Annotated in this window: 42 protein-coding genes, 2 tRNA genes and 6 pseudogenes; 26 read left to right on the top strand and 24 right to left on the bottom strand. The window is 36.7% G+C overall.

Annotated features, from left to right (window positions below; genetic code table 11):
- Positions 1-255 precede the first annotated feature (255 nt).
- Positions 256-384: a hypothetical protein gene (locus ACFIKJ_RS05900; protein ID WP_375626294.1), complete on the top strand. Its 129-nt coding sequence runs from the start codon at positions 256-258 to the stop codon at positions 382-384.
- Between the two features lie 608 nt (positions 385-992).
- Here the strand turns inward: ACFIKJ_RS05900 and ACFIKJ_RS05895 are convergent.
- A complete protein-coding gene (locus tag ACFIKJ_RS05895) occupies positions 993-2,561 on the bottom strand; it encodes a TerC family protein (RefSeq protein ID WP_375651893.1) in 1,569 nt (522 codons plus the stop codon).
- 437 nt (positions 2,562-2,998) lie between these two features.
- Here ACFIKJ_RS05895 and ACFIKJ_RS05890 point away from each other — a divergent pair.
- A tRNA-Lys gene (locus tag ACFIKJ_RS05890) sits at positions 2,999-3,074 on the top strand.
- Positions 3,075-4,382: 1,308 nt separating this feature from the next.
- Here the strand turns inward: ACFIKJ_RS05890 and ACFIKJ_RS05885 are convergent.
- From ACFIKJ_RS05885 to ACFIKJ_RS05870, 4 genes are all read right to left on the bottom strand, one after another.
- Positions 4,383-5,336, bottom strand: a complete 954-nt coding sequence (locus ACFIKJ_RS05885; RefSeq protein ID WP_375627219.1) for a YbhN family protein — start codon at positions 5,334-5,336, stop codon at positions 4,383-4,385.
- 15 nt (positions 5,337-5,351) lie between these two features.
- Positions 5,352-7,103, bottom strand: a complete 1,752-nt coding sequence (gene ybaL / locus ACFIKJ_RS05880; RefSeq protein WP_375627221.1) for a YbaL family putative K(+) efflux transporter — start codon at positions 7,101-7,103, stop codon at positions 5,352-5,354.
- 99 nt (positions 7,104-7,202) lie between these two features.
- Positions 7,203-9,716, bottom strand: a complete 2,514-nt coding sequence (gene secD / locus ACFIKJ_RS05875; RefSeq protein WP_375670344.1) for a protein translocase subunit SecD — start codon at positions 9,714-9,716, stop codon at positions 7,203-7,205.
- 91 nt (positions 9,717-9,807) lie between these two features.
- Entirely contained in the window at positions 9,808-10,185 is a 378-nt protein-coding gene (locus ACFIKJ_RS05870; protein ID WP_375648630.1) for a hypothetical protein, read from the bottom strand.
- 179 nt (positions 10,186-10,364) lie between these two features.
- On the opposite strand from ACFIKJ_RS05870, the gene ACFIKJ_RS05865 reads away from it, so the two are divergent.
- The 3 genes from ACFIKJ_RS05865 (at position 10,365) to ACFIKJ_RS05855 (ending at position 14,545) form a co-directional block, all read left to right on the top strand.
- Positions 10,365-12,740, top strand: coding sequence for a mechanosensitive ion channel domain-containing protein (locus ACFIKJ_RS05865; RefSeq protein WP_375627224.1), 2,376 nt, complete (start codon positions 10,365-10,367; stop codon positions 12,738-12,740).
- Entirely contained in the window at positions 12,734-13,006 is a 273-nt protein-coding gene (locus ACFIKJ_RS05860) for a hypothetical protein (protein WP_375626209.1), read from the top strand. The genes ACFIKJ_RS05865 and ACFIKJ_RS05860 overlap by 7 nt, the downstream gene beginning before the upstream one ends.
- Positions 13,007-13,567: 561 nt before the next feature.
- Positions 13,568-14,545, top strand: a complete 978-nt coding sequence (locus ACFIKJ_RS05855) for an outer membrane protein (protein ID WP_375653856.1) — start codon at positions 13,568-13,570, stop codon at positions 14,543-14,545.
- Positions 14,546-14,871: 326 nt separating this feature from the next.
- Here the strand turns inward: ACFIKJ_RS05855 and ACFIKJ_RS05850 are convergent.
- A pseudogene (locus tag ACFIKJ_RS05850) lies at positions 14,872-15,231 on the bottom strand (hypothetical protein); the annotation flags it as partial.
- Positions 15,232-15,408: 177 nt separating this feature from the next.
- On the opposite strand from ACFIKJ_RS05850, the pseudogene ACFIKJ_RS05845 reads away from it, so the two are divergent.
- Both ACFIKJ_RS05845 and ACFIKJ_RS05840 read left to right on the top strand, forming a co-directional pair.
- Positions 15,409-15,602: pseudogene (locus ACFIKJ_RS05845) on the top strand (hypothetical protein); the annotation flags it as partial.
- 6 nt (positions 15,603-15,608) lie between these two features.
- Positions 15,609-15,908, top strand: a pseudogene (locus tag ACFIKJ_RS05840) (BrnA antitoxin family protein).
- Positions 15,909-15,959: 51 nt separating this feature from the next.
- Here ACFIKJ_RS05840 and ACFIKJ_RS05835 read toward each other — a convergent pair.
- Positions 15,960-16,486: pseudogene (locus ACFIKJ_RS05835) on the bottom strand (antA/AntB antirepressor family protein).
- Between the two features lie 59 nt (positions 16,487-16,545).
- On the opposite strand from ACFIKJ_RS05835, the gene ACFIKJ_RS05830 reads away from it, so the two are divergent.
- From ACFIKJ_RS05830 to ACFIKJ_RS05820, 3 genes and pseudogenes are all read left to right on the top strand, one after another.
- Positions 16,546-16,800 carry a hypothetical protein gene (locus tag ACFIKJ_RS05830; RefSeq protein WP_375626205.1) on the top strand — a complete coding sequence of 85 codons (255 nt, stop codon included), beginning with the start codon at positions 16,546-16,548 and terminating at the stop codon, positions 16,798-16,800.
- A gap of 68 nt (positions 16,801-16,868) precedes the next feature.
- Positions 16,869-17,457: pseudogene (locus ACFIKJ_RS05825) on the top strand (lambda exonuclease family protein).
- 68 nt (positions 17,458-17,525) lie between these two features.
- Positions 17,526-17,730, top strand: a pseudogene (locus ACFIKJ_RS05820) (helix-turn-helix transcriptional regulator).
- Positions 17,731-17,829: 99 nt separating this feature from the next.
- Here the strand turns inward: ACFIKJ_RS05820 and ACFIKJ_RS05815 are convergent.
- The 8 genes from ACFIKJ_RS05815 to rpmH all read right to left on the bottom strand — a co-directional run bounded on the left by ACFIKJ_RS05815 (position 17,830) and on the right by rpmH (position 24,474).
- Positions 17,830-17,914, bottom strand: a tRNA-Leu gene (locus ACFIKJ_RS05815).
- 112 nt (positions 17,915-18,026) lie between these two features.
- Complete coding sequence (locus ACFIKJ_RS05810) at positions 18,027-18,647, bottom strand: 2,3-bisphosphoglycerate-dependent phosphoglycerate mutase (RefSeq protein ID WP_375627231.1); 621 nt, start codon at positions 18,645-18,647, stop codon at positions 18,027-18,029.
- Positions 18,648-18,675: 28 nt separating this feature from the next.
- The gene (gene dapB, locus ACFIKJ_RS05805; protein WP_375670343.1) at positions 18,676-19,488 is read right to left on the bottom strand and encodes a 4-hydroxy-tetrahydrodipicolinate reductase; all 813 of its coding nucleotides are present in this window, start codon (positions 19,486-19,488) and stop codon (positions 18,676-18,678) included.
- 1,041 nt (positions 19,489-20,529) lie between these two features.
- Entirely contained in the window at positions 20,530-21,222 is a 693-nt protein-coding gene (locus ACFIKJ_RS05800; protein WP_208439566.1) for a glutathione S-transferase family protein, read from the bottom strand.
- Positions 21,223-21,360: 138 nt separating this feature from the next.
- On the bottom strand, positions 21,361-22,005 hold the full coding sequence (gene yihA, locus ACFIKJ_RS05795) for a ribosome biogenesis GTP-binding protein YihA/YsxC (protein WP_273788101.1): 645 nt from the start codon (positions 22,003-22,005) through the stop codon (positions 21,361-21,363).
- Positions 22,002-23,840, bottom strand: coding sequence for a membrane protein insertase YidC (yidC, locus tag ACFIKJ_RS05790; protein WP_375648613.1), 1,839 nt, complete (start codon positions 23,838-23,840; stop codon positions 22,002-22,004). Before yidC ends, yihA begins: the two co-directional genes overlap by 4 nt.
- A complete protein-coding gene (gene rnpA / locus ACFIKJ_RS05785) occupies positions 23,830-24,222 on the bottom strand; it encodes a ribonuclease P protein component (protein WP_015856278.1) in 393 nt (130 codons plus the stop codon). The genes yidC and rnpA overlap by 11 nt, the downstream gene beginning before the upstream one ends.
- 117 nt (positions 24,223-24,339) lie before the next feature.
- A complete protein-coding gene (gene rpmH, locus ACFIKJ_RS05780; protein ID WP_005864709.1) occupies positions 24,340-24,474 on the bottom strand; it encodes a 50S ribosomal protein L34 in 135 nt (44 codons plus the stop codon).
- Between the two features lie 595 nt (positions 24,475-25,069).
- Here rpmH and ACFIKJ_RS05775 point away from each other — a divergent pair.
- Positions 25,070-26,131: an Mrp/NBP35 family ATP-binding protein gene (locus ACFIKJ_RS05775; RefSeq protein WP_375670342.1), complete on the top strand. Its 1,062-nt coding sequence runs from the start codon at positions 25,070-25,072 to the stop codon at positions 26,129-26,131.
- A gap of 386 nt (positions 26,132-26,517) precedes the next feature.
- Here ACFIKJ_RS05775 and ACFIKJ_RS05770 read toward each other — a convergent pair whose 3' ends face one another.
- From ACFIKJ_RS05770 to ACFIKJ_RS05740, 7 genes are all read right to left on the bottom strand, one after another.
- On the bottom strand, positions 26,518-27,309 hold the full coding sequence (locus ACFIKJ_RS05770; protein WP_375670341.1) for a pyrroline-5-carboxylate reductase: 792 nt from the start codon (positions 27,307-27,309) through the stop codon (positions 26,518-26,520).
- A 55-nt stretch (positions 27,310-27,364) separates the two neighbouring features.
- On the bottom strand, positions 27,365-27,610 hold the full coding sequence (locus ACFIKJ_RS05765) for a hypothetical protein (RefSeq protein WP_330168884.1): 246 nt from the start codon (positions 27,608-27,610) through the stop codon (positions 27,365-27,367).
- Between the two features lie 101 nt (positions 27,611-27,711).
- On the bottom strand, positions 27,712-28,080 hold the full coding sequence (locus tag ACFIKJ_RS05760) for a YraN family protein (protein WP_375670351.1): 369 nt from the start codon (positions 28,078-28,080) through the stop codon (positions 27,712-27,714).
- A gap of 4 nt (positions 28,081-28,084) precedes the next feature.
- The gene (rsmI, locus tag ACFIKJ_RS05755; RefSeq protein WP_375670340.1) at positions 28,085-28,972 is read right to left on the bottom strand and encodes a 16S rRNA (cytidine(1402)-2'-O)-methyltransferase; all 888 of its coding nucleotides are present in this window, start codon (positions 28,970-28,972) and stop codon (positions 28,085-28,087) included.
- A gap of 1,727 nt (positions 28,973-30,699) precedes the next feature.
- Positions 30,700-32,364: a 4Fe-4S dicluster domain-containing protein gene (locus tag ACFIKJ_RS05750; protein WP_375670339.1), complete on the bottom strand. Its 1,665-nt coding sequence runs from the start codon at positions 32,362-32,364 to the stop codon at positions 30,700-30,702.
- 3 nt (positions 32,365-32,367) lie between these two features.
- Positions 32,368-33,288, bottom strand: coding sequence for an electron transfer flavoprotein subunit alpha/FixB family protein (locus ACFIKJ_RS05745; protein WP_375651884.1), 921 nt, complete (start codon positions 33,286-33,288; stop codon positions 32,368-32,370).
- Between the two features lie 51 nt (positions 33,289-33,339).
- Complete coding sequence (locus tag ACFIKJ_RS05740; protein ID WP_375627246.1) at positions 33,340-34,086, bottom strand: electron transfer flavoprotein subunit beta/FixA family protein; 747 nt, start codon at positions 34,084-34,086, stop codon at positions 33,340-33,342.
- Positions 34,087-34,611: 525 nt separating this feature from the next.
- Between ACFIKJ_RS05740 and ACFIKJ_RS05735 the strand changes: the two genes are divergently transcribed.
- The 3 genes from ACFIKJ_RS05735 (at position 34,612) to ACFIKJ_RS05725 (ending at position 37,359) form a co-directional block, all read left to right on the top strand.
- On the top strand, positions 34,612-35,448 hold the full coding sequence (locus ACFIKJ_RS05735) for a hypothetical protein (protein ID WP_375627247.1): 837 nt from the start codon (positions 34,612-34,614) through the stop codon (positions 35,446-35,448).
- Positions 35,449-35,626: 178 nt separating this feature from the next.
- Positions 35,627-36,547 (top strand): sulfite exporter TauE/SafE family protein, encoded by a 921-nt coding sequence (locus ACFIKJ_RS05730; RefSeq protein ID WP_375627248.1) that lies wholly within the window; start codon positions 35,627-35,629, stop codon positions 36,545-36,547.
- Between the two features lie 2 nt (positions 36,548-36,549).
- Complete coding sequence (locus ACFIKJ_RS05725; RefSeq protein WP_375627249.1) at positions 36,550-37,359, top strand: TIGR02186 family protein; 810 nt, start codon at positions 36,550-36,552, stop codon at positions 37,357-37,359.
- Positions 37,360-37,381: 22 nt separating this feature from the next.
- Here ACFIKJ_RS05725 and ACFIKJ_RS05720 read toward each other — a convergent pair whose 3' ends face one another.
- Positions 37,382-37,663, bottom strand: a complete 282-nt coding sequence (locus tag ACFIKJ_RS05720) for a DUF6460 domain-containing protein (RefSeq protein WP_375651883.1) — start codon at positions 37,661-37,663, stop codon at positions 37,382-37,384.
- A 1,097-nt stretch (positions 37,664-38,760) separates the two neighbouring features.
- On the opposite strand from ACFIKJ_RS05720, the gene ACFIKJ_RS05715 reads away from it, so the two are divergent.
- The 12 genes from ACFIKJ_RS05715 to ACFIKJ_RS05660 all read left to right on the top strand — a co-directional run bounded on the left by ACFIKJ_RS05715 (position 38,761) and on the right by ACFIKJ_RS05660 (position 56,812).
- Positions 38,761-40,386 carry an ABC transporter substrate-binding protein gene (locus tag ACFIKJ_RS05715; RefSeq protein ID WP_375670338.1) on the top strand — a complete coding sequence of 542 codons (1,626 nt, stop codon included), beginning with the start codon at positions 38,761-38,763 and terminating at the stop codon, positions 40,384-40,386.
- Between the two features lie 927 nt (positions 40,387-41,313).
- Positions 41,314-42,945: an ABC transporter substrate-binding protein gene (locus tag ACFIKJ_RS05710; RefSeq protein WP_375627252.1), complete on the top strand. Its 1,632-nt coding sequence runs from the start codon at positions 41,314-41,316 to the stop codon at positions 42,943-42,945.
- 830 nt (positions 42,946-43,775) lie between these two features.
- The gene (locus ACFIKJ_RS05705; RefSeq protein WP_375653866.1) at positions 43,776-45,407 is read left to right on the top strand and encodes an ABC transporter substrate-binding protein; all 1,632 of its coding nucleotides are present in this window, start codon (positions 43,776-43,778) and stop codon (positions 45,405-45,407) included.
- 401 nt (positions 45,408-45,808) lie between these two features.
- Positions 45,809-47,239, top strand: a complete 1,431-nt coding sequence (xseA, locus tag ACFIKJ_RS05700) for an exodeoxyribonuclease VII large subunit (protein WP_375627254.1) — start codon at positions 45,809-45,811, stop codon at positions 47,237-47,239.
- Complete coding sequence (locus ACFIKJ_RS05695; protein WP_375627255.1) at positions 47,217-47,843, top strand: DNA-3-methyladenine glycosylase I; 627 nt, start codon at positions 47,217-47,219, stop codon at positions 47,841-47,843. Before xseA ends, ACFIKJ_RS05695 begins: the two co-directional genes overlap by 23 nt.
- 925 nt (positions 47,844-48,768) lie before the next feature.
- A complete protein-coding gene (locus tag ACFIKJ_RS05690) occupies positions 48,769-48,981 on the top strand; it encodes a hypothetical protein (RefSeq protein ID WP_375648559.1) in 213 nt (70 codons plus the stop codon).
- Between the two features lie 474 nt (positions 48,982-49,455).
- On the top strand, positions 49,456-51,081 hold the full coding sequence (locus tag ACFIKJ_RS05685; RefSeq protein ID WP_375670337.1) for an ABC transporter substrate-binding protein: 1,626 nt from the start codon (positions 49,456-49,458) through the stop codon (positions 51,079-51,081).
- A 365-nt stretch (positions 51,082-51,446) separates the two neighbouring features.
- On the top strand, positions 51,447-53,048 hold the full coding sequence (locus ACFIKJ_RS05680) for an ABC transporter substrate-binding protein (RefSeq protein WP_375627257.1): 1,602 nt from the start codon (positions 51,447-51,449) through the stop codon (positions 53,046-53,048).
- A 112-nt stretch (positions 53,049-53,160) separates the two neighbouring features.
- The gene (locus ACFIKJ_RS05675) at positions 53,161-54,234 is read left to right on the top strand and encodes an ABC transporter permease (RefSeq protein WP_375670336.1); all 1,074 of its coding nucleotides are present in this window, start codon (positions 53,161-53,163) and stop codon (positions 54,232-54,234) included.
- Positions 54,235-54,236: 2 nt separating this feature from the next.
- On the top strand, positions 54,237-55,166 hold the full coding sequence (locus ACFIKJ_RS05670) for an ABC transporter permease (RefSeq protein WP_375653873.1): 930 nt from the start codon (positions 54,237-54,239) through the stop codon (positions 55,164-55,166).
- Positions 55,159-56,043: an ABC transporter ATP-binding protein gene (locus ACFIKJ_RS05665; protein ID WP_375653874.1), complete on the top strand. Its 885-nt coding sequence runs from the start codon at positions 55,159-55,161 to the stop codon at positions 56,041-56,043. The genes ACFIKJ_RS05670 and ACFIKJ_RS05665 overlap by 8 nt, the downstream gene beginning before the upstream one ends.
- Positions 56,030-56,812 (top strand): ABC transporter ATP-binding protein, encoded by a 783-nt coding sequence (locus ACFIKJ_RS05660; protein ID WP_375653875.1) that lies wholly within the window; start codon positions 56,030-56,032, stop codon positions 56,810-56,812. Before ACFIKJ_RS05665 ends, ACFIKJ_RS05660 begins: the two co-directional genes overlap by 14 nt.
- Positions 56,813-57,407: 595 nt before the next feature.
- Here the strand turns inward: ACFIKJ_RS05660 and ACFIKJ_RS05655 are convergent.
- A partial coding sequence (locus tag ACFIKJ_RS05655; RefSeq protein ID WP_375653877.1) for an autotransporter outer membrane beta-barrel domain-containing protein occupies positions 57,408-57,671 on the bottom strand: 264 nt, incomplete at its 5' end.

Genomic DNA, 57,671 nt, shown 5'->3' with positions numbered 1-57,671 from the left:
AATTGATCCCTATCAATTCTCAGCACTTACAAGATCTACAACTTGATTTTTATAAAAAGGGGTTGAGAGTTTGTGAAGAAGAAATATATGCGGATTGGTTGGAATTAAGCTTGATTATCTCTTGAAATAGGCGATAGAAAAAAATTGATCTTCATAAATGCTTTTATTCCAGATATGGAGCACTACCTTGGCAAAAGAGTGAAGTTGAGGCAATAAGGTTATCAAGATAGATGATGCAGATTATAGCTACTTCATATTGGTGCACTGGCTTTATTGGGTAATGTTGCAACCTTACAGTCTTATTATCAAAGTTTCAGTGCAGGGGATCATTTAGCTTTGATGAAAATACCCAAAAGACTCATCTTGAACGTGCATTGGCTTTAGCCAAAGAAGTGGTGAAATCTAAGAAACTCAGCTACACTTTAATTGCAAAAGTAGCAAAAAATACGAGCCATGTGGAAGAAAAACAAAGTTCTTAATAAGAGCTTTCCAGAGAGGTGGAGCTTCATTCTTGGAAGGAAAAAAATAGCTAAATTTATCGAAACAAAAGATAAGAAATATCAAGAAGATCTCAAAAAATTATAGGAACCAGAGTCTAGTTTAACGCTGCCATTATCAGTTGAGTGAACCCAACAATGGCGGAGTTCTATCCATTGGCAGAAATCTGATGTTTGAAAGATGATTTCTTGATGTGAAGCTAATGTTATAATAAATAATTATTATAAATCAATATGTTGTATATATTCATAATTTTTGAGATTAATGACCATTGACAAATAATTTTGCATCATTTTTTCTCTTACAGCTTTTTGTAAATCATCAATGAAAATTTTTATAATGGAAAGTTTATTGATAACATAACTTTTGTATGTTCATTACTTTACGCTTAAAAAATATAAAAATAATGAAATGCAATTAAGTCATCAACTTCTTATTCTTTTCAATTTTTAATCATAAAAAAATCTTTTTATTCATCTTGCTTATAAAAAGAATTAGCTTTTTTCTGGTAAGACAATTGGAGAAATAAGGATTTTAGATATGTTTCGGCGTTCCATTTCAATCACTTTAAAGTGTAAACCATCAGTTTCAAAACTTTCTCCCTCATTTGGTAAATGACCAAACTGCCAAAGCATAAAGCCTGCCAGAGTCGTATAACGATCTGCTTCATCCACAAGGTTACGCCCAAGATAACCACTTAAACGGCGGATATCAGCATATCCCTCAACAAGAAGACTGCCATTTTCAAGTTGTTCTGCGATCATGAGTTCTTCATCGTCATCGGGAAAGTCTCCTGCAATAGCTTCAAGAATATCGGTTGGTGTTGCAATTCCTTCAAAAGATCCATGTTCATCAACAATAATTGCAAGCTGAATCGAAGAATGACGTAATTGCTCCATCAATCGTAAAACACTTGTATTTTCATGAACAACGAGGGGTTCTCGCATAGCTTTTTTCCAATTAATTTTTTTCCCCTCAGCCAAATTCAAAAGAAGATCTTTTGTCAACGCAACGCCAACAAATTCATCTACTTTTTCACGCGCAAGAATTAAGCGGCTATGTTTAACCTTTTGTAATTCTTCACGCATTTCATTTTCATCAGCATTTAAATCTAACCACTCAATCTCATTACGCGGCGACATGATAGAGCGAACAGGGCGATCAGCTAAATCGAGAACACCACGAATCATCTCCTTTTCTTCTGGTCTAAACAACTCAGAAGCTGCAGCCTGTTCAGCAATAACATCTACGGTCTCAGCAAGATGACTATCTTTACTTCCTCCTCCTAAGAGCCTCAAAACAGCATCAGCTGTTCTACTGCGTAGATCATTTGTTTTAATCAATTTTTCACGGTTACGACGTCCAATTTGATTAAAAGCTTCAATGAGAACAGAAAAACCAATAGCAGCATACAAATACCCTTTTGGAATATGAAAACCAAATCCTTCAACAATGAGAGTAAAACCAATCATCATCAAAAAACCAAGACAGAGGATTACAATAGTGGGATGACGATTAATAAAACGCATAAGAACACCAGATCCGCACATCATTACTCCCATAGCAGCTATGACTGCGATATACATAACTGTTGCCTGCTCTTTTGCAATCATCCCTGTTGCGGTAATAATACTGTCTAGTGAAAAAACGGCATCCAGCACCACGATTTGAACAATTACTTGCCAAAAAACAGCATAAGCAACGCCTGTTTTTCTTTCATGTGATACCCCTTCTAACCTTTCATGTAATTCTAGCGTTCCCTTTGCGAGCAAAAAGGCTCCACCACCGATTAAAATAAAGCTATGCCAACTAAAGACAAAAGATGAAAATGAAAGAATTACCCTATCGAGTCTCATAACCCATCCGATAACTGTAAGAAGGAAGAGCCGCATAATTAATGCTAAAGTAAGACCTAGAAAGCGTGCGCGGTCACGCAAATGCAGTGGCAATTTTTCAGCTAAAATTGCAATAAAGATAAGGTTATCTATTCCTAAAACAATTTCGAGAAAAACCAACGTGATCAAACCAAACCACGCATGGGGATCAGTGATCCATTCCATCATTCCTTACCTTTTAGAAGCTTAAAAGCGCGCGATTGACAAAAAAAATTCATAGGCTTTTATTCGTATATTGGATCATGAACATTGAATGTAAAAAAATTTATATTCAACGAAAAAACCAGCAAAATATTGCTTGAATGCATGTGATTACTGATAAAACAAAATGATGCCCCATCCCGCTTAAAACCACAAGAAGGTTCCTCTAAATTTTGCTCGGGCATTATGCTCGATAATCCTCCAACTATAGATTCTGTATAACAATCAGAACATTTATTTATAAAGCTTCTTATAATGGGTTTATTTTTATATAAGATCAAGTGGAGAATATCATATTTTTAACCTTACAGACAATGAGTCTATATAACAAACAACAAAATATCTGGACATCCATCCTTAGGAGCGTTATAGAAACGCTCATTCTCATCTTTTGGGAAGCTTATGGGTGATTAGCTCAGTCGGTAGAGCAGCTGACTCTTAATCAGCGGGTCGTGGGTTCGATCCCCTCATCACCCACCATTCGATTTTATACCATAAATAACTTAATTGATTGCGTAAATTTTTTAAGATACGAGTTGCTAAATAAAATTGGGAAGTAGGATTTCCCCATATGCGTTTGTTTAAAAGTGAAGATTGTTGATATAGCTTAGTCATCAGGTTTTGTACTTTTAGAGGGCTTAAAGAACTTCCAAAAGACATTTAAAGATCTTTTAATGCGTATTGTTTCTTTTTTTTAATCGCAATTGGTAAGGAGAAGTTTCTTACCGACAATTGTGTTATTAAAGGGGTATAAAAATCAACAGTTTTCACTTCTTTTAATATAAATTGATTAAATTTTTTTTGGATTTTTGGCATATTGTTTAAAGATAGAAGAAACTTTACATTTTAGTTGTGTCAGTAGCGTGGATATTTTTTGATAACTCTCCTACTTAAACAAAAAATCTCTGTAATAATCATCAGTATTCCAAGAGGATAAATCAAGATAAAACAAAGTAGTTAGATGGACATAACAGGAATAAAATTAGATCAGTTTAATTGTTTAAAGCTAATACCTGCTAAACGACAGAAAATAAGCTTTAATAAGGCTTCAAGTTTTTAAATATTAGACCTTACAGTTACGCTATACTGTTTTGCCTTTAGCTTAACCGCTAAAAAGATAAACATTAAGAAAGCTGCTCAGAATCATTATAATATATTGATTTATAATAATTAATTATTCTTTTTTTGAAAAAAACTTTATTGTAATAAACTTCTTTTGTTTCAATCCCTCTTATAATGAATTAATTAAAATTATTATTTTTGCATCATAAATGAGATTAACGTGTGGATAAAGACTATTGAAGAAAAGCATAAAAATGATTCTTATTAACGTTCTGAAGCGCTAAAAGTTATCACAACATTGGAAAAATAGTATAATGGTGCAGGCTTGCTCTTTCATTAAAAGGGTTCTTTAGGTATTCTTTATCTATAATAAATTTTCTTTTCAAACAATAAAATGAAATTATTTTCAGATAGAGGTTTTTAATTTTGCGCATTTGTTTTTTGCAAAAAGTTTTGCAATCATGTGCTTTATCTAACATAAAAATCGATTACACTATGAAATAGTACTTTTAGTATCCAATTTTATGGGAGTTTTTTTGAAGGAAAATAGATAAATATTTCTATGTTTTTCGTAAAGTAAGATTCTTATAAAAGGGGACCTTCAAGTTTCAATATAAAAAAGATAAATACAAATAATGATTGTATTAATTTACATATACAATCGAATTTAGTATAGATTATAATCTTTATAGGCATACAAAAAAGAAGTCGTTGATAGCCTTTTATTTATTCAGGTGGTGTTTTGGAGGCTCTTTTCCAATATTGATGCGCTTCAAAAATGGCGACCACAAATAATGAAATGATGAGCGGTATAATCAAATAAAACATTCTAAAGACAATAAGTGCTGCAATAACATCGGTTGGATTTATATTGGGCATGCCTGTTATGAAGAGAGCTTCAAGAACTCCTACTCCTCCTGCTGGAGCATTGGAGAGAAGAGTTATCGTAAAAGATGCTAGGAAAACACCAAGAACAGAGATAAAATGAATATCTGCATTGTGTGGGAGAACAGCATATATAATTCCTGCTGCTCCTAAAAGCTCTAGAGGGCTAATGAGAAGCTGTTGAATAACAATTTTCAACCGTGGATAAGAAAGTTGAATTTTCTTACCTAAGCGTAAGGGTTTTAACTGAAGCCAGCTACCAAACGTATAAAGTGCTATACAGCTGAGTAAAATTGCTCCAACCGTTGTTCCTAACCATTCAGGAAGTTCTTTGTGAATGAGGGTGATAATTTCGGGTTGCAGCACCAAAACGATTCCCAAAAGTAAGATTGTTCCGATTACAAAAGTAAAAGAGCAAAAACCTACTAATATTGCGATTTCTGTTCCGTTTAATCCTTTCATTTTATAGGCACGATAGCGCACAACGGCACCAGAAAAAACTGAAGCACCGATATTGTGTGAAAGAGCGTAGGTTGTAAATGAACATATAGCGATAAAAATCCAAGAAATTTTATGCCCTAGATGTTGCAAGGCAATTCGATCATATCCAGCAAGAGCAGCATAAGCTAGGAGAGAACATAAACAGGCTAGTAACCAATGCTGTGCATTTAAATCGCTCAAGCGCTCCAATACATCCCCAAATGAAATGGCAGAGAGTTTCATATAAAGAATCCGAATAGATATCAGCATTGCTAAGATACCAATCAAGGGCCATATAAATTGCTTTATTTTCACGATTCTTTATCCATTTTATGTTTTCTGTAAATTTTCATGGTTGAGCGTATTCCGTACAGATCTTCGTTCCGTTATATACTCCATAATGCCATTGGCAATTTCTTCATCATCCGTTACTACAACATCAGCACCTAAATCAATGAGATATGCTGTTTCTGTGTCGGATAATGCATGTGTGATTATATGGATATCTTTCTTCATATCCCGTATATTCACGATACATTCTCCTACTTCAATGGTGCTTCGCATTGTAATAACAACTTTATGTGCATTATTTATATTTGCTGCGTCCATTATTTCTTGTTGAATGATATTGCCGCAAATAGCCTCAAAGCCATCTGCAATCGCTTTATCAGAGAGGCGTTTTGATTCTTCTACGATCACTACAGGTTTACCTCTATTTATTAAAGATAATGCAACACACTTACCAATACGACCATAGCCAATAATTACGATATGGTTATTTTTTAAGGTCATCGGTAAAAAATCTTGGTCGGGATCTTGTGGATCAATATCAATAATTGTTTGGGCATTTTGTGAAGATGCAGAATTTTTTTCTAGACGTTTTTTAATTTTATTACAGGCAATGAAAACAAGAGGATTGAGCAAAATAGAAAAAATTGCTCCTCCAAGAATTAAATCATGAGCGTCATTGTTTAAAAGTCCTAAGCTTAAACTTAAACCAGCAAGGATAAAGGAAAATTCTCCGATTTGGGCAAGGCTTGCAGAAATAGTCAAAGCTGTTGCATTAGAATAGCGAAAAGCCTTAACGATGAAAAAGGCAACAGCAGATTTTCCGATTACGATAATGAATAAGGTTGCTAAGAGAGGAAAAAAATGAGTTAAGAGTTTCTCTGGGTCAAATAACATGCCTACAGAAACAAAAAAGAGAACAGAAAAGGCATCGCGCAGTGGTAAAGATTCTTCTGCGGCACGGTGGCTTAATTCTGATTCACTCATGACCATACCAGCAAAAAAAGCACCAAGAGAAAGGGAAACACCAAATAAATGAGCGGCTCCGAAAGCTACTCCTAATGCAATAGCAAAGACGCTAAGACGAAATAATTCACGGGATCCCGATTGTGCGCTCATTTTTAAAAGCCATGGGATAACGCGTCGCCCAATGACGAGCATAAGTGCAATAAATACAATCACTTTCAGGATGGTGAGACCAAAAATACCCCAAATACTTAAATCCAACCATTGAACAAGAGGATCAAACGCTTCTTTTTTGGTATTGCTGATGGCACTTGCCAAGGAAGGGATGAGAACAAGTATAAGGACCATTGCTAAATCCTCAATAATCAACCATCCAACTGCAATGCGTCCTTTTTCTGTTTCAATAAGATGACGCTCCTGCAAAGCACGTAGCAGGATAACAGTACTTGCTATGGATAAAGCAAGACCGAAGATCAAACTACCACTGAAGCCCCATCCCATAATCAAACCAAGGCACAAACCTAGAAAAGTAGAAAATGCCATTTGTGCAATAGCAGCGGGGACAGCAATAGCTTTGACAGATAAAAGATCTTTTAATGAAAAGTGGAGCCCAACACCAAACATCAGCAAAATAATGCCAATTTCAGCAAGTTGATTAATGATGACGGAATCTATTTTAAATCCGCCTGTATTGGGTCCCACAATAACACCAGCTAACAAATAGCCTACAAGTGGTGAAATACGCAAACGGCTAGCAATCATTCCCAAGAGAAATGCTAAACATAAACCTGCAACAATAGTTGTGATAAGTGGTGTGTCGTGGAGCATGGATTATTTACTATTCTTGATCAAAAAGCGAATGAATGAAAATGATTATATTTCTATGAGAAGAGAGGAGAAATGTATCATACGTATTAAAGGGCATTTTTATTTCACTTTGGTAATCGCACGATTATTTCGTTCACGCCACCAATTTCCTAGCAGGAGTAAAATAGGAGCAGCAATAAAGATAGAGGATGATGTTGCAATAATAATCCCAAAGACCATGGGCAATGCAAAATTATGCACAGCACTTCCACCCCATATCGCCATGGGGAGCATAGCAAGAATTGTTGTGGCTGATGTAAAAAAACAACGTACAAGAACCTGATTAATTGACAGATCAATCAGCTCGCGCAACGGCATTTTTTTATAAAGACGCATATTCTCGCGCATCCTATCATAGACGACAACTTTATCATTTATAGAATATCCAACAATTGTTAAGAGTGCAGCGATAGCCGTTAAATTAAAATCAAATTGAAATAAAGCAAAAAAGCCAATCATTTTTGTGGTGTCTAGAATGAGAGTGATAATTGCTCCAATGGCAAAGAACCACTCGAAGCGTAACCATATATAGAGAGACATGGCAATAGCCGCAAGAATAACAGCAGTAAAAGCAGCTGTGGCAAGCTCGCCTGAAATTTTGGGACCAACAACTTCTATTTGATCGAATGTGGTATCGGGATAGATATTTTGTACAGCTGTTTTGACCTTATCAATGGCGATGGTTTGTTGTGCTTCGCTACCGCTTTGTTTCTGCATGCGAATTAATACGGTATTTTCGTTATCAATATTTTGCAAGGTAACTTCACCAATATTAAGAGTAGAAAGCTTGGAACGCAGAGTTGCTAGATCTGCTGGTGCTTTCGTGGTAATACTCATTTGGCTTCCGCCAATGAAATCAATTCCGAAATTCAATCCAGGCTTAAAAAAGAGAAAAACTGAAGCCATTGATAAAACAATTGAGACGCCAATACCAATGAAGCGTGCTTTCATAAAGTGGAAAGTTGTGTTTTGTGGCAGGATGTTGAAAGCAGAGTGAATATGCAATTTTTTAATTTTCCATTTACGAACGATCCAAATCATGATGATGCGTACAATGGTGATATTTGTAAACATGGAGATGATAATACCAAGCAACATTGTTACGGCAAAACCACGAACGGGACCAGTACCGAACCAAAATAGTAAGACGGTCGCTATAATTGCTGTAACATTTGCATCAACAATGGTTGCAAAAGCGTGTTTAAATCCACGATCTAGGGCTGCAAAAGCACCCACACCTTTTCGACTTTCTTCACGGATACGTTCATTGATGAGAATATTAGCATCAACGGCAATACCGATGCCTAAAATAATACCAGCAATACCAGGCAGGGTAAGCGTAGCTCCCAAAAGACTCAGTGCAGCAAATGTTAAAATCGTGTGTAGAGCTAGTGCTATATTGGCAATTAATCCCCAAATGCGGTAGAGAAGAAAAATAAAAATTGCAACAAGAATAAAGCCAATTATGCCGGTGTAAAGTCCCATTTGGATGGCATCAGCACCAAGATTTGGACCTACGGTTCTCTCTTCAATGACCGTGAGTGGTGCGGGGAGGGAACCAGCACGAAGCAAAGCAGCCAGAGTTGAGGCTTCTTTTGGGTCAAAGTTTCCTGTAATTTGGCCTTGTCCATTGGGAATGACACTATTGATGGTCGGAGCGGTTAAAACCTTATTATCTAAAACAATAGCAAAAGGACGGTTAATATTTTGTCGTGTTATATCGGCAAATATTTTTGCACCAGCGGAATCTAGAGTAAATGAAATAATGGAACGTCCTGGTATTTGGGGGTCAAAACCTGCACGGGCATCTTTCAGAACATTTCCATCTAAAGCGATCTGATCATAAATCGCATAATGTTGTGTTGCATCAGTATATCCAGGAAGAATAGAAACACCTATAGGGGGATTATTGGGGTCCACATTAGAAGGAACAAGATGAAAACTCATCTTAGCGGTTGTTCCTAAAAGATCACGTAGTTGTTTTGGATCTTGTAGTCCGGGCAATTGGACCATAATACGATCATTTCCGACCTTTTGGATGGCTGGTTCTGAAACACCAACTTGATCTATACGGCGACGGATGATTTCTAAGCTTTGTTCAATAGCATTGCTTACACGGTCTTTTATACCAGCTTCCGTTAATGTGACGCGGAGAGTTTCATTTTGAGCACTGATCGTGATGTTATGTTCTGTTGTACCAAAGCTACTGTGTATGGGGGTTATTAATGTTTTCAAAGCAGAGAGTGCTTTTTCAGTTTGCGATGGATCAGAAATAAGGGCAATAATGCTATCTTCAACGATACGCACACTTGAGGTGCGGATTTGTTTTTCACGCAATACATTGCGTACACTGCCTAAAACTATGTGTAACTGATCGCGTTTTAACGTTTTGCTATCAACCTCGAGCAGGAGAGAAGAGCCTCCTTGAAGGTCAAGACCAAGTGCTACACGGGTGTCGGGTAAGAATTTCGAGTTTTTAACTTGTTCGTATGAAAATAAATTGGGTAAGGCAACATAAATGCTGCTTAAAAGAATAAAACAATAAAGGGTAGTTAACCAACCAGGTGTACGCATGATATATTCCGCTAATAGGCAATCTAACAGTTATTCAAAGTTAAAAGCACAAGTAAAATAAGATGATCGTTTTATATTCAAGGAAGAGAATTTAAGTGTGTTCATTAGGAGGAGCGCGTTTATTTGAGAAATATTGCGTTTTAACGCTACGAAATCGCGTATCAATAGCTGGAATCTTTATTAAAAAGAAATCCAATATTAGGATTTTTTGAAGGGTTCTCGTAAAAATAGATTCTGTATGGAGTGTTACAAGTTTTTTGTTTTCAGTTGTGGTAACATTCAACTGATCACGCTTATTGTGTAAATCAAATCTATTCGTTTTAATGGTATTATTAGTGTGTGACTGTTTGATTAAATAGGCACGCGTTCCTAGGTTGCTCGTCAAGAATACACCTAAACTGGATAGAAAAATCCAAGTTGTCAAAGGAAGAAAATTTTCTTTTTTGCAATAGAGGTGCAAAAAACACATGCTAGAGTGCCTTCTTTAATCTTATTGAGTTCAGCTTATTTATTATCCTTTTCTCTTATTATCAGTATTATAGGATAAGGGAAAGCTTTTATAAGATTATTCTACAAAAGTTGAAAATATCTGCTTTATACCATATTAAGGAGGGGGGATAAAATCCTTTTTGTGCGCATAAGGTCGATATGTATTCATTTTGTAGAGAAAACATCCACATACTTTTCCTTCTTTTGGGGATTATCTTTGTATTTAATTCTGGTGCATGGGGGAATAGGGGTGCACAAAATACAATTGTCGAACAAACAATAGATTCTTATTCAGTTGATGAAATTATTCAACAACAACAGTTGATTATTGAGACTCTTGAAGAAAATAGTGAAACTTTAAAAAGAGATTTTGACAGAAAGTCAGAAGATGAGCGTTCTTTAGAAGAATTGCGGTTACGTGCACAAGATATCAGTGAACGTGCTATTGAGGCAGCATTTGTTTTGCGTCCTCCTCTTAATGAGATTAATACACTTCTTGATCAATTAACAGAGCTTCATCGTGACGTAAAAAAACTGAAAAGCTCAGTGAAAGAGTATTCTTACTTGATAGAGCAAAAAGCTAAAATTAACAGTATCATGCTTCGTTTTGAAGAAATTTTCTTAGCGGCAAATGGGATAGCTGAACTTTCTATTTCTCAATCTCGGGAGCTTTTTAAACGCACGCTTACGTATAGGTTTGAGTTTTCGATTCCGATGGTTAAACAGCTCGCCCAAAAAACAAAAGAGGCTTCATCAGATTTTCTTTTGTTGTTAAATTCTTGGTGGAATTTTATATTTTATTTCAAGTTGTTACAACTATTTCTTTCCTTTTTAATTCCACTTTTTATCACTTTGGGTCTTTCGTATTTTTCTCGAAAAGTTCTTGTTCATGTGTATTGCCACTTTAGGAAGTCTAATGAGGAAATATCTTATTTACAACGCTTATTGATCGCCTTTATTTCAGTTCTCTTACCTTCGCTTATATGTACTCTTTGCGTTTATCTTGTGTTGTTTTTGTTTCGTAGTTTTAACTTAGATCTAGGTAAGCTTACAACAGTTTTTGATATGATAGGTTGTCAGATTATTTTAGTATTTTTAATCAATCGCTTAGCAATTGTTCTTTTATCTTCGAATATGCCCCATGCGCGTCTTTTCAGTATTGCACCATCGTCTGCTTATCAATTAGTGATTTTACTCACTTCTTTAGCGGGTGTGTTGGCATTTGATGCTGTTCTTGATAGTATTTATCAAATCATTTCAGCGCCTCTATCTTTGACAATTGCTAAAAGTTTTATTGCTGTTTTTCTTGTAGCGATATTGCTGTTTATAATATCATTTGTACCTTTGCGATTTAGACGTAAGCGTTTTCAAGGAGAAAAAAAAGAACCATACTTTTGGCCATTTTATATACGCATTCCTCTTATTGGCTTGGGGGTACTGCTCTTTGTGTTAAATCTTTTAGGTTATGTTGGTCTTGCACGTTTTATTATGCAGCAAATTATGATTGGTGGAGCATTTTTAGTTCTCATGTATTTAGGAATACAAAGCGCTCAAGCACTTGGAACTAAAGGCCAATTTATGAAAACAACGGTTGGTCATCTTTTGATGCAGAGGTTTCATTTAGAAGAAAAAACGATGAATCAATTGGGAGTTTTTGTGAGCGTTTTTCTCAATTTATTTGTTGTTGTATTTTGTGCAATGCCAATTGCTGTACAGTTTGGATTTTCCTATTCTGATTTGAAAGCAGTATTGTGGCAATTGGTTACTGGTTTTCAGATTGGAAATATTACTCTTTCTTTGATTTCTATTATAACAGGAATTATTTCTTTTTGTGTTTGCTGGTTTCTTATTCGCCGATTTATTGGTTGGTTAGATAGTGTGGTGTTGGTCCATGGAGAGTTTGATTCTGGTATACGGAATTCTATCAAAACAGTGATAAGTTATGGAGGCGTTGTTGTGTCTGCTTTGACGGGATTGTCAATGGCAGGTTTGGATCTTAGAAATTTCGCTCTTATTGCTGGAGGACTTTCACTTGGTATAGGTTTTGGTTTACAGAATATTGTCCAAAACTTTGTCTCTGGACTTATTATTTTAGTTGGCAGACCGTTTAAAATAGGAGACTATATAGAATCTGGATCAGTAGGTGGTGTTGTTAAGCGTATTAGTGTGCGTGCAACGGAACTTGAGACCATTCAGCGTAAGACGATTATTATTCCCAATTCAAGCCTTATTAATAACAACGTTAGTAATTGGACTAGACGTAATAAAGTAGGACGAATTGATATACCAGTTACTGTATCATCTAAAGTTGCTCCAGAGCATGTTGCTGAAATTTTGTTGGAGATTGCTTTTGCAACAGAAGGCGTTTTAAAAAATCCTACCCCGCAGGTGAGTTTTACAGCATTTGATCATAAGAGTTTTTCCTTTAATTTAGCTATTTATGTGCCTAATATTACCTCACCTTCTCATGTAACCAATGCTCTTCGATTTGTCTTATATAAGCGTTTTGCTGAGGAAGGAATCTTAGAATGCTGAAATATATTTATGCTTTGATTACAGTTATTCTATTGAATATTTTTACCATAACAGCTTTTGCCGCAACAGTGAAGAATACAGATTTAAAGGTACAGTCTCTCATTGTTGTCGAGGGAAGTATACCTTCAAAAGTTTCTTTGAATACTCATCAAACAATTACAATTTGTATGAAGGGATGTTTTATAACTTTTCCTAATAAAGACCGTTTTGCAATAAAGGCAGATGATAATATAGAAATCAGTAGGGGAAGAGCAATTTTTAAATAAAATGATTGAGAATTTTTATTTAGAGATAATGTTTAGAAGGATAATGATATTGTCGTATTAATAATCTCATCCTTTAGAAAATGGTAGAAAAAAGGTATGATTGTAGTATAAAATAGGTATATTTTTTATACTATATAGAATCTAAAGTATGCATTTTGGATATAAAAATATTGAGGTATTTATAATATTTTTAATGAATATCGATTTTTTAAAAATAGTTACATCATTTTTAGAATTTTTCTCATAAAAAAATTTATAAAATATACTATTTTGTTATTTTTTGCGTTTGTTTTGATACAAAATGCTTTATATTTTTATCATTTAAAAAATATAATAGGTATTTTTATTAAATATTTATTATTTGAAGTATTCATTATTCTAATATTTTAAAATTTATTTGATAATATTAAATTTTGATGTAATTATATATTAATCTAGTGATAGATTTAAATGTAACTATAAAGGAGTACATGCGATTTTTCGGCATAAGATTTTATAAAACTTTGTTTTTCTAAATGTGATTTTTGATTATATTTAAATTTAGCAATGGGGTATAATTTTATGAATACAAAATTTATAACAGCATCTTTTTTTTCTTTGATTTCATCTTCTATAGTACAGGCTGCAGATGTGGTGGCTCATGAGGAGCCAGTACACGTTGCCTCAGAAGTTGTTGCTTCTTCACCTTTTTCTTGGGCAGGTATTTATTTCGGGGGGCAAGTGGGTGGCTTTTCAGGTAAGACTTCTGCAATGACGCGTGATGTTGATATTCCTCTCTATCCTGATGAGGAGAGTAAAAGTAAACCATGGATACCTGTCGAGAAACAGTATATGCCTGAGCTTTCTGGATTTATAGGTGGTTTTTATGCAGGTGTTAATTTTGATCTCGGTAATAATTTTATTGTGGGGATTGATACGGATATGCTTTTAACGGAAAAAAAGGATACAAAAACAAGATTTCATGCTGATGAATCGAGTGCTGGTGGAACGGGCACTGAAGGAGCGGGCACTGAAGGAGCGGGTACTGAAGGAGCGGGTACTGAAGAATCGGCTTCTGATTCTGAGGGAGTAGGGACAGTAGAAAAAAGTCAAAAAAGGGCGAAACAAAAAAGGGCAAAACTTGTCAAGGGCCAGGGTAGAGGCTTTTCTCGCTCTGTTGCAGAGGGTAAAGAAGAGAAAAACAGTTTAACTTTTAATCATACGTTAAAACAAAAATGGACAGGTGCTACACGGGTGCGTGTTGGGTTTTCTGCGGGGCGTGTGATGCCTTATATTGCTGGTGGTGTCGCTTATGGACAGTTTCAAGATATTTTGTCGACAATAATTACGGGAGATGAGCCTTTTAATAGGACATCAGATGTAACAAAAACAATGATTGGTTATACTCTCGGTGGTGGTGTTGATTTTGCAATGACAGATCATCTTGTTGTGCGTGCGGAGTATCGTTACTCAGATTTTGGTAAAAAGAAATTTAAAGACGAGATTGAAGTTAAGTATAAGACGAATGATTTTCGCGCAGGAATAGCTTACAAATTCTAGTTTTGTAGGATAAAGGAGCTTAAATTTAAAAGGTTCTATCTCTTTGATAGGGCCTTTATTTTTTAAATGGTATGCATTGTAAATGCTATTTTATAGTGAAGAAAGGGTCTTTGATTTTGAGTGATGATGAGGAGATAAGAAAGAATTATTTAAATTCTTAATTGTTAAGAATAAAAATTCTTTGGTTCACAAGGTATAGTTAAAATATTTATTTGCAAAGAAGGAATGATTCGTTTTTTGTATTATTGCGGTTATCACATGATAATATCGTTATAGCGTTAAAAAAGTAAACTTAAAGATAGTTTTTCTATCTAAACAATTAGAAGATGAAGAAAATTCAACATGGCATTACGGTGCGCTCTTCCAAACTCACGGGCTGCTCTCTTTACTTCTTCACGGTCGACGGTTGTTTCGCGTAGTCGTTCAAGTGCAATTTTTTCGCTTTCAAGCGGAACTTGCATCTGCTCCAGTGTCTATTTTGTATTCATTGGCTCCATCTGTGGAGGCTTGTTTTATCTTTGTCTGTGGTTGTCCATCAGGCGCTAAAAGTGAAGCAGGGCGCTTTGTTGGATTCTCATTCCATATGGCGATTGCAAGAGCTTCATTGATAGAACCATCTTCAAAAAGAGCCTCATCAAATTTTCCTGTTTTAAATCGTGAAAAACCGTATTAGGAGAGACACGCATCTTTTTCACAAACGCACGAACCGATATGCTATGCCGTTTTTTTTATTCATAGTTTCTCTATTTTGAATGATTTGTCTGAATTATTGTACACTTTAATTTTATTGATGGTGTGATATTTTTCGTGTACATAAAAGTATATGAAGATAGTGTAGGATGGACCAATAAAGAGCTTTAAACATTGATAAACATAAGCTTGATTTTGCTGATGTTATTTACTTTGACTGGGAACATGCTCTTATTGATGCACAAATTCAAATCGCATGAGGGCTATTGGACATTTTTCTGATGGCATCGTAGTTGTTGTTTTTGCAAAGCTTGGCAATGAAGCGGTGTCCATTATCAATTTTCCTCAAGAGAATAAGAAAGAGAGGTTTTCAATGACTAAAAAAACCTTTGGAACAGGATGTGGCTACACAAAAGAAGATTGGGACGCTGTGGATTCCCCACCACTAACAGATGAAGAACTTGTAGGCCTAAAGCCAGCTAAAGAAGTTTTACGTGCTTCTTTTTTTATATGTAGCACAAGAACGCCGCAAATATGGGCGTCTACCAGTTGAATCTCCCAAATAGGCGGTTACTTTATTTCTTTACCAAAACGTTATTGCCTCTTTGTAAGAAACCGGGGAGAGACTGGCGCGTGCGTATGGGGAAGTTTTAAAAAAGCAAGTGGTATCTAAACCAACCACCTCCTCATTTTTAAGAAAGAGGAGGGGATTTCTGTTTTTTACTTATGCAGCTTTCATGAAAGATCTTTTTAAGACCTGTTTTACTTCTTTAATGAGAGCTTTATAATGTTCAAGTTCTTTTTCGAGTCCATTTGCATCTAACAAACGTTTTATCATCAATCCTAAGATCTCTTCAACACCGGCAGGTTTTTTTAAACACTCATAAGAAAATAATTCATAATCAACAGATTGGCTTTTCAACTTTTTTCGCATTCAATAAAATAGCGACATGTTTGACGTCCTTTCTTATTGCGTTTAACCATTGAGAACTCTTTTGCTATATCTAATCTAAGGTGATAATTAATTGCTGTAACAGCCCTAGATTTTACGCTTCCCAATTTTGGGAACCGCAAATCTTGTGTTTTTATGAAATCTTTTCCTTCTTCAAATTTATACTGATTAATACGATCTGTAATCCAATTAGAAAAACGTTTTCCTATTCCAAAAAATGTGTGCAACTCGCGTGCGTTTACTGTTTGAACAGCTTCCGGATTAATAACCTGTTCTCTAATTTCTATAAGATTGTTCATAAATAACTCCTTGTGTTTAGATGTTTTTGATTGACACTCAATAAAAGGAATATTTCCTTTTGATGCTACAGGGAGCAAAAATAACATCCAAGCGGTTGGTTCTACTCTCACCTACGCACGATGGAACAATGCTTCTTTCAGGTGTCTCTCTTGAACAAATGAATGAGATCAGAGAATTAATAGAACAGACAAGATCGGATGAAAGTAAGCTTCTCTCTTTCATAGGAGTAAAAAACTTCACAGATATGTCTTATAAACAAGCACAAACCGCTTTGTTTTCTTTGAAAAAAAGCAATGCTCTCGCAAATGAATAAAGCACAACAAGAGCAACAAACGGCGGTGTGAGATGGAGCAACGAACAGCAGAATAGTTTCAAGCACGCTTGGGTAAAGTCACCGCATCTAATGTCTACAGCGTACTCAGTAAGGCAGCAAAATGTTTTCTGAAAAGCAAATGTGAAGATTACAAAATGAAACTCATAATAAGAGCGCTTAACAGGAGAAATAAGCCAATCTCATACAACACCTGCTATGCAATGGGGCATTGAACATGAGGATGATACCTTGAAAGAATATGCATTCATTTATAATGTCGATATAATAGAATGTGGATTCATCCAACATCCTACAATAGAAATAGTTGATGCAAGTCCTGATGGGTTCATTGGAGAGGACGGTTTAATTGAAGTCAAATGTTCACAATCAACGACTCATCTTCGTTTTTTTGTATATGACGAAATCAAGCCAGAATATCACGTACAGATGCAATTCCAAATGGCATGCACCGGACGCAAATGGTGTGATTTCATGGACTATAATCCAAACTTTGTAGGTAAATCTACTGGTTTGAGAATGAAAATCAAACGCATCCTCCATGATGAGAAACACATTGAAGAGATTAATAAAACTGTTGAAACCTTCTTAGCGGAAATAGAACAAGAGATGCACAAGATTTTGACAAAAGCCGCTTAAACCTATGGGGGTGCTTCCCCCAACACCCCCGCCCATTTAATTAATATAAAAAAGAGAAAGGCAATGAGATGATACTTGATGATGGAGATAGATATGTAACAACCCGTGAATGTGCAAAGCTTTTTAGTGTATCCACAACCACAATTTGTAATTGGGTATTTCAAAGGGGTATTTCCAGAACTATATAAGCTAGGTAGAGCAGTGAGGTGGAGAAAGAAAGAGATCTTAACCGTCACTCCAAAGAAAAATAAGGAGAAAATAGGAGTAAATTAGGTAAAGTTGTATAAACCGTATAAGGTGGTCTAAAAGCTGGTCTGAAAATGGCTATTTAAAGAAAAAATCTATATATTTCAATATGTTTAATAAATAAAATGGTGCCCAAAAGAGGACTCGAACCTCCACGCCTTGCGGCACAGGTACCTGAAACCTGCGCGTCTACCAATTCCGCCATCTGGGCTCATAAAATTGATCTAAGCGTATGAAGCAATTCTGTCAATGAAATTATAGAATTTATTTTTTTAGCTTAAAACGATTGAATTGATTTTTTGGGAGATCATGATTTTAGAAGTTTAAGGTGCGAGGACTGTCTTCGATAAAATTGTTGAATCCGGACTAAATGTATAAATAATAGGAATGCCGGTTGCTAATTCTTGAGATATAATTTCCTCACCGGAGAGGCCTTCAAGCGCCATAATAAGAGCACGAAGAGAGTTTCCATGCGCTGCGATCAAAACAGTTTGGGAGCGCAAAATATGAGGCTGGATGTGGTAAAGATAATAAGGCCAGATGCGCGCACCGGTGTCGCGTAGGCTTTCTCCATTCGGGGGCGCAATCGTATAAGAGCGGCGCCACATTTGCACTTGCTCTTGTCCCCATTGTTGGCGTACTTCATCTTTATTTAAACCAGAAAGATCACCATAATTACGTTCATTTAATGCGGGATTTTTTATCACTTCTAAATCTGATTGTCCCATTTGCTCTAAAATGTGCTGAGCCGTTTTTTGAGCACGCTGTAAGGCAGATGTATAAGCGATATCAAACTTCAAACCATATTCTTTCAGTTTTTTTCCTGCTTCTATCGCTTCTGCATGACCTTTTTCTGTTAAATCGGGATCTTTCCAACCGGTAAAAAGGTTTTTGAGATTCCATTCACTTTGTCCATGACGAATTAGTACAAGTATGCGTTCCATTATGAATTGCCTCTATTCTATTGATTGTTTAAAATTCATCGTTCAATCCCAAAACATCGAGCATTGAATAAAGACCGTTTTCATGATTTTTTGCCCACAAAGCTGCTTTTAATGCGCCATTGGCAAAGATAGAGCGTTCTTGCGCTGTATGTGAAAGAACAATGCGCTCATGGGAACCGGCAAAAATGACACTGTGTTCTCCAACAACTGTTCCACCACGTGAACAAGAAAAGCCAATGGAGCCTTTTTCGCGTTTACCTATATAACCATTGCGTTCGTTGACACGCACATTTTTAAGCGTAACATTGCGCCCTTCAGCTGCTGCTTGGCCAAGAAGAAGGGCTGTTCCAGAAGGGGCGTCAACTTTGTTCGCGTGATGCATTTCATAAACTTCGATATCAAAATCATTGGCTTCTAATGCTTTAGCGGCTTTCTTTACAAGGTTGGCCAAAAGATTTATTCCAAGGCTCATATTTCCGGATTTGACAATTGTTGTATATTTCGCAAAATCTGCAATTTTTTCTTCTTCTGTTTTGCTAAATCCTGTGGTGCCAATAATATGGACAAGTTTTTTTTGAGCAGCGTAGTTAGCATAAAGAATACTGGCTTCTGGTTGAGAAAAATCTAAAATACCTTCTGTGTTAGAAAAGGCATTTTCAGGATCGTCAGTAATGCCAATCCCAAGAGAATCTGAACCAATTAAGGCACTGGCATCTTTTCCTACAAACGGTGAGCCTTTGCGTACAAGAACAGCACAAAGCTCTACATCTTTCCTCTGTTGGATTGCTGTAATGAGTTCACGTCCCATTCTCCCATTTGCACCAACAACTGTAAGGCGCATTCTTATCTCCTTATAATACTTCACTGTGCAGTATAGGCAAATTCTTGCCTTCTTTCCAATGGTTCTTTTTCTTTATAGGAAAAAATTTTTCCTGCTTTAATTTATCTTCTTGTGCTGTAAAACACTGTTGTTTAGAGCAAGTGATATAAGATTTACAAATTTAAATTAGAGATGTTTTTCGTTAGAGTGTGTCATGAATATTCCTAAATAAGGTTTGCTTATGAAACCTAATGAAGATTGTGTATTACTTCACGTTTTTGTTTCTTTCGTTCTTTAAGGGGGGCGTTCTTTATGCAAAACAAGATCTCCCAAACAAATACACCTATGTTGTCAATTTATGCTTTTCTTTAATATTTTTTCACACACCAATTCCATGTGTGATGCTTAAGCAAGCGATATTGATTGTTTCAAATTTGATGAAGGTAATGAGAAAAAGGTATTTGGAATTGATGATTCAAGTTAAAAAAACGATTATTTAATCATTTTATATCAATATGTTATCCATTAATAAAATCACGTAAAAGGGGGTAGAAATAAGGGACCAACAAGAAGTTGAATTGTTTATACATGAGAATTGGTCGGATTCTTTATCTTTTAGGAAAGTCAGTTGAAAAAATTGTTATGTTGTAAAAACGCATGATGAGGCTTTGTTTGTTATAGAGAAAATAGTATATATGTTATGTAGTGCGTTTTTTCATATATTGAGGAGAATGGAGGATAACATGTGTTAAGTATTGTTATTTTATTTGCCTAGCTTCCAGTGATGCTACAGCTCTTATATTTAAAGAGATTCTTTAAAGTCTTTTCTTAAATAATTTTTATTCCTATGCTAATCTTTTTTGTGATACGTCAAGAAAGTGATTTTTTTCATGCATTATAAGGGGGGATGAAATAAGAAAATATTATGGGGGGCTTATTCTCTGTTTAATATGATTCTAAATCAATGTATTACCGTATTGTTTATACGCATGCATAAAAATTCATAAGCCTATAAATATCCTTTAGATAAAATATCGTTTTTACTTTTTTTGTGGAAGAAGGCTAGAAATCAAGATCTGCATAGTGAGCACTTGCAACAATTCCGCGGACGCGATCTGTTAAAAGAGAACGAAAAGAAGGGCGTGATTTAATTCTCATATACCAGTCTTTGGCAGCAGGAGATTGTTCCCAGTCAATTTCCCCTAGAAAGTCAAGTACAGAAATAGAGGCTGCTGCTGCTAGGTCTGCATAGGACAAGGCAGAACCGACTAAGCTATCGCGAGAGGCACAGAGCCAGTTGAGATAGTTCATATGTGGTAAAATATTGGCACGTGCATTGCGTAAAATTTGTGAATTAGGAGCACCACCACCAATGGCAAGTGGCATTTCACGTTTATGGATTCGTTCTCGTACGATATGGCGCGTTGCTTCATTTTCGAATTTATTTAAGAACCAGTCATTGAGACGGCGTACTTCCGCACGATCTAAAGGATTTTCCGGAAAGAGCTTATTGTCTTGTCGTAAACTTCCATGTGTTTCGTCTAAATATTCGCAGATAACAAGAGGACCTGATAATGGAACCTCGTGTTCATCGAGAAAAACAGGAACATGACCAGCGGGATTGAGGGCTAGAAATTCGTGTCTTCTTGCCCATTCATATTCTTCAATCAGTTGAGTGGTTACACCATATTCCCCAAGAATGAGGCGTATGAAGCGCGAGGCAGCGGATAGGGGAGAGTGAAAAAGTGTCAGCATAATTTACACTATCAAATAGAGTTGATGAGAATTCTTTCAAGTAATCATTTTTATAAAGATGCTTGACTAGAAGTACAAGATCATTAGCAGCTGCTAGTAATTATAATTAATAAATTGTTAATAATAGCAATTGTTCTTTTATGCGATGGTTTGCAAAATGGCAGCACGTAATTCTTCTAAACCGAGAGCTTTTTCTGAAGAGGTTACAAGAAGCTCAGGATAAGCTGCCGGACGTTTGAGAAGCTTTGTTTGTGTGCTCATAATTAATTTTTCCAAGGCATTTGATTTGATTTTATCGCTTTTTGTCAAAACAATTTGATAAGAAACGGCTGCTTTATCAAGGAGAGCAAGAACATCTTCATCATTGTTTTTGATTCCGTGTCGTGAATCAATTAAGATATATACACGTTTTAATGTTGTGCGCCCCCGTAAATAGCTAAAAATCAAATTTGTCCACGCATCGACCAGATTTTTAGGAGCAGCAGCGAAACCATAACCAGGCATATCTACTAATGCTAGAGGGGGAAGATCTCCCAGCTGTCCACTGAAGCCATCGGGGACAAAATAATTAAGCTCTTGAGTCCGTCCTGGTGTATTTGAGGTGCGTGCTAAGCTTTTTTGTTGGACGAGTGCGTTTATTAAAGATGATTTTCCAACATTGGAACGTCCTGCAAATGCAATTTCTGGTGGTCCTTCAGGGGGGAGAAAGCGTATTGCTGGTACACCACGAATAAAAATCCAATTGCGAGAAAAAATTCCAGAAAGGGAAGAATCTCTTGTCATTCATGCACTTCTTTTTTGGGTGATTTTCTCCACATGGTTTTCAGATTATCGAAAAGCTCAATTTTAACTCCTTGGCGCTTCATCATGATACCTTGCTGAATGATTGATAATATATTGTTCCATGCCCAATAGATAACGAGACCAACAGGAAAAGAGGCGAGCATAAAAGTAAAGACAACAGGCATCCATGTGAATATCATCGCTTGCGTTTGGTCTTGAGGAGCGGGATTCATACGCATTTGTAAAAACATCGTTATTCCCATAATCAAAGGCCATGCACCAATCATAAGGAATGTTGGAGTTGTATACGGTAAGAGACCAAACAAGTTAAAAAGAGAAGTTGGATCGGGTGCCGCTAAATCTTCAATCCAGCCAAAGAAAGGGGCATGGCGCATTTCAATGGTGATATAGAGAACTTTATAAAGAGCAAAGAATATTGGGAATTGAACCAACATTGGCCAACAACCAGCAAGGGGATTAATTTTTTCGGTTTTATATAGTTCTATTATTGCTTGTTGTTGCTTGGTTCTATCATCGGGATATTTTTCTTTTATTTCTAGCAACCGCGGTTGTAAAAGCTTCATGCGTGCCATAGATTTATAAGATTTATTGGCTAGAGGAAAAAGAAGAGTTTTTAAGAGCACCGTGACAAGAAGGATGGCGATACCAAAATTTCCTGTTTGTTTATAAAGGACATCAATGAGAGAAAACATTGGTTTGGTGATGAAATCAAACCAGCCCCAATCAATTAAAAGAGCAAACTTTTTGATTTTTAGGTCATTTTGATAGTTATTAATAATTTCAACTTGTTTTGCACCAGCAAAAAGCCGATTTGTAATAGTTTTTGTTTCATTTGGAGCAATCGTTAAAAGCGATCCTAGTAAGTCAGACTGATAATGCGTTTGCAAACGATCAAAATAAATAAAACGGCTTGTATATTCTTTATTTTGCGGGGGAATAACTGCTACAGCCCAATATTTATCGGTAATACCAATCCAACCTCCTGTTACTTTGGAGAAAGTCATGCTCTTTTGCCCATTATCAGGATTTGGATCAAGCTCTGCTAAGGTTTTATATTTTTCAGTTTTGAGCGAATCTCCTGCAATACCTATCATACCTTCATGAAGTAAATAGGTTGCATTTGTATGTTCTGGTGGTGCTGCACGAGCAACGCGGGCATAGGATGAGAGATATATTGGTTGATCACTTTCATTGCTGATAGAATCTTCAATGGTAAACATGAAATGATCATCAACAGAAAGAATACGCCGGAAGATCTGTCCTTGTCCATTATTATAAATTAAAGTGATAGGTGTTGAAGGAGTCAGGATTGTATTGTTTCCCTCTATTTGCCATTGTGTATCCGATTGTGGCAAAGCTTTTGCTGGTAAAGATGCACTTGCAAAACCAAATTCAGCAAGGTAGGTCGTTTTGAAACCCTTAGGATTCAGCAAATCGATTTCCGGTGATTTTTTATCGACTGTTAAACGATATTTTTTGAGGTGAAGATCATCAAATTGTGCACCAACAAGATTAATAGAGCCTTCCAGTTCATTGGTTTTGATCGCAATACGCTTTGTTTTGGCCAATACAGCTTTCCGGATTTCAGGTGTCATTGGCTGTTCGATGATAGATGTTGCTTGATGCGTTGAGGTATCGTCAGAAAAATTCGTCGTGGTAGTAGAAAGGGTTGATTGTTGTTTTGACAATTGCTGTGTGATGACTTGTTGTTTTTGTAACTTTGCTTGTTTGGGAGCAACATGAAGAAATTGCCATGCGATGAGCACTACGAAAGATAAGCCAATAGCGATAAAGAAATTGCGGTTATATTCCATCCGTACACCCTTGTTGTTGTTGCTGATGTTTTATTTTTGGTTTTATTCGCCGATTTAATTCACTAATTAAGGATGTAAAAGGCGCATGTAACGCATCACGATATGCTACAATGACATAGTCTGTTCCTGCTTCCATGTGGTTTGTTACACCAACTCTTACGGCTTCACGCAAGCGCCTTTTGATACGATTGCGTTTCACAGCATTACCGTTTTTACGGGTAACCGTGAAGCCTACACGTGCAACAAGAGAATCTTTTCTTTCTGTTGTTTGTTCACGAGATTTAACTTCGAGCAAAAATAAAGGACCACGCCGCTTTTCTCCTGTACGGACAGCCAAAAAGTCTGCTCTTTTGCGAATACGGCAGGGATGTTTTTTCTTCATAAAAGAACATTTCGCAATTTCACTAAATGCCTGCAAGCAGGCATTAGAGGTTCATAACAAAAGTTTCACAACGAAGAAATGGTGAGCAATCCTCAACGGTTGTGAAAATTTAAATGGTTAAGCAGAGAGCCGCTTACGTCCACGAGCACGTCTTGCAGCAATAACTTTACGTCCTCCAGCTGTAGCCATGCGTGCACGAAACCCATGGCGGCGTTTACGGACAAGTTTAGAGGGTTGGTAAGTACGTTTCATTTATTTAAATACCGCGGAGTGCGGCCCTTCTTAATCTTCGTTTTATGAGCAGTTATGCGCGAGATGAACGATTTTATCCTATCATACGGCTGTTAACCCATAAGGAAAAATATAAAAAAAGTCAATCTTAGATTGTTTTTCTCGCTCTTGAAAGAATACAAAACACCTTACAACCGTCTGTGATATTTTTTTACGATACTGTAAGAGTGTCAGAAATAACGATTGAGTCTACAGAAAATAAATGACTAGGGCGTTAAAGAATTAAAGAAAGTGTGACTGATTACTGTATACTCAATTTAAAGTATCCTTTAATATTAAAAAAATTTTTTCAGTTTTTGTTTTTACAAAATTTTTATCAGAACATTCATTAAAGTGGTTGTAGAAAAATACGATTGATAGGATTTTATAGCAGATTTTATGTTTGAGATTCTTTATTTAAGGATGGTTTCATATTTTTAAAGAGAAAAGAGATAAGATATAAGTAATTTATACTTTATAATTCTGAGTAAAGTAGAAAATTATCAGGTGATGAACCTGTAAGTATTTTTCGTTCTTATGCTTGTATTTGCTGGTATTTTTATAGAGAGGAAAGAACTTGGATTCTATTACAAGTGAGGCTGTCCGCAACGTATTACGTAAAATCAAAGGACCAGATCTTGAAAGCGATATTGTGTCGTTGGGGCTTCTTTCAGAAATATTGATTGCTGATGGTAAGGTTTTTTTTTCCATTACAGTTCCTGATGGAGGTGTGCAAGAATGGGAATCATTGCGTCGTTCTGCTGAAAAGATGGTATGTGCTTTGGAGGGAGTGGAATCTGTGGTTGTCACACTTACAGCAGAAAAAACAACAAAGGCAGCACCTAAACAGAGAGCAAATCTCTTACCGAGCAAAATGCCCATAGAAGGTGTGCGACATGTGATTGCTGTTGCTTCTGGAAAAGGAGGGGTCGGAAAATCTACGATGGCAATAAATATCGCCTTAGCTTTACAAGATTCTGGTTTCAAGACGGGGGTGATGGATGCTGATATTTATGGTCCATCTTTGCCGCGTTTGACAGGACTTGTTAATCAAAAACCACAGCTCATTGAAGAAAAAAAGATTCAACCTCTTGAAAAATTCGGACTTAAATTGATGTCGATGGGATTTTTGGTTGAGGAAGAAAAGCCGGTAGTATGGCGTGGTCCTATGGTTATGGCAGCTGTAACGCAATTGTTACGAGATGTTTTATGGGGACCCCTGGACGTTTTAGTCGTTGATATGCCGCCTGGAACAGGGGATGCACAATTAACGCTTGTCCAACAGGTACAGTTAACAGGTGCGTTGGTTGTCTCTACGCCCCAAGATCTTGCTTTAGTGGATGCGCGTAAAGCAATAGAAATGTTCATGAAAGTCAATGTTCCTATTTTAGGAATTATTGAGAATATGAGTTATTTTATCGCTCCTGATACAGGAAAACGCTATGATATTTTTGGCTATGGTGGTGCACGGGCAGAAGCGGAACGTCGAGAATTTCCTTTCTTAGCGGAAATACCGCTTGATGCGGCTTTACGATTTTCTTCAGATGAGGGGATCCCTATTTTTGTTGCTAAGCCTAGTGAAGAGCATACTAAACTGTATCGTAAAATTGTTGATCAAATAAAAAATAAACTCTTTTGAATGTTTTTTTAAGAGAGTTTATTAAAACACGATCATGAAAGACATAAAAATAGTTTCTTCTTTGTAAGGGAAAGTTTTAATGTGAGAATGGAGTATATTAGGTTAAATAAACAAAAATTATTCATGCGTTTGAATAACCTGAAGGGAGAACAAATTGGTTGGAGCCATGAGGCAGAAAAAAATATTGGACTTGAGGCTAAAAGAAGAAGACAGAAAATAAAAATAATTTAGAAAAATTGTAAAAGGTTGTAAAAAATATTTTAAAAATCAATTCTCTTCATAAGATGATATCTTTTTCAGGTGTAAAAAGCATTTTTCGATGTGAGTTTTCGTGATATAAATCTTCAACATTTAGCTCTTTCTTATTGAGATGATAAAAATATTGGTCAAGTCTTTTTAGAAGCATTCATTTTTTGCAAAGTAGCCTCAAGAGCTGTTGTTAAAGCATTCCTTCCCCCTTGTTGAGAAAAGCAATTTGACAAAAATTCATTTGTTCCATCCTTTGTTGAAAACTCTTTTTCAAGCAGTGCAAAATCGAGAGATATAGAACGATCCGTTGCTATAATTTTACGCATTTCATCCGTAAGGTTTCCAAACATCATGGTAAGGAATTCTGTGGATTGCTGTTTTTTTAACCCTTGTGTTATAAACCATTGATGGGCAGTTTCTATAAAATTGAAATATACTCCCATAAGTGAACCAGCTGTCATAAAAAGATTAAACTGCTCCTCCTTATCTAGCACCAATGTGCCTCCCAATGCATCAAATAAAGTGCGTAAAAAGGGATGATCAGGATAGATTGGTGTCAAATTCTTGCATTCTGCAACAAAAGGTAATGGAACAGCACGATAAACTTTATGATTAATCCACTCTTCTATTTCTGCTGCTTTTGCCATAGCAAGTACGGAAATAACCAGCTGTTCTGGACGAAAACGAAGAGAGCGCAAAATGCCTTCTGCAATTTGGTTGGGCAAGCAAAGAAAAACACAATCACTAACATCGAGCAACGCTTGGTTATTTTCAGCAATCATAACTTTGTCATAAGTGTTTGAAAGGCGCTTTGCTGTTTGTGCATTGCGAGGCGAAACAATAATGGAAGAAACATCAAAGGTACTTGTCATTAGGCCATTCACCATTGAAGCACTGATTGTACCTGTTCCCAAAAAGCCAAGTCTCATTTCTATTTCTCAGTTTTATAATTTAAAAGGAATCTTAATCAACATCTCAAGTGTTTTAACTAACATAAACGCTAATTGAAGAAGCAACACATAACATAGCAAAAATAATCAAGCCCAAATAGATTTTAGGCTTGTCAAAGAGAACGGCAAAAGCAGAAAACCAACCAACAACAGCTGCGGCTAATGCAAATAAAAAACCAGGTTTATTCATAAGCACAATATGCATTGCCATTAAACCACCAATAATCAACGCTCCAAAAACAATGAGCAAACCTGTTGCAAACTTTTCATAATCATCCATATTTCGCTCCTTATAGCGCTAATTATTACACACTTTTTAACGCATATGCACATAAAAACGAAACGTTTTTTATTGAGTATGGTTAAAATGGGGGCTGCCTTTTATTGATCAGATGTAAAAAATGCAGGGATATGCTGTGGCCAACGCCAAGGTAAAACTGCAATTAAATCAAAGCGTACAGACAAAAGGGCATAATCTTTTTGCCGTGCGAGCCAAATATCGGCAGCTGCTTCAATTCGCCTTTCATTCATTCGGGAAACCGCTTCCATTGCTTCAGCCAACGTTGAACGTGCTTTAACTTCAACGATTAACACAAGATTTCCGCGTCGTGCAATTAAATCAATTTCCCCACATTTTGTTTTAAAACGTCTTTCGGCAATGTGAAATCCTTTGCAACGTAACCACCAAGCTGCCAATTTTTCTGCACGAACCCCTCGATAAAAAGACTTTTGTCTGCGTTTTTTTTGTATCATTTTACGCATTTTTTAAAAAGATTAATCGCTGAAAAAGTTCCTGCTTTTTAAAACCGGTTTTTTTTGCAACAAAAGCTGCTGCTTGAGCAGCAGAATGTGTCCGTGCGCGTTCTAATAGCATTTCATCAATTTCTTGATGACTTATCACATTTAAAGAAGAAGATGATTCCCCAACAAGCACAACAATTTCCCCACGAATATGTGCTTGTTTTCTATAATTTTCCAACAAATTCCCCAAATTGGAAACATCTACTGTTTCAAACTTCTTTGTTAATTCACGACAAATGGCAGCAGGTCGATCAGCCGAAAAAAGAGTGACCATATCCTGTAAAGTTTCAACAAGACGATGCGGTGATTCATAAAAAATCAAAGTTGCTGGAATCTCTTTTAATTGTTCCAACCGTTTTCTGCGCTGTAGCTTGCGTGCACTCAAAAAACCTGCAAAAAAAAAGCTATCAGTAGGAAGCCCTGTCGGTATAAGAGCGGCTAAAAGAGCAGATGCTCCAGGAATAGGAATAATTTTATGACCAGCTTTACGGGCTTCTTCCACCAATCTAAATCCAGGATCAGAAATAAGTGGTGTTCCCGCATCTGACACAAGCGCTACTGTTTTGTTTTCTGCTAAAGCCGCTAAGAGCTTCGGACCCGCTTTTTGCGCATTATATTCATGATAGAGAAAAGGTTTTTTTTGAATACCGTAACGTTCCAACAAAACACGTGTTACCCGCGTATCCTCACAGGCTAAAATATCAATTCCTGCAAGCACTTGCAAAGCACGAAGCGTAATATCTGCAAGATTTCCGATAGGCGTTGCCACAAGATAAAGCCCTGATTCTATAACGGGTGCAGAATAAGCATGCGCACCTATAAAATATGCTTTTTCACACATGCTCTTTTCTTTTCATCAAATTTCCCTCACCACAAGATTTTTATCCATACTCATAAGTCATTTTGGCTCATTTTTACCAGCACATTTTTTATCCTTATAAAGGCTTACCTTACTCGAATAATCGATTACTCTCTAATAAGATAATCTCATCTTTAACGTCTTAATCTAACATTATTATCTATTTTGATCTGCGTTATCTTTTTTAGTAAAAAAAATTCCACCAATATTCTATCAGCTCCATGATTTTCTATAAAGTTTTTCCTTCGAGAACCAAAAAACAATTTTACCTATGCCACCATCTCACGCTTGGCTGTGCTCTTTTAAAACTAAGATTTTTAGATTATTTCCATAACGCCTATCTTTCAAATATTCTCTTGATATCCAAACTATTTTTCTGAGAAAATATAAACAGCCTGTTTTGAAACATAAACAGCTAACTGTATTGTTATTGATCAAATATAAGCCCTTATCAGCAAAATATTTGATTTTTTCATATTCTCTACAGCTTTAACAGTATGAATGAGTACCTTAGAAATGTTTAAGGCTAATTTTTATCTTAAAGATTTGATTTATAACGGAGAGTTTATCATTTTGCATATTGATTAAGAGCTATCTCTTAAAAACAAGCCCATAAATATAATGCGTAAAAAGCGGGGATAATCCGTGGTCTTTTCTTTTTAAAAGATATTGTGATTCTTTTGAAAGTTCTAAAACTGAATGGACAGATGATAGTAAAGAGGAAAACAGGTTTTTTCCTTTCAGATTTTATATTCTTGCTAAATGAAGCTGTATTTTCGTTTCAGAGATTACTCAAATAGAATAGGCAATATTTTTTCTCTAACTACAAAAGCTGGAACGGCGCGCAGAGCTTTCATTAACCTTAATCTTTCTTTTAAATATATCACTTGTGTTAAATTTGGATGTTGATTGACAAGCAACAGCGAAAGCACAAGCTTTATAAGAAAAACAACCCTATAAAACGCGTCATAGAGTGGTTATGAAAGCTATTTTGGTTTTTTATCAGATGGTTTTGCTAATAGCGATAGTCTCCATGGCTTGGCATCTGCTTATTCTTACGGTGTTTGTACACATTCATTGCAGTATATTGGTAAAGGTTAGATGCAAGGCGATTATCCTTGATGAAAAAATAAAAGGTTAATGTAAGGTTAAAGATTTTTTTTCGTGTCATTATCAGTAGAACCATTGAAAGGGCTTGAACAAGCATGCTCTTTATTTCGTTATCTCGCAACGTTTTTTCTACATTTGTCTGTGGTTTTCTTTAGTGAGCATTACTTGGCAAAGTTTAGGAGAAAAAATAAACTTGAAACGCATCGTCATGGCTTTTGTTCTTGGCTAGTTAAAACAATTGATGTTTCTTATGAGGGGCTAAAAGCATTTTGGATCATGTGGGAGAGGGAGCAAAGTAGAGCGGACTTATTTTCCTTCTTTTCGAGAAGCGCGGCTGTTTCTTTATTGCAGAATTTTCAAGAATATATTCATTATTGTTTTGTCATTTAGATAAAAATTTTTGATAAAAATATGTTATGTTTTGCTATTGAAAAAAGTCATACGGTGGGGAGAGTGTTTTATATAAGAATAGAGTCCTTTTTACATTGTGTATGCAGGAAGGTGATTGATAGATTTCTGATCTGAGGAGAATATTTTTATTCATTGCGTTTTGTATATTTCAATTTTAGGAGAATGAACAATGATTATACATTGGGGAATTACATATTGGGATAGAAGGGGCCCTCATTGCCTTGCGGACAGATCCAAGTGATATTTTGGTTCGGATCTTTGATGTCGCATGTTTTACAATGTATGCAATTTGAAGCGTTGATCATATAAGTCAGATGATCATTATCCTCTAGCCACTCGTAGACAGCGGCGGGGCAATAGCGTGTAGAGGGTCCTCCATAGATTGCATATTCGGAGTCTTTTTGTTTTTTTAATGAGGCTATTTTTAAATGGCAAGGTTGATTTTCTTCATGGTGCGTATTGGAAAGGGCAACACTTGAAAGGCGATCAAAGGTTACAACGCCATCTGGTTTTGGGTAAGCAATGGGTTGAAATTTTTCTGCTGGTTCAAGATATGCATAATCTTCCTTTTTGTGGGGGAGTGTTTTAAATAAGGAAAATCCGAACAGTTGTTGCCACCACATATCAAAACCGGCAAGTTTAATTCCATATTTTGTCCCATATTTTGCCCAAAGCGGTTTGGCATTTCGCACTTTATAAAGATCTTTGCCAATGGGACCTTTTCGCCACTGTTCTTCGATTTCTTTGACCTCATCATGGGCACGCCCTTGGGCGAGAGCGGCAGCGATTTTATCGGCAGCTAATATGCCAGATAAGATGGCATTGTGTGAGCCTTTGATACGAGGAACATTGACAAAGCCAGCAGAGCAGCCAATAAGTGCTCCACCAGGAAAGGTGAGTTTTGGTACAGATTGCCAACCTCCCTCGCTGATAACACGTGCACCATAGGAAAGACGTTTTGCACCTTTGAAGATTTCATAGAGTTTTGGATGTGTTTTAAAACGTTGAAATTCTTCAAAAGGAGAAAGATAAGGATTTTTGTAATCTAAGTGCACAACAAAACCGGCAGAAATGATATTGTTTTCTTGGTGATAAAGAAAGCCACCACCACCGGTATTATTGTCCAAAGGCCAACCCGTGAAATGTTGCACTAAACCGCGTTGGTGTTTATGGGGATCAATTTCCCAGAGTTCTTTGAGGCCAAGACCAAAATTTTGTGGTTCACGATTTTTGCTAAGATTAAAATGTTGTATCAGTTGTTTTGCAATTGAGCCGCGTGCTCCTTCCGCAATCAGAGTATATTTTGCCAATAAAGCCATACCAGGCATATAATTTTTTCCAGGGGTTCCATCTTTGTTAAGCCCCATATCTCCGGTGAGAACACCAATGATAGCTCCGTTATCTTTTTGGATGATGGGTTCTGTTGCAGCAAAACCAGGATAGATTTCAACACCCAACGCTTCAGCTTTTTTGCTTAGCCAGCGGCAGACTTTCCCAAGCGAAACGATATAACATCCGTTATTTGATAAGATTTTGGGATGCAAAATATTGGGCAATAGTGTCGCTTTTTGAGGCTTTAGAAAAAAAAATTGGTCCTGTGTGACAGGGGTTGTGAAGGGATGGTCGTTGTCATTTCTCCATTCTGGTAAGAGTGTATCGATACCAATGGGGTCAACAACTGCGCCCGAGAGAACATGTGCACCAACTTCGGTCCCTTTTTCAACAATTGTGACAGAAAGCTCAGGATTAATTTGTTTAAAACGAATTGCGGCAGAAAGCCCTGCAGGTCCCGCTCCGACAATGACTATATCAAACTCCATACTTTCACGTTGGTCATGCAGAGATGTATTCATAACTTATAAAGCTTTCTCCAATTCTGGAATAATTTGGTGGAGATCACCTACAAGGGTGTAATCGGCAATTTGCATTATAGGAGCTTCTTCATCTTTATTAATGGCAACAATAACTTGTGCATCCATTATACCGGCTAAATGCTGGATTGCACCGGAAATGCCAACGGCGATATAGAGTTCAGGGGCAACGACTTTTCCTGTTTGTCCAATTTGCCAATCATTGGGAGCATAGCCTGCATCAACTGCTGCGCGGCTGGCACCTAAAGCAGCATTTAATTTGTTTGCAAGAGGAAGAAGAAGGGCCATAAATTTCTCTTGAGAACCAAGACCACGCCCGCCTGATATAATAACACGTGCAGAGGTAAGATCAGGACGATCACTTTTGTTGGTTTCTGCTTTTACGAAAGAAGAAAGATTTGGATTAGGAGCTGGTGTTATTATTTTAATGGGAGCAGAATCATTTTGGGAAGGCGTTGGGGTGAAAGAAGCGGTGCGAACTGTTATAATCTTTTTATAATCATTGGTGCGTACAGTTTCAAATGCATTGCCTGCATAAATTGGTCGTTTGAAGGTATTGGGTGAAAGAATGGCGGTAATGTCTGAAATTTGCATAAGATCAAGAAGAGCTGCTACGCGCGGCATCACATTTTTCCCAGTACTGCTGGATGCTGCCATGATCACATCATAATCATTTGCTAACGTGAGAATTGTATCTGCCATAGGCTCGGCAAGTTGATGGGCTAAATAGTCTGCTTTTGCAATAAGAACTTGCCGCACACCACTAAGTTTAGCACTATTTTCCGCTATCGTTTGAATTTTTTCTCCGCAAACCAGAATATCGATATCATTACTGAGTGCGCGTGCAGCGGTGAGCACTTTTGCTGTTTCTTCTGTATTATGATCAGCCAATAAAAGAATTGCCATAAGTTTTTGCCCTTTTATGTGAGTGTTGCTTTTACTCTAGTGGTGAGAATATTAAATGCAGTTCTTTTGTTTTAGTGCACTGACAAGCTCTGCTACATTCGCCACTTTAATACCGGGTTGACGGGGTTTTGGCTCTTCAACGCTTAAAATTGTTAAGCGTGCTTCCGTATCGATGCCAAGATCAGCAAGAGATTTTTGTTCAATGATTTTCTTTTTTGCTTTCATGATATTGGGGAGAGAGGTGTAACGCGGTTCATTGAGCCGTAGATCGGCGGTCATAACCATGGGAAGGGGAAGACAAAGAGTTTGTGTTCCATTATCAACTTCACGAGTAACTGTAGCATGCCCATTTTCTATATTAAGATGTGAGGCAAAAGTTGCCTGTCCCCAACCAAGAAGAGCAGCGAGCATTTGTCCTGTTTGATTACTATCGTCATCAATTGCTTGTTTTCCTAAAAAGACCATATCGGGTTTTTCTTCATCAACAATAGCTTTGAGAACCTTAGCAATTGCTAAGGGTTCAAGTGTTTGATCCGTTGTGACAAGAAGTGCGCGATCAGCGCCCATTGCAAGTCCTGTTCGTAGAGTTTCTTGGGCTGCTTCTGGGCCAATTGAAACAAGAAGAACTTCTGAAATTTTACCGGATTCTCTCTGGCGAATAGCCTCCTCCACGGCTATCTCATCAAAAGGATTCATAGACATTTTTACGTGAGACAGATCAACACCTGTACTATCGGGTTTGACGCGTATCTTGATGTTATAATCAACAACACGTTTGACAGCGACAATTATCTTCATAATGATCCTCTTTGTTTGTATGCCCACAAGTTTATAGCAATACTCATAAGAAACCAAATTGTTTAGAATGAAGTCTCATTTATAACTTGTGTTCTCTTTGATATAAGCTTTTTTACGTTTACTTGTACTTTCTCGTCGTTATTTTCAATCTTCATATTTTGCATTGCTATAATTGCCTTATTTGCTTGAATAAAAAGTAAAAAAATCAATCTGTCTTGTGAGAATATTCTTTTTTAGTTTCTTATGCTTTGTTTATGATGGTGCAATAGGCCCTTTATACAATGAAAAATTAAGTGAAAAAGATAAAAATGGGGGAATGATTTTGCTCTTCAAATCTTGAAGACAGAAAAATTAAAGAACTTTCTTTCAAATATTTTGGATAAAGATTGGGGAAAAATATTTCTAACAAATGCGCAAAATAAAAAGTTTTTAGGAGTTCTTAAAGCTCTATTTACTAAAATAGACCACACTTTCTCATCATTTGTTGCGATTCTTTTCAAAAAGGTTAATGAGGGGTAAGCGTTTGTGAATACGAAGGGTCATACGATCGATCAGGCGACCAATCAGGTTAGGCATGGTAAATTCTTTTCTTTTGTTGAACAGAAAGAGAGAATGGATACTTCTGTAGAAGTAACGATGTCAGATATTGCTCAAAAATTACGCACCGTTTATACGCAAATGCAAATGAAGCATCCGCCCCATTCTTTGATGCAGCAGAGTTCTGTAGAAGAGCATTTTAAATCTTACTTAGATGATATTAGTAGAGCCATTTTGGCTGAACATTATATGCGTCGTCAAAGAGAAAAAAAGCTTTTTGAGTCTTTAGAGCAGATTAAAACAATTGTTAAAAGTTTGCAGAGTGAAAAAAAAAGCTTAGAAGAAGAAGCGGTAACACGACGGGTATCTCGTTCAAAATCACCTGATTCTGTTGTACAAAAACTTGCTCATATGGAATGTAAGGACAATCAAGAACGTTTATTCCTTCAAAAGGTGCAAAATTTTTCGAAACAAAACGGTATAATTCCACTCCAAACAAATGTTGAAAATACGTTGCAGCAAGAAAATAGAAGCTCTTTGCCCAGTGATGCTATTTTGCTAAGTGATGCTCTGAAACCTTCTTTTAAAAAGGATGAGGGAGTAGTGAAGCGTGCTATAATAGAAGAAAAGGGTATGATGGGTGTTCAGGCATCTAATCATTGCAGTGAGAATGATTTTTCTTCTTTAAAGGTGCAGTCTCGGAAACATGTCTCGTTTTTATCTTATTTGGTAAAAAAAAGTGTTCTTTGTTTTTTAACCGTTGTATTTGTGCTAGCGATAACGTTATGTCTTTATAGCTTTTTAAAAGGAGCTCGTTTTTTTTAATTTGTATGATGTTGATGTTAATAGATGTGAAATGTATTGCGCATTCGTGTTTGTGCGAAAGCTATAGAAACTAAAATTATTCTTTTAAACACGCAACAGAAATTATTGGAAAAGAGGATAATTGGAGAAGGATTCTCTAGTTGTAAAAAAACCTCAAATTATCTTGAAGGTTCTGTAAGTGAGTATTTATTTACCAATTGCTGAAATGTCACTCAATATGCTGATCTTGATTGGTATGGGAGTCGTTGCTGGTTTTTTTTCAGGCCTTTTTGGAATCGGTGGTGGGTTTCTCATCACACCGTTATTGATTTTTTATAATATTCCTCCTGCTATTGCTGTTGGAACAGGCGCTAACCAGATGATTGCGTCATCTGTAACAGGAGCAATTACACATTTTAGAAGACGTACGCTCGATATTAAACTTGGTATTCTTTTGGCGATTGGAGGAGGAGGTGGTTCTTTAATTGGGATTCAGGTTTTCTCTGTTTTGAAAAAGTTAGGTCAATTAGACTTAATGATTTCGCTTCTTTATGTGATTCTTCTTGGAAGTGTAGGAAGCTTGATGATCGTTGAAAGTTGGTATGATATGATGCGCAAGCGTAAGGCAGGAAAAGCCAATATTCGTCTTGCTGGTCGACATAACTGGATTCATCGCTTACCCTTAAAAATGCGTTTTCGGACATCTATGATATATGTTAGCATTATTCCAGTTTTAGGGATTGGTCTCATTGTGGGATTGTTGTCTTCTATTATGGGAATTGGTGGGGGGTTCTTTATGATACCAGCATTGATTTATCTTCTGCGTGTTCCAACCAGTGTGGTGATTGGGACTTCACTTTTTCAGATTACATTTGTGTCTTCTTTCACGACAGTTTTGCAAAGTGTGACTAATCAGTCCGTTGATATTGTCTTGGCTTTTTTGTTAATGCTTGGAGGAAGTATTGGTGCACAATATGGAACAAGGGCTGGACGGAAGTTAAAGGCTGAACAATTGCGTATGGCGCTTGCATGTTTAGTGTTGATTGTGTGTATGCGTCTTGCTTTTCAATTATTTATACGCCCTGATAATCTTTTCTCTTTGGATATTCTTATGAGATAAAAATGGGTAGATTATTTTCTTTATACATCATTGCAGGTTGCTTTTGTTTTATTTCTTTTTCTACATGGTCACATGTTGGGACGCCAGCTACATTCATTGATCAAGTTGACCACGAAACTGTCCAAATTATCGTAACAACGAATACGATTACTGTGGATGCAAATTTTGCTGGTCGTGATCTTTATATTGCTGGTGTTTTGGAAAATATTGATCCGTTATATTCTCGACAGAACCGTTATGATATTGTTGTAAGCTTGGAGGGACAAGATCGGACAATGGTGATGCGAGAAAAAAAACGCAATGCCGGTGTATGGGTTAATACAGATTCTCTTATTTTTAAAAAGGTTCCTCTTTTTTACTCTATGGTCACAACGCGTGAAATTGGCGATATTACGAGCATTGAAGATTATAAACGCTTGGGGTTAGGATTACTCTATTTGCCATTGCAGACGGATGAACAAGATCAGAAAAAAATACAAATCTTTCGCGATGAACTTATAAAGTTGCAAAAAGCTAAAAGCCTTTATTATGAGGAAGTGGGTGGGGTTCGTTTTGGTTCTGACACACTTTTCACAGCACATTTTCGTTTGCCAGCAAATATCCCGGTTGGACATTATAAAGTTCGTGCTTATCTTTTTCGTGATGGACAGTTTATTGATAGTGCAACAACGACTCTTGAAATTGTTAAAGCACATATCGCTTATACAATTTTTTATGCAGCGCACAAGTATCGTTTTTTATATGGTATTGTTGCAGTGATTATTGCTATTACTACAGGATTTTTATGTCGTTTGATTTTTCGAAAAGATTAACGCAAGGAAAATGTTAAGGCTTTTATTTTTTATGAAAAATTCGTAAGATAAGAAAAATAGGCACAACAATAATAGCTCCCGTCATAGTTATATGGAAGAAATTTGTAAGCGTTATAAATCCTGCTTCCCATAGTGATTTAAAAAAATCTACTATTTTGTGTATGAGGTTTCGGTGTGTCCATCCCAAAAAATTCATTACGATGCCAATGAAGAATGACAGGATAAGCAATTTTAGACTAACGCTGCTTAATTTTCTTCCAAGAAACGCACGAAAAGAATCTGATAATCTTTTTTTCCGCTTCATTTTAATATACTTTCGAAGATCGTGTTTCTTATTGTATTATCATAGTGCGGCGATGTTACTATCATAAAGCAAAAACATTTTTTTATTTTTTCTTACTTTTTTGAGTTTATCACCTTTAGTCTGATTAACGGTGCTGGTTTTTGAAATATGCACATGTTTTATTGCATTTTTGCGATATTTTCATGGCGCTTCTTTTATTAAATGAAGGGAGATCCTTTCGTTTCTGAGAATTTGTAGAGAAATTTTATAACGTTTCGATATTTCGCATCAGAGTGAGAGTTTTAGCATATTGAAGATTTTGTAACAAACTTATTATTGTCGTGTATAGAAATAATATTTCAAGACAGTTTACTTAAAAAAAGACTATCTATTCTAATAAGGGTGTGCTTATATAGATATTATATTCAGATATTTCAACCTTAGTGCATTGAAAAGATCTTTTTTTCTGAAAAAATATAAGCAATGAATTGAGTGTTGTTAAAGGAGCAAAGATATTTAAATACGATATTGAAAAAAGTTTTGTTATGTACGGACGCGTGAGGGAATGTTAGAGGTTTGTGGTGCCCGTGCTCCTTTTATTTGGAAATAAGATATAATGAGAAGCCGTTATTTAGTGGAGAATTATGGAAAAATTCAAAATTCCTTTTGCAGAAGAGGTAGAGGTGCTTGATGTTGGACGATGGGCAAATTTTTCTGTTTTGTTGAAATAATCAAGTTATTATGAAGGCTTTTTGTTATTAAGATTTTTGAGCTAACAGGGGATAGTTCTTTGATGGCATAAAAACGCTAGAGTAAAGAAGAGGTAAACTTGTTCGACAAGAGAGAAGAAATCTTTGTCTTATAGCTTTCAATGGTAGACGTTGTAATATTATCAATAGATTGGTGATGGGTTATGTCATTCATCATATATTAGATTGTTTCTCGGTGCATATTGGGGGTTGGTTTGTAACTATGGGCAGGAGGAGTGGTTGATAAGTGATGTTGTTTGAACGTTTTAATACTTTATCTCTCAGAGCCTATGGTTTGTCTGATTTTATTATTTTGCGCATTCTTGTTGCGTGGGGAATTTATACAATAAACTTTAAAAGGAAAAGTCTATGAACTTAAAAAGAAAGATATTGAAAAGTAGCAGCTCTATTGTTGCTGCTCTTATGGCACTGGGAGTAGTTGTACAACAGGTTTCAGCAAAAACACCGGCTGATACCCTTGTGATGGCTTGGAATCTGGATGCAATCAGTACGTTTGATCCTGCGCAGCTCAATGATGTTTATGGAAGTGAAATTGTTCGCAATGTTTGTGATAACTTAGTCAGTACTGCGACAGATGATCCTGCTAAAATGGTTCCTGCTTTAGCAACGCATTGGGATGTTTCAGGCGATGATCACAGTACGGTGATTACTTTTCATTTGCGTGATGGTTTGAAGTTTAATAATGGCAAACCAGCTAATGCCAATGATCTTGTTTGGGGGATGAAGCGGATTGTCAAATTGAAGATGGGTAATGCGGCAATTTTTAATGAATATGGAATTACAGAACAAAATGTTGATGATGCTTTGCAAGCTGTTGATGAGAAAACAGTGGTGATGAAATTTGATAAGCCTTATCCAGCAGAGCTCATTCTGAATAATATTGTTGCAAGTCCTGCAACAGCTTTGCTTGATCGTAAGACGATTATGAAGCATGAAAAAAACGGTGATCTGGGAAATCAGTATTTGAAAACTCATGCTGCTTGCGTTGGCCCTTATCATTTAAAAAGTTGGCGCCCTGGAGAAGCGATTTTGTTACTTGCAAGCTCTCACTATTGGGGACAAGCACCTAAACTAAAGCAGATTTTAATTCGCCATGTTGCGGAGCCCGGAACACAGCGCTTGTTATTGCAAAAACATGATATTGATGTTGCTCGTAATTTGACACCTGAAGATCTTGCAGATTTGCAAAAAACAACAGATGTTAAAATCAAAGAAGTGTTAGAACCATCCATGATGTATTGGGGTTTCAATACGACGAATCCCATTTTTGCTAAGGAAAAAGTGCGCTTGGCGATGCGTTATCTTATAGATTATGAAGGTTTTGGCAAGAAGCTTCTCAAAGGGATTGGTATCCCACGGGCAAGTTTTATTCCTCTTGGCAATCTTGGGGCTTTGGATGAAAAAGAAGGGCAACCCTTTAAGCTTGATATTCAAAAAGCCAAACAGCTTTTAGCAGAGGCTGGTTATCCGAACGGATTTGAGGCAAATTTTCTCGTATCAAACACTCCTTATACTTTATTACTTGCTCAGTCACTCCAAGATAGTGCTGCGCAGGCGGGTGTGCGTCTTAAAATTGAACGATTGGCAGGTACACAGTTGTTTTCCAAACTTTATGCTCGAGCTTTTGATACAATTTTTGTCGGATGGAATAATGATTCTGCGGATCCTCATACAATGGCTTCACGTCTTGTTTATAATCCAGATAATCGGTTTGAGGCAAAAAATACAGCTTATCCTAGTTGGCAGCATGGGTATTTTGATGCCAAGATGAATCAAAAAGTTGAAGATGCGTTGTTTCAAAAAGATCCGCAAAAACGGGTGCAAATATATGCTGATTTACAACGTGAACTTATGCAAAAAGGACCTTATGCGTTTATCTATCAGAAATACGGCGTCGTCGCGATGACACCGGATGTCAAAAAGTGGGTTTGGAATAGTGCACCGCATATTTTTTATAGTAAAATTGAAAAATAAGCGTGTCTTCAATGCTGTTCAATAGATGAAGGACATTGTCATGATATATTCGGCGTATTGTATAAATTTTCAAGCTTTGCAATACGTCGAAGATTATAGGTAATGCGTGATATACTGTTGAATGTCTTTTTAAGACATTCGTTTAAAGGGATTTTTCATTCTCATTAGAGGTGTATTGGTGTGGATGTTAAGATTGAATATTTCAATTTCTCTGAATTGAAAAGTCATCAATTTATTTGTTAAAAGACTGAGTGTAACATAAAAAAACTAAGTGTAACAAATGTCGTGGAATTTAGTAGTGTTAAAGGTGTAAAGGTTTTTCGATGTTGAAGGAAAGTTTTGGTATGGGTGGGTACACAAGGGATTCAGTTTTTTATGGTGTTCATATTTTCTTTTGCTTTGAAAGATGATGAGATACCAATTGGAGGGTCTTATTTTACGGGGAGTGATGAAAAAAAACAAATTTCCTTTTGAAAAAGGAATAAAAGTCGTTGCACTTGGCAAACTAACGAATTTTCCTGTTTTATCAAATCGTCAAATTATTATGAAAGCTCTTTGTTATTAAGGTACGTGAGCCGAAAGGGCTAGTGCTTTGATGGTATACAAAACGCTGGAAGAAATAAAAGAGACAAGCTTGCTTAACAAGATAGAGAAAAAATATTGGTTTTATAGTCTTCAATAGTAGGCGTTATGATATCGTGAATAAGCTCTGTTGTTGGTGAGTGTTCATTATATACCAGAGTGTTTTCCTTTGTATGTTTTGGTTTGGCTTACAAGTGTAGGCAGGAGGAGTCATTGGCAAGAGGTGCTTGTTCTTAAATATTTTAAAGCTTGGTCTTTAGGAGCCTATAGTTCGTCTAAACTTAATTATTAAGCACGTTTTGCTGCATAGGGAATTTATACAATAAACGTTAAAAGGAAAAGTCTATGAACGTGAAAAGAAAAATATTGAAAAAGAGCTGTTCTTTTGTTTCTGCTGTTCTTGCAATGGGGATGTTTGTGCAACAAGTTTCAGCAAAAACACCTACCGATACGCTTGTGATGGCTTGGAATCTGGATCCAATAAGTACATTTGACCCTGCACAACTCAATGACCGTTATGGAATTGAAGTGGTTAACAATATTTGTGATAATTTGGTCGTTTCTGCTACAGATGATGCAGCTAAAATGGTTCCTTCTTTGGCAAAGAGTTGGGATGTTTTAAGTGATGACCAGAGTACGGTGATTACTTTTCATTTGCGTGATGGTTTAAAGTTTAACGATGGTAGATCAGCCAATGCCAATGATCTTGTTTGGGGTATGAAGCGGGTTGTGAAATTGAAATTGTCTAATGCGGCAACATTTAATGAATATGGGATTACAGAACAAAACGTTGATGAGGCTTTTCAAGCACCGGACGACAAAACGGTGGTGATGAAATTTGATAAACCTTATCCTGCAGAGCTCATTCTTAGCAATATTTCCACTAATCGCACTGCTGCCTTGCTGGATCGTGAGACACTCATGAAAAACGAACAAGATGGCGATATGGGAAACCGGTATTTGGCAAGTCATTCTGCTTGTGTTGGTCCTTATCAGTTAGAGAGTTGGCGTCCTGGAGAAGCTCTTTTATTGCGTGCAAGCTCCAATTATTGGGGGGAAGCGCCTAAACTGAAGAAGATTTTAATTCGCCATGTTGCGGAGCCTGGAACGCAACGTTTATTATTGGAAAAACACGATATCGATGTTGCACGTAATCTGATGCCAGAGGATTTGGCAGATCTCCAAGCAACAACGGATATTAAGGTTGAAAAAGTGTTGGCGCCCTCCATGATTATATGGGGTTTTAATACGACGAACCCTATTTTTGCTAAGGAAAAAGTGCGTTTAGCGATGCGCTATCTTATTGATTATGAAGGACTCAGTAAGACCCTTCTCAAAGATGTTGGTATTCCCCGTGCAAGTTTTATTCCTCTTGGTAATCTTGGGGCTTTAGATGAAAAAGAAGGACAACCCTTTAAACTTGATCTCCAAAAAGCAAAGGAACTTTTAACAGAGGCAGGTTATCCGGATGGTTTTGAGGCCAATATTTTTGCAGGGGCATCTCCTTATCCTTTTGCTTTACCTATTGCTCAGTCCCTTCAAGACAACGCAAAAAAGGTTGGGGTACATTTTAAAATTGAACGTTTTGTAGGTACGCAGTTGTTTTCAAAATTTTATGCGCGTGGTTTTGATACGATTTTTTTCGGATGGAATAATGGCTCTGCGGACCCCCATACAATGGCTTCACGTCTTATTTACAATCCAGATAATCGGTTTGAGGCAAAAAATACGGGCTACGCTAGTTGGTGCCATGGGTATTTTGATAAAAGTATGAATCAAAAGGTTAAGGATGCGTTGTTTGAAAAAGATCCCCAAAAACGGGTGCAAATGTATGCTGATTTGCAACGTGAATTTATGCAGAAAGGACCCTATGCTTTTATTTATCAGACATATGTTTCTGTAGCGATGACACCTGATGTCAAAAAGTGGGTTTGGAATAGTGCACCACGTATTTTTTATAGTGCAATTGAAAAATAAGAAGGTATCAGGTTTATAAAATATAAAAAACATGATCATGATATATTTGACGTATTGCAAAGTTCTTAAATGTTTTGCAATACGTTGAAGATTGTGAATAATAGAGGATATATTGCTGAGTGTCTTTGCAAGATTTCTATTAAGGGATCTTTCATTCTCATTAAAGATGTGCTTGCTTGGATGTTTAAACTTAATATTTCAACTTCCATGAATTGAAAAGAGATCAATTCATTTGCTGAAAAAATTAGTACAACAAATGTTGTGGTATTTAGCATTGTTAAAGGAGCAAAGACTTTGCAATGTTGAAGAAGAGTTTTGGTGTGGAGGCAAAGAGGAATATCAGTTTTTTATGATGCCTATGTTATGTTTCCTTTTGTTTTGAAAGATAACACTCCGCAATTGGGGTATTATTTTATGGGGAGTGATGAAAAAATTCAAATTTTCTCTTGAGAAGGAGGGTAAATGATCAATTTCAGCAAATTACAATTCATTCAAAATCATCAAAATATCAAATTTTTATTGAGGCTCTTGAAGTAACCGGACGTGGTGTTTTCGCGACACTTTTTAGAAAATCAAAAAAGAAATTTGAAGCAAAAGGTCTGATTGATAAAGCAAAAGGAAACTTTGCCTGATATGTCCCAAATTGTAAGCACTGTGATATCTCCAACAGATGCTGTTATGCCTAATACCTTCGTTTTATATCAGATCGTTTTCTGTTGAGTTTTTAATTTTATTTCGAGGAGGTATGTTTTCTAAGTCTAATCTTATTATTTCTTGCACGTTATTGTTGCATGGAGAACTTATACAATAAATTTTAAAAGGAAAAGTCTATGAACTTGAAAGGAAAAATATTGAAAGGGAGCAGTGCTTTTGTTTCTGCTGTTATTGCACTGGGGATTTTGGTGCAACAAGTTTCAGCAAAAACACCTGCCGATACGCTTGTGATGGCTTGGAATCTTGATTCAATAAGTACATTTGATCCCGCACAAATTAATGACCGTTATGGTAACGAAGTTCTTGTCAATGTTTGTGATAATTTAGTTGAACCAGCTAAAGATGACGCAGCTAAACTTGTTCCCTCTTTGGCGAAGAGTTGGGATGTTTTAAGTGATGATCAGCGTACGGTGATTACTTTTCATTTGCGTGATGGTTTGAAGTTCAATGATGGTCGTCCTGCGAATGCCAATGATCTAATTTGGAGCATGAAGCGGGTTGTTAAATTGAAGATGGCTACTGCGGCGACATTTAATGAATATGGTATCACAGAACAGAATGTTGATGAGGCTTTTCAAGCACCGGATGAGAAAACGGTGGTGATGAAATTTGATAAACCTTATCCAGCAGAGCTTATTCTTAGCCATTTTGCCACTAGTCGTACTCTTGCTTTGCTTGATCGTGAGACACTCATGAAACACGAAAAAAATGGTGATATGGGAAACCGGTATTTGGCAAGCCATTCTGCTTGTGTTGGTCCTTATCAGTTAGAGAGTTGGCGCCCTGGAGAAGGGATTTTATTGCGTGCAAGCTCCAATTATTGGGGTGAGGCGCCTAAATTGAAGAAGATTTTAATTCGCCATGTCGCGGAGCCTGGAACGCAACGTTTATTATTGGAAAAACACGATATCGATGTTGCACGTAATCTGATGCCAGAGGATTTGGCAGATCTCCAAGCAACAACGGATATTAAAGTTGAAAGAGTGTTAGAGCCATCCGTGATCATATGGGGGTTCAATGTGACAAATCCTATTTTTGCCAATGAAAAAGTGCGTTTAGCGATGCGCTATCTTATTGACTATGAAGGACTCGGTAAGACTCTTCTCAAAGATGTTGGTGTTCCCCGTGCAAGTTTTATTCCTCTTGGTAATCTTGGGGCTTTGGATGAAAAAGAAGGACAACCCTTTAAACTTGATCTCCAAAAAGCAAAGGAACTTTTAACGGAAGCAGGTTATCCAGATGGTTTTGAGGCCAATATTTTTGCAGGGGCATCTCCTTATCCTTTTGCTTTGCCAATTGCTCAGTCCCTTCAAGACAATGCAAAAAAGGTTGGGGTGCGTTTTAAAATTGAACGTTTTGTAGGTACGCAGTTGTTTTCAAAATTTTATGCACGTACTTTTGATACGATTTTTTTCGGATGGAATAATGATTCTGCGGATCCTCATACAATGGCTTCACGCCTTATTTACAATCCTGATAACCGGCTTGAGGCTAAAAATACAGGCTATGCGAGTTGGTGCCATGGGTATTTGGATGAAACTATGAATCAAAAGGTTCAAGATGCGTTGTTTGAAAAAGATCCCAAAAAACGGGCGCAAATGTACGCTGATTTGCAACGTGAATTTATGCAGAAAGGACCCTATGCTTTTATCTATCAGACGTATCATACTGTAGCTATGACACCTGATGTTAAAAAATGGGTTTGGAATAGTGCACCACGTATTTTTTATAGTGCAATTGAAAAATAAGAAGGTATCAGGTTTATAAAATATAAAAAACATGATCATGATATATTTGATGTATTGCAAAGCTCTTTAACACTTTGCAATACGTTGAATTTTATCGGGAATGGATTACTATGTTGTGTAGAGAATTTTATTTCAGGAATTCTTATGAAAGATGTGTTTGTGTGGATGTTAAGATTGAATATTTTAACTTCTATTGATACAGCTTTCGGATGGAATAATAACTCTGGAGATCCCCATACAACGGCTCCAAGCTTTTTTATAACTCGGATAATCGGTTTGAAATTCGAAATATAAGCTGTTCTAGCCGGTGTTATGGATATTTTGATGAAGCTATAAATAAAAATTTTAAAGATTGTGTTGTTTCAAAAAGATTTACAGAAACGGGCGTAAAGAATTGAAAAATGGTAAGTTTGTTTAGTGAAAAAACAGGTGTAACAAATGTGGCAGAATTTACTGTTTCCGAAATAGCAGGAGCTCTAAAGCGTGTTGTTGAAGAAAAGTTTGGTTATGTACGGGTGCGTGGGGAGATATCAGGTTACCGTGGTACTCATGCTTCAGGACATGCTTATTTTGCTTTAAAGGATGATAAGGCACGGTTGGAAGCTGTTATTTGGCGTGGAGTGATGGAAAAGCTCAAATTTCCTCCTGAAGAAGGGATGGAAGTGGTTGCTGTTGGTAAACTTACAACTTATCCAGGGTCATCGAAATATCAAATTGTCATTGAGGCTCTTGAACCAACGGGGGTTGGTGCTTTGATGACACTTCTTGAAAATCGTAAGAAAAAGTTTGTGGAAGAAGGCTTATTTGATGAAGCAAAGAAAAAACCTTTGCCTTATATGCCTCGAATTATAGGCGTTGTAACATCACCAACAGGTGCTGTTATTCGTGATATTATTCATCGTATATCCGACCGTTTTCCGTTACATATTTTGGTTTGGCCTGTACGTGTTCAGGGGGAAACAAGTGGGAGAGAGGTAGCTGTTGCTGTTGAAGGTTTTAATGCTCTTGCTCCAGGAGGACTTATTCCAAAACCTGATCTTATTATTGTTGCACGGGGAGGGGGAAGTTTAGAAGATTTGTGGGGGTTTAATGACGAAGCTGTTGTTCGTGCTGTTTATGCCTCTGCTCTTCCCGTTATTTCTGCTGTTGGGCATGAAACGGACTGGACTTTAATTGATTATGTCGCTGATTGGCGTGCTCCAACTCCTACAGGAGCTGCAGAAAAGGCTGTTCCCGTTAAGCTTGATCTTGAAGTGTGTGTTGCGTCTCTTGGGGCACGTTTGCGCAAGGGACTTGTACGTTCTTTTGATTTTCATCAACAAAAGTTGCGTGCAGTCAGACGTGGTCTTCCCACTGTCGACCAACTTTTCGCTCTACCACGGCGTGGTTTTGATGAAATTTCAAATCGATTACAGCGTGCTCTTTGTGTAAGCTACGATAAAAAACGTTTTTCTTTTCATACTCTTCGTTTACGTCTTTCGTTACGTTTGTTAAATAATGAAAAAGCACACCGCAATACAAAAGAATATACGGCGCGCCTTCATCGTGCTTTTGTGCGTAGTGTGGAAAAAAAACGTGCCCGAATGGAGCTTGCATTTAGGCTTTTAAAAAGCACTTCTTATCAGAATATTTTGGAGCGCGGCTTTGTTTTGGTTTTGGGGAAAGAGAATAAGCCCATTAAACGCTTGGCTCAGTTTCCTGAAACGGGGCACATAAATTTACGCTTTTTTGATGGTGATATCAATGTTGCAACACAAGAATCTGTTTCCGCTAAACGCTCAAAACACAAGCCGATAAAGTCGCCAAGCGATGATCAAGGAACTCTCTTTTAATACGGTTAATGCCATGCTTGCGGAAGGTCTTCTTAAGGGAGCGGATGGAAAAGTTCGTTGTGCATGGGCTGGAACGGATCCACTTTATTGTGCTTATCATGATAACGAATGGGGAAAACCTGTTTTTGAAGATACCTGTTTGTTTGAAAAAATTTCTCTTGAAGGTTTCCAAGCGGGGCTTTCTTGGTTTACAATTTTAAAAAAACGCTCTTTTTTTCGCATTGCATTTGATCACTTTGACTTTAAAAAGATTGCTCATTATGATGAGCTAAAGGTGAAAATGTTAATGCAGAATAAAGACATTGTTCGCCATCAAGGAAAAATTCAATCAGTGCTTAATAATGCACTTAGAGCACAAGAAATTATAACAGAGTGGGGGAGCTTGTCTCGCTATTTTTGGTCTTTTCAGCCACCACAATCAGAGCGTTATGAAAAGATAGACTTTCAAACACTGTCGGCTCATCCCACAACCCCTGCTTCTCTTCGTCTTTCTCAAGACTTGAAGAAACGTGGCTGGACATTTATTGGTCCCATAATTTGTTATGCTTTTATGCAGTCCGTAGGGATCGTTAATGATCATCTTGAAGGATGTTTTTGTCGATAAATTGGCCAACGTTCTTTTGTATGAGTAATGATCAATAGGGTAATAATTAAATTGTTTAATAAATGTATAGATTATACAACTCCATTGTATAAGATAATTGAACTATACAATATCAATGATTTCCTACTGTTGTTGGCACTCAAAACGATAAAGGTATAATTTTGAAGATGAAAAAAACAGATGCAAAAAGGAGTGATATCTTAACTGTCATGTATCTGAAGTGAGATAATGGTAACGTCTTGTATGTTTTAAAGAAACATCTAGTGTACCAAAGCCCATTTTGCGACGCAGCTCATGAATGGTATAACAGTCAATCCATTGTGCACTCTATCTTTACACTTATGAAAGAGAAAATCAGCACCATCACACACTTTACTAGCTTTCAATGTTGTGCAACAGTTCTTGGCATTTGAAATGGTTCAGAAGAGATGTTTTTATTTCTGTTAATGACATGACCGTTATAATAAGTAATGAATATTTTATTCGTGTTTATTGACGAATGCAAAGTGGTTTTTAGAGGGGGGATGTTGTTGCATTGTTATATTTTACTTTGGTTGTATGACTGTTGGTTTATTTATGTGTAGGTCAATTGCTCAGTACTTACCTAGGGAATAAAAATAAAATGCAGTGATGAAAAATTGAAGTTAAATGACTTAAGCTGCTTGTGTTGGGTTTTATTATCTGATAGTTTTCTTCTATTAGAGAGTGATTTTGCCGCGTGTGCTCTCCAATTTTTAGGAAAATGATTAAGCTCACGCAGGCTTGTATCCACTACATTACTTAGTTGAAGCTCTGTATGTTTCTGCTGGAAACAAGAGTTTTGTTGCAGTGTGTTGTTTTCTGTTCTATTTTTATCGTGGTAAAGCAGTGATGCACACTAAAGTTTAGAAGGGTCTATATTCATTATGTCTTTGGGGGTAGTCTAATGAATTTTGTTTTTATCAATGGAGAAGTGCATTTTAGTGTGTATTCTTTTATTGCAATCTTTATCTCTCAAAAGACAAAGCTTGCAAGGGGTGATTCTTCTCATTATTCCTTTATTTTTGTTAACGTGTTTGGTTTTGTTGGTAAAAACGTAAAACTTTTGACACTTGGTTTTCAAAAGATTAAGCAGATTTTTGTGGGGGTAGAGTTTTAGAAAAGATCTTTTCTTATGTCTTTCTGCTGTTTTAGTGCAGTTTTGATCATGTAGTAAAGATGTGCCGCATCTTGAAATTGAGTGTTTGAGGAGAATGACAATTTTTGAAGTTTGCGTATTTTATTTTAAATACCGCCTAAAGTAATAGAGTGGTGAATTCATAAATTTTTGCGCAATGATTTTTTTTTAAAGCTTACCATTTTGGAGGCTAAAAGGCTTATCCTTTTGATGATTAATGGGGCTGGTATACGGCGTTATCGCATGCAAAGAAAGGTTATGAAAGAATGTGATACTGGTTAGCAAAACATATATTGCATGTTCGCTATGGTTTGATTGAGATGTAGTCAATGAATTTATAAAGTAGATGACTCTGTATAGGCGATTAGAATGTATTTGTTCAATGTGTATAATTATAAATTTGCCATGTTATTTCAGCGTCATTAATTAATAAAAAATAAATAAAGGGAAACGTTTATGAACTTGAAGAAAATAATATTGAAAAGTAGCAGCTCTATTGTTGCTGCTCTTATGGCACTGGGAGTAGTTGTACAACAGGTTTCAGCAAAAACACCGGCTGATACCCTTGTGATGGCTTGGAATCTGGATGCAATCAGTACGTTTGATCCTGCGCAGCTCAATGATGTTTATGCAAGTGAAATTATTGGAAATGTTTGTGATAATTTGGTCAGTACTGCGACAGATGATCCAACGAAAATAGTTCCGTCTTTAGCAACGCATTGGGATGTTTCAGGTGATGATCATACTACAGTGCTTACTTTTCATTTGCGTGATGGTTTAAAGTTTAACGATGGTAGATCAGCCAATGCCAATGATCTTGTTTGGGGGATGAAGCGGATTGTTAAATTGCAGATGGCTAATGCAGCAATTTTTAATGAATATGGAATTACAGAACAAAATGTTGATGATGCTTTGCAAGCTGTTGATGAGAAAACAGTGGTGATGAAATTTGATAAGCCTTATCCAGCAGAGCTCATTCTGAATAATATTGTTGCAAGTCCTGCAACAGCTTTGCTTGATCGTAAGACGATTATGAAGCATGAAAAAAACGGTGATCTGGGAAATCAGTATTTGAAAACTCATGCTGCTTGCGTTGGCCCTTATCATTTAAAAAGTTGGCGCCCTGGAGAAGCGATTTTGTTACTTGCAAGCTCTCACTATTGGGGACAAGCACCTAAACTAAAGCAGATTTTAATTCGCCATGTTGCGGAGCCCGGAACACAGCGCTTGTTATTGCAAAAACATGATATTGATGTTGCTCGTAATTTGACACCTGAAGATCTTGCAGATCTGCAAAAAACAACAGATGTTAAAGTTGAAAAAGTGTTGGTGCCAACCATGATGTATTGGGGATTCAATACGACGAATCCCATTTTTGCTAAGGAAAAAGTGCGCTTGGCGATGCGTTATCTTATAGATTATGAAGGTCTTGGCGAGAAACTTCTCAAAGGGATTGGTATCCCACGGGCAAGTTTTATTCCTCTTGGCAATTTTGGGGCTTTAGATGAAAAAGAAGGACAACCCTTTAAGCTTGATATTCAAAAAGCCAAGCAACTTTTAGCAGAGGCTGGTTATCCGAACGGATTTGAGGCAAATTTTCTCGTGTCAAACACTCCTTATACTTTATTACTTGCTCAGTCACTTCAAGATAGTGCTGCGCAGGCGGGTGTGCGTCTTAAAATTGAACGTGTGGCAGGTACACAGTTGTTTTCAAAAGTGAATGCACGGGCTTTTGATACGGCTTTTGTCGGATGGAATAATGATTCTGCGGATCCTCATACAATGGCTTCACGTCTTGTTTATAATCCAGATAATCGGTTTGAGGCTAGAAACACTGCCTATCCTAGTTGGAAGCATGGATATTTTGATGCCAAGATGAATCAAAAAGTTGAAGATGCGTTGTTTCAAAAAGATCCGCAAAAACGGGCGCAAATATATGCTGATTTACAACGTGAACTTATGCAAAAAGGACCTTATGCGTTTATTTACCAGCAATATAGCGTTATAGCGATGACACCGGATGTCAAAAAATGGGTTTGGAATAGTGCACCGCGTATTTTTTATAGTAAAATTGAAAAATAAGAGTGTCTTTTCGTGTTGTCAAAGGTAAAAGCAGTTTGATCATAATAGCATGATGAAAATATTTTTTCACATAAAAGTCCTTCAGTTTTTTAAGGAAGAAACTGTGAGGGGTATTTGTGCTGTATATGGTGGAGGTCGTTTATTAAGGAGGGATGAATATAGAAAGTTATATTGGAGAAGATCTTTGTTTGTGGCTACAGATTCTATGCATCCTGAATGCAGATTGATATATGAGAGAATTATTTTATAGATGCTTAGTTTGATTAAATGAAGTTGATGTTTGATACTATGCTGTTTAAAAGATGAAAGAGCAAAATCACAACGACTATGTGTGAAAAAGGCACAAGAATATAATGGGGAAAAAAATGTTGAAAAAATTTTCTGTTTTATTAGGCATAACAGCTTTTTTAAATGGGGCTATAGCATCAGCATTTAGTGCTTCATCTAAAGATATATTGGTGATGGCATGGAATATTGATTCAATGAGTAGTTTTGACCCAGCGCAAACTGTTGAAGTTGTGACGAGTGAGTTATTGACGAATATTTGTAGCGCGTTAGTGCAATATGATGAGCATGATCCTACAAAAATTCGCCCTGCTATGGCAAAATCTTGGGATGTTTTAGATAATGGCAAAAGAATAGTTTTTCATCTTCGTGATGATTTAAAGTTTAATGATGGAAGAACAGCAACGGCGCAAGATTTGGTATGGTCGATGCGGCGGATTATTAAATTAGGATTGAGCTATGCCCAATCTTTAATGGATTATGGGTTTACTAAAAACAATGTTGAAACAAATATTCAGGCTCTTGATGATAAGACTTTGCAATTAAAATTAGATAAACCCTATCCTATTCAGCTCATATTGACTGTTATTGGACAATCTTATGCTTCTGCTTTGCTTGATCGGAAAACAATTGAAGCGCAGAGTATTAACGGTGATATGGGGAATAAATATTTAGCAACACATTCGGCTTGTGTTGGACCTTATAAATTGGTGAGCTGGTCTCCAGGAGATAAAGTTGTATTAGAGGCTACACAGCATTATTGGGGCGATGTGCCTAAAATTAAGAAGATTGTTGTGCAGCACGTAGCAGATTCATCAAGTCAAAGACTTCTTTTGGAAAAAGGTGATGTGGATATAGCGCGTGATCTTTCTTCAGAGGATATTTTAGATCTTGAAAAAAAGGGAGGCCTAGTCAAAATTAGTCGTGTTTTGCGCCCCCAGATTATTTATCTATCATTAAATAATAAGAATGCAATTTTTGCAAACGAAAAGGTCAGATTGGCACTTCGTTATTTGGTTGATTATGAAGGTCTTGGAAAAACTGTTTTGAAGGGGATTGCTATTCCGCGGGCAACTTATATGTCCTTGGGTGTTCCTGGTGCTTTGGATGAAAAAGAAGGGCTGCCTTTTAAGTTGGATTTGAAAAAAGCAAAACAGTTGATTACTGAGGCTGGTTATCCGAACGGTTTTAAAGCTAATCTTTTAGTTGGAAGCCTTAGTTATATGTCGTCTGTTGCACAGTCTATTCAAGCTAATGCACGTAAAATTGGTGTTGAGCTGACAATTGAAAAAATGGCACAAAATCAATTGTTGAGCCGTGTACGTGGTGGAAATTACGATACTGCTATTATGGGGTGGGGGAGTGCCGATCCTGATGGACATCCTGCCTCATTAAATCACGTGTTTAATCCTGATCCAACATTTACAAAAAAGCACAATATGTATTTGGCTTGGCGCGCTGGGTATTATGATGAAAATATTAATAACATGGTGATGGATGCTTTGTTTGAGAAAGACCCCAATAAGCGTATCATGCAATATCGTACTTTACAGCATTATGTGCTAGAGCATGGTCCTATGGTTTATTTATTTCAGACATATTATACCGTTGGTATGGGACCTGATGTCAAAAAATGGATTTGGAACAGTTATAGACTTTATTACAATGAAGCAGAAAAATAAAAAGAAGCATGTTATAGAGAAGGATTGTAGAACATGCTTAATAAGAGGTTGTTTTGTTATATAAAAAAAGGTATTTGCTTTATGTTTTGTCGCTACAGAGGGGATTTTTATAATGGTTTTGCCACTTTCAGAGACTGAAAGAGCTGTATCAGAAAAGCAGAAAAGATTATTTTTATGGGATTTTTTATGCAAAGGATTGAAACTTCTTATTTCAGTTTTTATCACATTGCTTGGGTTGGTGACGATCACTTTTTTTCTTGGTCATCTTCTTCCTCTAGATCCAGTTCTGTCTATTCTTGGTGATAATATCAGTCAGGAAGCTTATGATGCAATGTATTATAAGCTTGGTCTTGATAAGCCGTTGATTGTTCAATATTGGAAGTATCTTCATAATGTATTTTTATTTGACTTTGGAGATGCTTTAACTTCTGGGCGTCCTGTTCTAGCTGATATTATGCGTGTATTTCCTGCAACATTAGAGCTTGCAACCGTTGCTATTGTTATTGGCACAAGTCTTGGAATTCCATTTGGTGTTTTTGCAGCAATGTATCGCGATTCATTTATTGATTATGTTGTTCGTGTTTTTACACTTGTAAGTTATTCTACTCCAACGTTTTGGCTCGGTTTAATGGCTTTGTTAATATTTTACGCCAAGCTTGGCTGGGTTGGTGGTCCAGGACGTATTGATTTTCTTTATGAATATTCTTTCGAACCAAAAACAGGATTTTTCCTTTGGGATACTGCAAGCCAAGGACAATGGGAGGCTTTTGGTAATGTTTTTAGTCACATTATTATGCCTGCTTTGATCTTAGCTTTCGGTGCTATGGCTTATATTAGCCGTATGACTCGTGGGTTTATGATTGAGCAGCTTAATCAGGAATATATCATTACTGCACGTGTAAAGGGGTTATCGTGGGCGCGAACGGTATGGGGACATGCCTTTAAGAATGCTGCTGTTCAAATTATTACCGTTGTTGCGCTTTCTTATGCTTTTTTATTAGAAGGGGCTGTTTTAACGGAGACAGTTTTTGCTTGGCCTGGTTTTGGACATTACTTGACAAATGCTCTTTTAGCCGGAGATATGAATGCAGTTGTAGGATGTACTTTACTTGTAGGATTTATCTTTGTCGCCATTAATTTATTTTCTGATTTGCTTTATCGCATTTTTGATCCAAGGACACGTTGAATATGACAGTAAGTAATCATCATAAATCGCAATCATCATCTTTTTTTGGCGGTTGGTTAAACGACCCTGTTCCAAGCTCCATAATTCAGGCGAACATACAAAGAATTTATCACGCACTGGTTAAGTTTTTTCATAACTTTTCGGCTGTATTTGGTCTGCTTATTATTTGTATTATTATCATATGTGCATTTTTTGCTCCTTGGATTGCTACGCATGATTTTCTTAGCAATGATCTAGGGCATCGGTTGCAGCCACCCTCTATGGCGCATTATTTTGGAACGGATGAATTGGGACGTGACATTTTTAGTCGCCTTGTTTTTGGTTCTCGTATTACTCTTTATGTTGTTTTTCTTACAACAGTTATTGTAGGTCCAATAGGGCTTATTGTTGGAACTGTATCTGGTTATATGGGCGGATGGGTTGATACTGTGCTCATGCGCATTGTCGATATTTTTCTTGCTTTTCCAGGTTTGATTTTAGCTCTTGCATTTTCAGCTGCATTGGGACCAGGGATTGAAAATGCTTCTATTGCAATTTCAATTGCAGCATGGCCCCCAATTGCACGTTTAGCACGTGCTGAGACTTTGACAATACGTTCTTCTGATTATGTTTCTGTCGTTCGCTTGCAAGGGGCTTCTGCTTGGAGAATAATTTTGTTTCACGTTGCGCCCATGTGTATTCCTTCAGTGATTGTACGATTAACTTTGGATATGTCTGGAATTATTTTAACGGCTGCTGGTCTTGGTTTTTTAGGATTGGGAGCTCAACTCCCCAGTCCTGAATGGGGCGCGATGCTTTCTTCAGGGCGGGAATTTATGATGACAAATTGGTGGTTGGCGGCAATACCAGGCTGTGCGATATTATTTGCAAGTCTTGCTTTCAATCTTTTAGGTGATGGTCTTCGTGATGTATTGGATCCACGCAATGGGTAATAAATTATTAGAAGTAGAAGATTTACGTATTTCTTTTCCTACAACGCGCGGCATTTCAGAAGTTGTGCGTGGCGTTAGTTTTTCTGTTGGAAAAGAAAAAATTGGAATTGTTGGTGAATCGGGATCTGGAAAATCGATGACTGGGCGCGCAATACTAAGGTTGAGTCCAAAAGCAGCCATTGTTAAAGCTAAAAAAATGCGCTTTGAGGATGTTGATTTATTGACCGCAAGTGAACCTCAGATGCGAAAAATCCGTGGGAAGCGTATTTCAATGATTTTACAGGACCCAAAATATTCACTTAATCCATTAATACGGATTGGTGAGCAGATTATGGAGGCTTACCGTATTCATTATCGTGTTTCAAAAGCCGAAGCGCGGGAGCGCACCATATCTATGTTAGAATCTGTTCATATTCGTGATCCTGAACATGTGATGCGTCTCTTTCCTCATGAAATATCTGGGGGGATGGGGCAGCGCGTGATGATTGCAATGATGCTCATTCCGAAACCTGATTTAATTATTGCCGATGAACCAACATCTGCGCTTGATATTACGGTCAGACGACAAGTTTTATCCGTATTAGATGAACTTGTTACAAAGTCTGGAACGGGACTTATTTTCATTAGTCACGATTTAAATATGATTGCTGATTTTTGCGATCGTATTTTGGTGATGTATGCGGGCCGTGTGTTAGAAGAGTTGCCTGCTTCTGATTTGTCTCACGCTTGTCATCCTTATACAAAGGCTTTGCTGGCGAGTTTACCACGGCTTGATAATCCTGTTGATATTTTGGCTGTTCCTGAGCGTGATCCTGATTGGTTGTATAATCCTACGATTGTTAATGGTGTTGAGGAGGTTCCTCATGACAAATTGTGAGAATATTATTGATGTTTCTAATTTATCTGTAACTTTTGGTCATAGACATAAGGCAGTAACAGTTGTTAAAAATGTTAATTTTCATATTAAGCGTGGTGAAGCTTATGGTTTGATTGGTGAATCCGGATGTGGAAAATCAACAATTTTGAATACATTGGTGGGGCTTATTCCAGATTATAGTGGAAAGTTCCTTTTTGCTGGGCAAGAAGTCGAAAAGAAAAGAAGTAAGGATTTTTTACGCTGTATTCAAATGGTTTTTCAAGATCCTTATGCTTCTCTGCATCCAAGAAAAATGGTCCATACGGTTCTTTCTGAATCGCTCAAAATCCATGGGATGGATAATCAAAGAGAGCGGGTGGAGGATGCTTTAGATTCCGTTGGTTTAGATTCTTCATTTCTTTATCGTTATCCTCATGAGTTGTCTGGAGGACAGCGTCAGCGTATTGCTCTTGCACGTGCTTTAATTATCGAGCCAGAAGTTTTATTGCTTGATGAGCCAACATCTGCATTGGATGTATCGGTACAGGCTGAAATTTTAAACTTGTTGAAATCGTTGCGAGCGAGAAAAAAGCTTACTTATTTGATGGTATCCCATGATCTTGCTGTTGTTGCACATATTTGTGAACGTGTTGGAATTATGCATAAAGGGATTATTCTTGAAGAGCTTAGCAATGATGAATTGCGTAATTTACACGCGCAACACGATTATACAAAGGAGTTTTTTGAAGCAAGTATAGAGCCTATTGTCCATAGAGAGCAAAGAGTATGATCGATTTTCCAAAAGAAAAAATACATTTTTCTGTTTTAGGTTTCGAGAAGTATTTAGTATCTTTGTTGTAATAGAGAGTTTTTGTATTTTTTATAGTGTGAAATCTTATCGATATAATTTATTGAAAGAAATTTTAGCTCTCATATTTTTCACTTTATTAGGCGTACAACATTATGAGTCATCTGCATGACTCATAACGCGCATTATATATTTGTTGTACAGTTTGTTGACTATAAATTTATGTTTAGAAGGTTTCATTTTAGATGAGCATTAAGCTTGTAAGAAATAATAGGTGATTAATGATGCTATGTTTTCTAGGAAAATTTATTCTTTAGGGTATAGTTTAATTTTTATTTTTTTTGATTTGTTTACTCTTTTTTACAGTGTTACTCTTATTTATCCAAAAACGCTAAGTTTTATTTTTTAAAAAAGAAGAAGCTGTTATGAAAATTTTTCAATAGTACATGAGAATGATTCAACTATTTTTGTTTTTTCTATTCTTAAAGACAGATTTTATAAATAAAAAAGGCAGCATATTGCGCTGCCTTTTTGTTAAATTGAATAGAACGAATAAGCTATTTTTACAACCTTGCTTTTAAAACTGATAGCGTATGCCGCCTGAAAAACTTGCACCACTTATACCCGTTTTCTGAAGCTTTTGTTGATAGCTTACATCACCATGAAGGGAGAAATTGTGAGACAGTTGCGCATTGATGCCAATGCCGCCTTCAATTGCAGGCCCCATAGGATCAAGGTCAAAGTTTCTGCCAATCTGGATAGTGCCATCATCACCAAAGGTTTTGATCAAGTTTACTTTTCCATAGAAAGACATAGGACGGCTGTTTTCAGTGGAAATGGT

The sequence above is a fragment of the Bartonella sp. PS7NMGDW genome (assembly GCF_042193585.1).
Classification (GTDB): domain Bacteria; phylum Pseudomonadota; class Alphaproteobacteria; order Rhizobiales; family Rhizobiaceae; genus Bartonella; species Bartonella grahamii.
This window is presented reverse-complemented; position numbering and strand designations above follow the sequence as displayed.

Coding starts and splice junctions, on each gene's coding strand:
- rsmI (WP_375670340.1), bottom strand. CDS start 28,972: ATGTGTGAAAAAGCATATTTTATAGGTGCGCATGCTTATTCTGCACCC.
- ybaL (WP_375627221.1), bottom strand. CDS start 7,103: ATGCTCCACGACACACCACTTATCACAACTATTGTTGCAGGTTTATGT.
- rpmH (WP_005864709.1), bottom strand. CDS start 24,474: ATGAAACGTACTTACCAACCCTCTAAACTTGTCCGTAAACGCCGCCAT.
- ACFIKJ_RS05695 (WP_375627255.1), top strand. CDS start 47,217: ATGATCAAGGAACTCTCTTTTAATACGGTTAATGCCATGCTTGCGGAA.
- rnpA (WP_015856278.1), bottom strand. CDS start 24,222: ATGAAGAAAAAACATCCCTGCCGTATTCGCAAAAGAGCAGACTTTTTG.
- ACFIKJ_RS05770 (WP_375670341.1), bottom strand. CDS start 27,309: ATGAGACTTGGCTTTTTGGGAACAGGTACAATCAGTGCTTCAATGGTG.
- secD (WP_375670344.1), bottom strand. CDS start 9,716: ATGCGTACACCTGGTTGGTTAACTACCCTTTATTGTTTTATTCTTTTA.
- ACFIKJ_RS05705 (WP_375653866.1), top strand. CDS start 43,776: ATGAACTTGAAAGGAAAAATATTGAAAGGGAGCAGTGCTTTTGTTTCT.
- ACFIKJ_RS05870 (WP_375648630.1), bottom strand. CDS start 10,185: ATGTGTTTTTTGCACCTCTATTGCAAAAAAGAAAATTTTCTTCCTTTG.
- ACFIKJ_RS05740 (WP_375627246.1), bottom strand. CDS start 34,086: ATGAAGATAATTGTCGCTGTCAAACGTGTTGTTGATTATAACATCAAG.
- ACFIKJ_RS05745 (WP_375651884.1), bottom strand. CDS start 33,288: ATGGCAATTCTTTTATTGGCTGATCATAATACAGAAGAAACAGCAAAA.
- ACFIKJ_RS05895 (WP_375651893.1), bottom strand. CDS start 2,561: ATGATGGAATGGATCACTGATCCCCATGCGTGGTTTGGTTTGATCACG.
- ACFIKJ_RS05810 (WP_375627231.1), bottom strand. CDS start 18,647: ATGGAACGCATACTTGTACTAATTCGTCATGGACAAAGTGAATGGAAT.
- ACFIKJ_RS05675 (WP_375670336.1), top strand. CDS start 53,161: ATGGTTTTGCCACTTTCAGAGACTGAAAGAGCTGTATCAGAAAAGCAG.
- ACFIKJ_RS05860 (WP_375626209.1), top strand. CDS start 12,734: ATGCTGAAATATATTTATGCTTTGATTACAGTTATTCTATTGAATATT.
- ACFIKJ_RS05690 (WP_375648559.1), top strand. CDS start 48,769: ATGAATTTTGTTTTTATCAATGGAGAAGTGCATTTTAGTGTGTATTCT.
- ACFIKJ_RS05720 (WP_375651883.1), bottom strand. CDS start 37,663: ATGAAGCGGAAAAAAAGATTATCAGATTCTTTTCGTGCGTTTCTTGGA.
- yidC (WP_375648613.1), bottom strand. CDS start 23,840: ATGGAATATAACCGCAATTTCTTTATCGCTATTGGCTTATCTTTCGTA.
- ACFIKJ_RS05855 (WP_375653856.1), top strand. CDS start 13,568: ATGAATACAAAATTTATAACAGCATCTTTTTTTTCTTTGATTTCATCT.
- ACFIKJ_RS05865 (WP_375627224.1), top strand. CDS start 10,365: ATGTATTCATTTTGTAGAGAAAACATCCACATACTTTTCCTTCTTTTG.
- ACFIKJ_RS05685 (WP_375670337.1), top strand. CDS start 49,456: ATGAACTTGAAGAAAATAATATTGAAAAGTAGCAGCTCTATTGTTGCT.
- ACFIKJ_RS05680 (WP_375627257.1), top strand. CDS start 51,447: ATGTTGAAAAAATTTTCTGTTTTATTAGGCATAACAGCTTTTTTAAAT.
- ACFIKJ_RS05660 (WP_375653875.1), top strand. CDS start 56,030: ATGACAAATTGTGAGAATATTATTGATGTTTCTAATTTATCTGTAACT.
- ACFIKJ_RS05750 (WP_375670339.1), bottom strand. CDS start 32,364: ATGAATACATCTCTGCATGACCAACGTGAAAGTATGGAGTTTGATATA.
- ACFIKJ_RS05765 (WP_330168884.1), bottom strand. CDS start 27,610: ATGGATGATTATGAAAAGTTTGCAACAGGTTTGCTCATTGTTTTTGGA.
- ACFIKJ_RS05665 (WP_375653874.1), top strand. CDS start 55,159: ATGGGTAATAAATTATTAGAAGTAGAAGATTTACGTATTTCTTTTCCT.
- yihA (WP_273788101.1), bottom strand. CDS start 22,005: ATGACAAGAGATTCTTCCCTTTCTGGAATTTTTTCTCGCAATTGGATT.
- ACFIKJ_RS05710 (WP_375627252.1), top strand. CDS start 41,314: ATGAACGTGAAAAGAAAAATATTGAAAAAGAGCTGTTCTTTTGTTTCT.
- ACFIKJ_RS05670 (WP_375653873.1), top strand. CDS start 54,237: ATGACAGTAAGTAATCATCATAAATCGCAATCATCATCTTTTTTTGGC.
- ACFIKJ_RS05715 (WP_375670338.1), top strand. CDS start 38,761: ATGAACTTAAAAAGAAAGATATTGAAAAGTAGCAGCTCTATTGTTGCT.
- dapB (WP_375670343.1), bottom strand. CDS start 19,488: ATGCGCCTTACAGTTGTTGGTGCAAATGGGAGAATGGGACGTGAACTC.
- xseA (WP_375627254.1), top strand. CDS start 45,809: ATGGTAAGTTTGTTTAGTGAAAAAACAGGTGTAACAAATGTGGCAGAA.
- ACFIKJ_RS05725 (WP_375627249.1), top strand. CDS start 36,550: ATGGGTAGATTATTTTCTTTATACATCATTGCAGGTTGCTTTTGTTTT.
- ACFIKJ_RS05800 (WP_208439566.1), bottom strand. CDS start 21,222: ATGCTGACACTTTTTCACTCTCCCCTATCCGCTGCCTCGCGCTTCATA.